This window comes from Microbispora sp. NPDC049125, assembly GCF_040802045.1.
GTDB lineage: Bacteria > Actinomycetota > Actinomycetes > Streptosporangiales > Streptosporangiaceae > Microbispora.
The window spans coordinates 1-44,089 of record NZ_JBEZDW010000052.1; the positions used below are offsets into that span (position 1 = coordinate 1).

Genomic DNA, 44,089 nt, shown 5'->3' on the forward strand with positions numbered 1-44,089 from the left:
TCCTGGAGATGACCACCGGAGGCGTTGACGGTGAAAACGCTGGTGTACCCCTCATGCACCACCACAGCGGGTGTGCCCGTCACGGCCGGAGTGCCCGCCGTGCCACTGATGTCCTGCGTGTACCACGCCGAACCAATCTTCGGGAGGTAGGTCTCCTGGAGATGACCGTCGGCGGCGTTGACGGTGAAAACGCTCGTATACCCCTCATGCACCACCACGGCGGGTGTCACATCGGCCGAGGCCGGAGTACCGGCGGTGCTGCTGAGATCCTGGGTGTACCAGGCCGAACCGATCTTGGGGAGGTAGGTCTCCTGGAGATGGCCGTCGGAGGCGTTGACGGTGAAAACGCTGGTGTACCCCTCATGCACGATCGCCACCGGCTTCGTCGCCGACGCCGGGATGCCGGCCCCGCTACTCAGGTCCTGGGTGTACCAGGACGAGCCGATCTTCGGCAGATACGCCTCCTGAATATGACCGTCACCGGCACTACGCGTGAACATGCTGACGAAACCCTCATGCACCACCGCCGGACTGCCGAAAGGATTACCGGAAGAACTGTTGGGAGGAGAGTCGGCGATGAGGTTGTTGTAGTGGATGGCGTGCTCGAAGTTGGTGGTGATGTCGCTCAGCGAGCGGAAGCCCAGCTTGTTTTCGGTGTTGTTCTTGTACGGGTTGCGGACCGTGTAGCCGGTGGAGTTGAACGAGTAGAAGTAGGCGCCCTTGGAGTGGTCGGCGTCGTTCGCCCAGAAGGCGAACAGTTCGGTGTGGTCCGACAGGCCCTTGAAGTTCACCCGCAGGATGGCGTCTCCGGGCCTGAGGTCGTTGAAGCTGCCGAGGCGGGTGAGCCTGCCGCCGAGCCAGCTTTCGTAGACGCTGGTGTCGTAGTAGCCCTGGGGTAGGTGCCAGACCATCGAGATCAGCCCGGAACAGTCGCGGCGATATTTCTCGCTGCCAGTGGGGCCCGTGCGCCAGGTGCTCGTGTCCGAGCTGTTCAGGTAGGTGTAGCCCTGGTCGACCCAGTACTGGGCACGGGTGAGGACCTCGGTGGGGGTGATCTGGCCGCCGGCCGTGGACTCGGCGTGGGCGGGGATCGCGACGGTGATGGCCGTCACCGCGGCTCCGGTGACGCCGAGGGCCGCCGCCACCGTTATCGCGAGCATGCGTGTGATCACACGGTTGAGTTTCATGGGGCCTTCCGGTGGAGAATTTCGTGTTCCGACACCGAAAGGGTCGATCAGGGCGCTGAAAATTCACTGAGGATCCGCGGCGGGCGTCTTTCAGCGCGTCTTTCAGCGCATCTTTCAGCCCGGCTTTCGAGCGGCTTTCGAGCGGCTTTCAGAGGGGCGCCGGACCACCGGTGAGCTCGCTGTATTCGCGGGCGCCGTGGTCGTGGAAGACCGTCAGCACCCGGCTGTGGATCGCCGCGGCCGTCTCGTGCTCGCCGCGCGCCTCGTGCACCAGAGCCATGACGCGTTCGGTGCGGGCGCCCCAGAGGGGGGCCTCCATGTCCCGCCACACCTCCATCGCGGCGGCGAGGCAGGCGACCGCGTCGTCCAGGCGGCCCTCGGCCAGGTGAAGCTCGCCCAGCGTGCGCAGCGTCACCCCCAGCCCCCACCGGTCACCCATCGAACGGCAGGTCGCCAGCGCCCCTTCGAGAGGGGCCAGGGCACGCTCGGTCCGGCCCAGCCGGAACTGGGCCTTGGCCCACGCCCGGACCGAGTACCCCTCCATCAGCTTGTCGCCGAGACGGGCGAAGATGGCCTTCGCGGCCTCCGCCGTCTCGATCGCCTCGTCGTACTCGCCCGTCGCCCGGTGGAACAGGCTCATCGTCCGCAGAGCCGCCGCCTCGCCCCGGCGGCAGCCGGTGCGCCGGTAGGCGTCCAGGGACTCCTCCAGGCCGGCCCAGGCCGCGGGGTAGTCCCCTCGCTCCAAGCGCACGGAGGCGGACAGCCGCCGCAGATAGGCGATCCCGACGTCCTCCCCCAGCTCGGTGAGCAACTCGCCGGCCTGGTCCAGGAAGTACAGCGCGTCGACCAGGCGCCCGGCCTCCCTGCAGGTCACGCCAAGCCCCGCGAGCGCCACCGCCTGACCGCGCGCGTCCCCGAGCTGGCGGAACGCGCCGAGCGCCTCGCCGAAGACCTGGCGCGCCACCGGGAAGTGGTCTTGGAGGTAGCGCAGGTGTCCCAGCTCGGCCAGCATGGTCGCCTCGCCCTGCCGGTCCCCCGCGTCGCGGGCGGCGGCCAGCGCGGCCCGGTTGATCCGCTCCCGCGACTCGAACCTGTTCACCCCGAAGAACGAGGGCCCCAGCCGGGCGGAGGCGAACTGGCAGACCATCTCGTGCAGGCCGAGGGCGGCGGCCCGCTCGACGCCGGCGACAAGCGTGGGCTGCTCGATGCCGAACCAGTCGTGCGGATCCGCCAGCACCTGCGCGATCAGGTCGTCCGGGACAGGGAAGGCCGCCACGGCGGGGCGCATCCAGCCGATCTCGTCGGACGGCGCGTCGGCCGCCACCTGTTCGGCCAGGGTCAGCCAGCCGTGCAGCACCCGGCCCACGGCCGCCGCCAGCGCCGTGGCGGGCTCCTCCACCTCCGCGCGCTCACACGCGTAGATGCGCACGAGGTCGTGGATCCGGTACCGGAGCGTGCCGAGCTCGTCTACCCGGCTGAAGTCCACCACCTGCGCGTCGACCAGCCGTTCCAGGACGTCCTCGGCGGCCGTCATGGAGGTGTCGTTCAACCAGGCGACGATCCATGGGGAGAAGTCCGGGACGCCCAGATGGCCGAGCCGCCGCAGCGCCCGGCGAGCGCCCGCGTCCAGCCCGCGGTAGCTGAGCTCGAACCCGGCGCGCACCTCCAGATCCGAGATCGCCAGCTCGTCCAGCCGTCGCCGCTCGTCGGTCAGCCGGTCGGCCAGCAGCCGCAGCGGCCAGCGCTGCCGGGTGGCCAGCCGCGCCCCGGCGATCCGGATCGCCAGCGGCAACCGGCCGCACAGCTCGACGATCTCACGGGCCACCGGCTCCTCCGCCGCCACGCGCTCGGCCCCGACGATCCGGACCAGCAGGTCGGCCGCCTCATCGGGTTCGAGGACGTCCAGGTCCGTACGGCGGACGCCGTCCAGCGCGCCGAGCCGGTTGCGTGAGGTGATCATCACGGCGACGCCGGGAGCTCCCGGCAGCAGTGGCCGCACCTGCTGCTCCCCGGCCGCGTCGTCGAGCAGCACCAGCACCCGGCGGCCGGCCAGAAGCGTGCGGTAGAGCTCGGCCCGCTCGGCGGTCGCGGCCGGGACGTCGGCCGGCCGCACCCCCAGTGCCTTGAGGAACCGCCCCAGCACCTCGCCGGCGTCGGCCGGGGCCTCGCTCATCCCCCGCAGCTCGGCGAACAGCTGCCCGTCGGGGAAGGCCTTGGCGACCTGGTGGGCGACGTGGACGGCCAGGGCGGACTTGCCGCTCCCGGCGCGTCCCCCGATGATCTGGATGGCCGGGGCCGGGCCCGTCGTCAGCGCCTCGACAAGGGTGGAGGTCTCGAGCACGCGGCCGGTGAAGTCTCCCGGCGCCACCGGCAGCTGAGCCGGCACCGGGCCGCGGACGGTCTCGTCGGACGGCGCCGCCAGCAAAGCGGGGTCTCCGCGCAGGATCGCGTCATTCAGGTCGGACAGCTCCGGCCCCGGGTCGACCCCGAGGTCCTCGACCAGCGCCCTGCGCCCCTCCCGGTAAGTGGCCAGCGCGTCGGCCTGGCGTCCGAGCCGGTACAGCGCGGTCATGTACTGGCCCCGCAGCCGCTCGTTGGCGGGGTGCCGGCCGACCAGCGAGGCCAGCTCGGCGACCAGCCTGCCGTGCCGCCCCAGCGCCAGGTCCGCGGCGATGCGCTCTTCGGTGGCGGTCAGCCGCAGCTGCTCCAGCCGGGCCACCTCCCCGTCCAGCGGCGAGGTGTCGAGCCCCGCCAGGGCGGGCCCGCGCCACAGCGCCAGCGCGGAGCCGAGCAGGTCGGAGGTCTCGCCGGGGGTCGACGCGGCACGCGCCTGGGCCACGAGCCGCTCGAAGACGTCCACGTCGAGCGACCCGTCGGGGATCTGGGCCAGGTAGCCGGACGTACGCGTGACGATCACATCCGAGGCGCCGTGGCGGGCCAGCGCCTGCCGCAACGTCTTGACGTAGGTCTGTATCGCCGCCCTGGCCGTCCCCGGCGGGTCGTCCGGCCAGATGATGTCGATCAGGCGAGGCGTCGGCACGATGCGCCCGCGCTCCAGCAGAAGCGCGGCGAGCAGCGTCCGCGGCTTGGCCCCTCCCAGCGGGACCGGCACTCCTCCGGCCGACACCTCGACCGGCCCCAGCAGCCGAAAATCCACCGCCACTCCCTGTCGCGTCAGCTCTCGGCGGGACGGCGGCCCGGAGTGGTTCAGAAGCGGCCGGGCCGTGGCTGCACGGTCCTTGGGGGCCGCGCATGTCTGGTACAGCGGGATGAGCCGCACGGGGCGGCTCGGCTCCTGCCCCTCGGCCCGGCCGTCGGCCGGGGACCGCTGAGGCGGGCCGGAAAGGCGAGGAGGATGCGCAAGGATCTTCCGGCAAGCATGGTCAATTCCCGCCGCGGCTGCAAGACCGTTCGCGAAGCGGTCGCAGGTAGTTCACTTCCGTTGAGCCGGGACCCGGTTCACTCGCCGGGCTCGGGAATCGGCTCGCCGTACCAGGTCTCGATGAGCCGGCGCGCGATCGACACCGGGCCGGGCAGCCCCAGCTCGCCCGACTCCACCTGGGCGGCGAGCTCCCGCCTGGACAGCCAGCGGGCCTCGGCGATCTCGTCCAGGTCGGGCCGCAGCTCCGTGGTGGTGGCACGGGCGACGAAGCCGAGCATGAGGCTGCGGGGGAACGGCCACGGCTGGCTGCCCATGTAGCGCGGCGCGGTGACGACGACGCCGACCTCCTCCATGACCTCGCGGATCACCGCGTGCTCCAGCGACTCCCCCGGCTCCACGAAGCCGGCGAGCACCGACATCCTGCCCTCGGGCCACTGCGGCCCCCGGGCGAGCAGGATGCGGTCGTCGTCGTCGTGGACGAGCATGATGACCGCCGGGTCCACCCGGGGGAAGTGCTGGCTGCCGTCCCGCGGGCACACGCGCACGTGCCCCGACGCCGTGATGTCCGTACGGCTTCCGCACCGGGGACAGAACTCGTGGGTGTCGTGCCATGCCTCCAGGGCCACGGCGTAGACCAGCAGGCCCGCGTCGCGGTCGTCGAGCAGTGCCGCGGCCGAGCGCAGACCGGCCGACTCGCCGGGCGGCAGCGGCGCCCTGACCGCGAAGTAGGGCACACCGTCGTCGTCCACTCCCAGCAGGTAGCGCGGGCCGTCCGGCGCCTCGGCCGGGGACATCAGCACGAGCGCGGCGCCGTCGGTGAACCGGCGCAGCAGCGTGCTGCCATCGTGGACGAGCAGGACTCTCGTCTTCTCCGCCGCCCAGGCCTGCTCCAGCCACGTCTCGTCACCACGCAGGGCGGCGGAGCGGTCGATGGCGCTGCGCGACAGCAGCAGAGGGCCCAGCAGCGTGTCGGAGAATTCCACGGCGTCATCTTTACACGGAGGCCGCGCGGAGCACCGGCTGGCCTTGGCGATTTCCCCTCGGGAGGCAGTCGGCGTGGCTAGGATGACGCGGGTTAGGTTAGGTTAGCCTTACCTCGGAGGCTTCGTGCGGCTGTACCTCATCACGCTCAACCCGACCGACTCGGTGACCGCTGGATTCCTGCCGGCCGCGGCGGCGCTGGGCTGGGACGTGACGATCCTGACCGATCAGCCGGACCGTTACCCGGGGCACGAGGCCGTCGAGACCGACGTGCGCGACCCCGGCGCGGTGATCGACGCCATCTGCGGGCACCACCGGCCGGACGTCGTCTTCTCCAACTCCGACCACCTCCAGGCCGCGACCGCGCTCGCCGCCGCGTTCTTCGGCCTGCCGGGGAAGGCGTGGCGCTCCTGCTTGTCCGCCAAGAACAAGGCGCTGACGCGGCGCGCCCTCGCCGCCCTGGACCCGGTCCGGTCCGTACGGCTCCCGCCCGGCGCGGGCCTCCCCGCGGCTCTGCCGTACCCGGTGGTGGTGAAACCGGCGATGGGGGTGGCGAGCGAGGACGTGACGCTGGCGCGTGACGCGGCGGAGCTGGCGGACGCGGTCGCCGCGATCAGGCGGCGGCGCCCGCGCGACCTCCTGGTGGCCGAGGAGTTCCTGGACGGCCCTCTCTACACGCTGGAGACGCTGGGCGACGGGTCGGGGACCCGGGTCCTCGGCGGCTTCCGCACCACGCTGGGGCCTCTGCCGCACTTCGTCGAGGAGCGTCTGGACTGGCATCCCTCCCCGCCGCCGGAGCACGTGAGCCATGTCATGGCCGCGCTCGGCGCGCTCGGGGCGGGCTTCGGTGCCTGCCATACCGAGTTCGCCGTGACCCGGGACGGGCCGCGCGTCGTCGAGGTCAACTACCGCCTCATCGGCGACAACTGCGACTTCCTGCTGGCCGAGCTGACGGGTGTGCCGCTGTTCGAACGGATCCTCCGCGTCCACGCCGGTGAGCCGCTCGGTGACGTCTGCGGGGAGCCGCCTGCCGGGCACGGGGCGGCGGTCAGCGTGGTCGCCGACAGGTCCGGAGTCGTCACGGCCGCGCCGCCGGAGGTCTCCCCCGAGAGCCCGGGAGCATGGGCAGAAGCATGGACGGGCGGCGGCGTCCGGCTGTGGCACCGGCCGCTGCGCAAGGTGGGCGACCGGATCGAGCGGACCCATACGAACCGCGACTATCTCGGCGTCATCCGGGCGACCGGCCCGGACCGGCTCAGCGTGGACGCCGCCGTGCACGCCTTCCGCAAGCTTCACCCCTGGGTGATCGCGTGACGGCGGCCTGGCCGTACCCGGCGGCCGAGCCGCCGGGATCGGCGTTGGAGTCGCCGTCGCCGAGGGAGCGGTACCTCGCCGTCCGGGTGCTCGACGCGCTGCTGAGGGAGGACTACGGCGGTCTCGCGTCCCGGCTGACGCACGACAAGGACGGCGTGGCGCTCGTGCTCGCCTCGGGCAGGCGGGTGCGGCTCGCGTCCGGCAGCCCGTTCCAGGACTTCGCCGTCGCTCCCCCGTCGCGCGCCTCCCGGGGCTCGAAGCGAAAGGCCGTTCCGGCGGGAGCCGGGCTCAGCCTGGCGGAGGTGGTGGAGACGCTGGAGGCGGTCGCCGACCCGGCCGACGCCGCCGGGGTCGCCGCCTTCACCGCCGAGTGCCGGGAGGCGCTGTCGGCGCTGGAGCTGCACCACCGGCATCGTGACGAGGTCGCCGCACGCCTGGCCCGGGAGCCCGCGCGCCCCGGCGGCGGCCGCGACCTGATCTTCTACGAGACGCTGGCCGCGGCGGTGGACCACCCGATCTATCCGACCGCCCGCTGCCGTCTGGGGCTGAGCCCGCGCGACCTGCTGGCCCACGCACCGGAGTTCGCCCCGGAGTTCGAGGTCGCGTGGGCGGCGGTGCCGCGCGAGCGGGTGACGCTCACCTGCCCCGAGCCGCCCCAGTGGTGGCCGGGGGCGGGCGACGCCGGGCTGCCAGGCGCCCTCGCGGCGACGCACGCGATGTTCCCCGTGCATCCGCTCTCCGTACCGGTCGTGGCCGGGATCCCCGGCGTCGTCCTCGCGCCGGCGCGACGTCTCGCGGTCAGACCGACGCTGTCCATGCGTACGGTCGAGGTCGACGCCCGGACTCATCTCAAGCTGCCGCTCCCGATGAGCACGCTGGGCGTGCGCAACCGCCGTTCGATCAAGCCGGGCACGCTGCGCGACGGCGCGCTGGCCGAGTCGCTGCTGCGGGAGGTCCTCGATCGCGAGCCGGGCATGCGAGTGGGGCTGGCCGGCGAGCAGGAGTACGGGCACGCCGGCCACGAGTTCCTCGGATGGCTGGTCCGCCGCCTCCCCGAGGGGGAGATCGTGCCCGTGGCGGCCCTGCCGGCCCCCCTCCCGGGTGACGGAAGGCGGCTCGTGCTCCACGAACTGGCCGGGCGCTTCTACGGAGGGGACGTCCGCGCGCTGCTGCGCGACTACCTCGGGACGCTGCTGCGGTGGAGCGTCATGCTCTTCGTCCGGTACGGCGTCGCCCTGGAGGCGCACCAGCAGAACCTGTCGCTCGTCTTCGGCGACGGGCCGGCCCGGCTGCTGGTCAAGGACGACGACGGCCTGCTCGCCTCGCCCGGACGGCTGCGCGCGGCGGGGCTGGAGCCGCCCGGATTCGGGGACGAGCGCATGCTGACCGACGACCCGTACGCTCTCGCGGACGTCTTCGTGACCATCACCCTGCATCTGGCGGCGACGGCCGTGGCCCACAGTGCGCTGCCCGGGTCGGGAGCCGGCCTGGTCAGGGAGGCGCTGTCCGCGGCGCTGGAGCCGTACGGGGACGACCCGATGGCGCGGCTGCTCCGGGGCAGGACCCTGGACGCCCACCGCCTGACCGGCAAGTCGATGATCGTCGCGGGGACGCTGGTGGACAAGGAGCGGACGGGGGCCCGCGACATCAACAAGTTCTACGGCACGACCGGCCCGAACTATCTGCGGCCGGCCCTTCGCGATCTCGCGTCCCGGTCGTGACCGCGCGAAGGGACGGCCTCACCGTGGACCGCGTCCCGCTCGGCCGTCATGCCGCCGCGGCCGAGGAGGCGACGCTGGGCGCGCTGCTGCGCTGCTGCCTGCGCGAGCTGGGCGGAGCGCGCGGGCGGGTGCGGGCCGCCGGGCCGTACCTGCTGCTCCGCGTGGGCGGGGCCCTGCTGCGCGTGCGGACGCGCGGCGGGGTCGCCCTGCGCTTCGACGGGCCGCCCGAACGCCTGTCGGGCGGCTCCTGGCGGCCGCTCACCTCGGGCCTGCTCGTAGAGCTCGTCCGCCACGAACTGGCGACCGCCCCGTCCGGCCCGGCGCACGGCGGAGACGCGGAGTCCGTCAGCCGTGGGGAGTCCGGCGGGAGTTCCGGCGGGAGTTCCGGCGGGAGTTCCGGCGGGAGTTCCGGCGGGAGTTCCGGCGGGAGTTCCGGCGGGAATGACGAGTTCGCCGCGCAGGTGGCCGCCAGCAGGCAGGCCATCGCGACGCTGCTCGCCGCGCGCGAGCGAGCCGTCCCGCCCGCCGACCCCTGGCTCGCCTCCGAGCAGGCGCTCGTCGCGGGCCACCCGTTCCATCCGTCGCCCAAGGCCCGGACGGGTCGGGACTGGCTCCGGTACGCGCCCGAGGCGCACGCCAGGTTCACGCCGCGGCTGCTCGGCGTCCGCGCCGATCTCCTGGCCGGGCGGGGTGAGACAGGCGTCCTCGACGCTCTGGGAACCGCGCCTCCGGGGTACGTCCTGCTGCCCGCGCACCCGTGGCAGGCCGAGCTGCTGGCGGCCGATCTCGGCGGCCCCCTCTCCGACGGACGCCTCGTGGATCTCGGGGACAGCGCGTGCCCCGTCTTCCCCACCTCGTCGGTGCGGACGGTGTACGAGCCCGTGACCGGCACCTGCCTGAAGTTCAGCCTCGATGTGCGCATCACCAACTGCGTGCGCAAGAACGCGTGGTACGAGCTTGAGGGCGCGGTGGAGCTGACCGGGCGGCTTCGCCCTGCCTTCGCCGAGCTGGCGGAGCGCTTCCCGGGCACCCGGTGGCTGCCGGAGCCCGGCTACCGCTCCGCCGCCCTCGGCGCCCGGCTGCTCGAAGGGCTCGGAGTGATCGTCCGTACCGGTCCATGGCAGGTGTGCGGGCCCGGCGTCACCCCGGTCCTCGCGGCGGCGCTCGCGATCCCCTCGTACGGCACCGCGGAGACGCCGCGCACGGCCCGGATGTCAGGAGACGGTGGGCCGGGGAGCGAAGAGGCGGGAGGCATGGCATGCGGTAACGATCAGCTCGCGAGCGGGCAGCTCGGGTACGGCCAGCTCGCGAGCGGGACCGGAGAGGCTGGAGGCGGCTCCGGGCTGTGGGCACTCGCGGGTGTTCCGGCCGCCGTCCTGGAGCGCAGAGCGGCCGACCCGGTCGGGTGGTGGCGGGCGTACGTGGAGCGGGTGGCGTTTCCCGTGCTCGACGCCTACTTCCACCATGGGGTGGTGCTCGAACCGCATCTGCAGAACGTGCTCGTTGGCGTCGACGGCGACGGACTCCCCGTTGAGATGATTTTTCGTGACATGGAGGGGACGAAGCTGGTCGCGGGCCGGCACGACCTCTCCGGGGTGCCCGGCAGGGTCGCCGACGCGCTGACGTACGACGCCGGCCGGGGCTGGCAGCGGGTCGCGTACTGCCTCATGGTCAACCACCTGGCGGAAATCGCCGCCACCGTCGCCGAGTCGGCCTCGCCGGGACGCGGGGAGGATGTCCTGCGCGACCTGTGGGCGGCCGCCCGGCACGCCTTGACCCGCTACGCGCGGCGGCATGCCGCGAGGCGGACCGACGGACCGTGGAGAGACGGCCATCGGGCGAACGGAGGTCGAGCGGACCAGTTGCAGGCGGACGAGTGGCGGGCGGACCCGGCGGCAGGCCCCCTGCCCGGCCGGTTGGCGGATCTGCTGGCGGGTGCGCCGCTGCCCGCCAAGGCCAACCTCGCCGTGCGCTGGTCGAGAGTGGCCGATCGGGCGGCGGGATACGTGCCCGTCCCCAATCCCCTCGCCGCGACTCTCGCCGGGCAGGAACGACGCGCCGCGCTGGGCGATCTGGCGGAGGAGGGAGCCCGATGAACAGCCCCCTGGCAGGCGGCACACCAGGCAGAGGGCCCGCGTACCGGTGAGCACGCCACCCGATGTGCCCGAAAGCACCACGACCCCGGACGTGCCCGATGACACCGCGCCGCCCGACGTTGCCCAGAGCATCGCGCCACCCGATGTGCCCGAAAGCGTCGTGGCACTCGCGGCCTCGCTCGGCGACGTGCCCGCGTACGTCTACGACCTGCCGGGGCTCGGGCGCCACGCGGCCTCCGTACGCGCGGCGATGCGAGGCACGCAGATCCACTACGCGGTCAAGGCGAATCCGGACCCGGAGATCCTGCGCGCTCTCGCCCCGCACGTCGACGGCTTCGAGGTCTCCTCGGGAGGCGAGTTCGCCCACGTGCGAGCGCTGATGCCCCACGCTCCGCTGAGCTTCGGCGGCCCTGGGAAGACCACCGCCGAGTTGGCGCTCGCCCCCGGCGCGTACCGGTGGCACGTCGAGAGCCCGGCCGAGCTTCGCCGCCTCACCGGCCCGGCGGACGTGCTGCTGCGGGTCAACCTCGACGTGCCCGTCGCGGGGGCCGCGCTCGCCATGGGCGGCGGCGCGACGCCGTTCGGGATGGACCCGGACGGCGTCGACGCGTGCCTCACCATGCTGCGGGGCCCGTCCGAGGTCGTGCCCCAGACGGCGCCGGTGCGGCTGCGCGGCATCCACGCGCACCTGGCGAGCGGCCTCGACGCCCCCGGGCTGCTCGCACTCGCGGAGGCCGTCCTCGCGTACGGGCGCCGCCTCGGCGTGACCGAGATGAACCTGGGCGGCGGCATGGCCGTCTCCTACCGGCACCCGTCCAGCCGGTTCGACTGGGTCGCGTACGGCGAGGGCCTGCGCGCGCTCGCCCGTCCGGGGGAGACGCTCCGCGTGGAGCCGGGCCGGGCGCTGACGGCCTACTGCGGCTGGTATCTGACCACGGTCCTGGACGTGAAACGGGTGCACGGCGAGCGGTTCGCGATCCTGTCAGGCGGCACCCACCACCTGCGCACCCCGGTCACGAAGGGCCACGACCAGCCGTTCGTCCTGCTTTCCCGTGACGCGAGCGGGGCGTTCACGGTGTCCAGAATGACCGGCGCGCAGAAGCCCGGCCTGCGCGAAGCCGCCGGGGAGGAGCCGGTCACCCTGGTCGGGCGGCTCTGCACGCCGAAGGACGTGTTCGCCCGCCGCGTCCCGGCGTCCCCCGCACCGGGTGACGTGGTGGCGTTCGCGATGGCCGGGGCCTACGCCTGGAACATCTCGCACCACGACTTCCTGATGCATCCGAAGCCGTCGTTCCACTACCTGTGATCACTACGGCCGGACGTCAGGATTTCTTCCACCAGGTGGCAGTCTTCTCCACCAGGCCTCACGCTCGGCTTCTGTGCTCCTCCACAGGCCTCTGTTACTTTCCGTGCCGTTGTCGCAACTGGCCGTACCATCGGAACGCGGAGAGGTTGAGAGGATGGCGACATGGCGCTTACCAAGCCGGTCAAGTCTGGAAGGCACCACCCCGGTCCCGCACCCGCACCCGCGCCCCCACCGGAACCAGCTCCGGCCCCACAGCCTGTGGAAGCGGAGCCTCTGGACGGGGAGGACGAGATCCAGCAGCTCTGCCAGGAGCTCAACGACGCCGGCTACAAGGCGGAGGTCACCTTCGGGCAGGTCGTCGTGAGCCCGTGGATGGGACAGGAAAGCGCCGATGTGGTCGACAGGCTTGCCGACATGCTGTTCCCGGCGAAGCTCCTGAACGGCTGGCGTTTCTACCAGAACTGGGCGGTGTACATTCCGCCCTTCCTTGACCACCGCCTCCCCGATTTCATGGTCACCCCAGGTGAGGCGGAGCGCTTCGACCGGATGCGCGTCTACGGACACAGCACCCTGCTGGTCGTCGAGGTGTGCTCACCCGGCACACGCATCGTCGACTGGGAGGACAAGACGCTCGAATACGGCCGGGCGCGTGTCCCGCTGTTCCTGATCGTGGATCCGGTCATGACGCCCAGGACGGTGGCCCTGTTCAGCGATCCCCTTCCGGACCTCGCACCCGACGACGACCGGAAGCCGTATCGCCAGGTCGTGATGGTTCAGGAGGGCGCGACCCTGGAGCTGCCCCCACCGTTCGGACTCAAGATCGACACCGGAGCGCTGTTCGGCTGAGGGTCGCCGCGCCGGCGGCTTCCGAGGAGCGCACACCTCCGGCTTCCCCCGTACTCCTCCGAAGCACTCCTCTCCGGACTGCCGGGGACGGCCGCGGCATATCCGACGTGCTCGTGCCCGTGGGCCGCCCCCTGTGCTCACTCCTCGGGAACGCGGAGGACCAGCGCGGTGAGGCCGTCGGCCTCAAGGAGGTCCACGGGCCGCACGGTCTCGTTCGAACGCACGTAGTGGAAGGCCGCGCCGACCTTGTCCAGCGTCACTCCCGCCAGGGTCGCCCAGGCGAGCCGGTAAGCAGCGAGCTGGACCGACGCGGTGTCCGCGGCCCTGCCGTGGGGCCGCTCACCGGTCTTCCAGTCGACCACGACATACCCGTCGCCTTCGCGGAAGACGGCGTCCATCCGGCCGCGCAGCACCCGATCCGCGATCATGGTCTCGAACGGCACTTCGAGGTCGAGCGGCTCCCGTCCCGCCCACTCGCTCTCCTCGAACCGCTCCTGCAGCTCGGCGAGCTGCACGTCCGCCTCGGACACCTCGTCGGCGGCGCCCGGCAGGTCGAGGTCGTCGATGAGCCGCTGCTGCCCCCAGCGCGACTCCAGCCATCGGTGGAACGTCGTGCCACGCCGGGCGAGCGGGGCCGGCCGGCGAGGCACCGGGCGCCGCACCTGCCGCGCGAACGCCACCGGGTCGGAGGCGAGCGTCACCAGCGACGACACGGTGAGCTTCGCGGGCAGCTCCACGACGGCCCCTGACCGGTGGCGGCCCGCGTCCCGCTCCCGCAGCAGCAGGTCGGTGTCGCGCGCCCAGGCCCGCATCCGCTCCCTGTCGCGCTCCCTGAGCTCCGCACGCCTCGCACGCTCCGCCACGGTCAGATCCGTACGGCCCGCGTCGTCCGCCCCCGGGACGTCCGCACGGCCCGGGCCCTCCACATCGAAGACGTCCGTACGACCGTCGGACCGGGCATCGGGGGAGGCGGAGTGACCGGCGAGGCCGGCCATCGCCTCCTCCACGAGGCGGGCCCCGTCGCGTACCGCGTCCCTGACGGTGACCGCCGGCCACTCCGCCGCAGGAGGCTCGGCGAGCAACGGGTTCTCCTCGGCGTCGCCCTGGGCCCACCGCGCCACCTGGGCGCCCGCGTCGCGGACCTCCAGCAGGAAGTCCGACGGCTCCAGCGGCTTGGAAGAGGTGCCCCACCGGTAGCCGGACGCGATCAGCAGGTAGTGCGCCCTCGTCACCGCGACGTAGGCCAGCCTCCGCTCCTCCATGAGATCCCGGTCGCGGCAGCGCTCCTCGAAGTCGCCCAGCGCCTCCTTGTCCAGCCCCGCCAGCGCAGGAAGGTCCGCCCGGTCCCCGCGCAGGACGTAGGGCAGCTTTCGCGGGTTCTCCGTCCACCGGGAGTTGGTCACCGGCGTGGCGGGGAACACGCTGCCCTTGGCCAGCCCGCCTTTCTGGGTGGTGAGCTGCGACAGGCCCGGCACCACCACCACCGGCCACTCCAGGCCCTTCGAGGCGTGCACGGTCATCAGCTTGACGCTGTTGCTGTCGCCGACGCGCCCGGCCTCCAGCCCGAACTCCTCGCTCTCCGCCGCCTTGAGGTAGGCGAGGAACGCGCCGAGCGTGGGGTCCTCCGCGTCGCCCGCGAACCGGGAGGCCGCGTCGAGGAACGCGTCGAGATCCGCCCGCGCGGCCATCGGGCTGCCGCCCCTGGCCGCCACCTCGACGTCGAGCCCGAGCCGCCGCTCCACCTCGTTGATCAGGTCGGGCAGCGGCTGCCCGGCGTGCGCTCGCAGCAGCCGCAGCTCCAGGGCGATCGCGGGCAGCCGGACCCGGGCGAGCGGTGAGAAGGCGTCCAGCCAGTCCGGCCGGTCAGGCAGCTCGTCGAGAGCGTCGACGAGGCTGCCGCGCTCCTCCGCCATGTCGGCCACGACCTGGTCCAGCGGGTCCTCCTCGCGGGCCCCCCGCCGCGTCTCGCGGTTGAGCTCGCGGGCGGCGTCGCCGAGGAGTTTGAGGTCCGCGGGGCCGATCCGCCACCGGGGCCCGGCGAGCAGCCGCACCAGCGCGTCCCCCGCCGTGGGGTCGTACAGCACGCGCAGGGTCGCCACGATGTCGGCCACCTCGGGCACGGTGAGCAGGCCGCCAAGGCCGACGACCTCGACCGGCACGCCCAGGTCCTCCAGCTCCTTGCGGAGCGCGGGGAACTGCGACCGCTTCCGCGCGAGGATCGCCACGTCCTGCGGCTGCACGCCGGGGCCGCGCCGCCCGGAGCGCTCGCCCTCGCCCCAGGGCAGGCCGTCGGGGGCGCCCTCGGTGTCGAGCATCCGCGCCACCCCCGCGGCGATCCACTTCGCCTCGTCCTCGGCCGTCTCGTGGAACGCGCACAGCACCCGCCCCCGGCCGGCCCGGTTCGAGCCGGGCACCAGTACGGGCACCTGCCGGGCCTCGCGCCGCAGCGGGGCCTGGATCCGCGCCGCCACGTCAAGCACCCGTTCCCCGTTGCGGAAGCTCACCGCGAGCTGGCGGACGGCGGCGGGCGCGCCCGACGCCGTCGGGAAGTCCTCGGGGAACCGGGACAGGTTGCCGGACGAGGCCCCGCGCCAGCCGTAGATCGACTGGCAGGGGTCGCCCACCGCAGTGACGGGGTGGCCGCCCGCGTACAGCGCGCGCAGCAGCACGAGCTGGGCGTGGCTGGTGTCCTGATACTCGTCGAGCAGCACGACGGAGAACCGGGACCGCTCCGACGCGCCCACCTCAGGGTGCCGGGAGGCGATCCGCGCGGCGAGCGCCATCTGGTCGCCGTAGTCGATGACCTCCCGCGCCCGCTTCAGCCGCTCGTACGACTCGACCATCGGCAGCAGCTGCTCACGGATGCCCTGGGTCTTCACCGGCCGCTGCTGGGCCAGCGTGGTCCGGCCCGGCAGTGAGGCGAGACGGTCGCGCAGCCAGTCGCCGACCTCGCGGACCTCGTCCGGGCCGCGGAGATGCTCGGCCATCTCCCCCGCCAGCTCCAGCACCGCCGCGGTGACGCCGGGCGGGGCGAGGTCGACCCGGTCCATCGGCCCGTCGTACCGGCCGACGACGCGCGACGCCATCTGCCAGGCGACGGCCGGGGTGACGAGCCGCATGGTGGGCTCCAGCCCCTCGCGGAGCGCGTGGTCGGTCACCAGGCGGGCGGCGTACGCGTGGTAGGTCGAGATGGCCGGCTCGGTGTCGAGGGTCTCGGCGTCGACCAGCCCGGCGGCGCCGAGTCCGGCCAGCCGCTTGCGCACCCGCTCCGACAGCTCGGCCGCCGCCTTGCGGGTGAAGGTGAGGCCGAGGATCTGCTCGGGCCGGGCGATGCCGTTGGCGACCAGCCACACGACCCGGCCGGCCATCGTCTCGCTCTTGCCCGACCCCGCTCCCGCGACGACGACGGACGGCTCCAGCGGCGACTCGATGACCGCCGCCTGCTCGGGGGTGGGCGGGAGGATCCCCAGCCTGCCCGCGAGGTCGCCGGGGCTCAGCACTCGGGCTCCAGCAGGGCGGCGGTCAGCACACCTGTCCTCCGTTGTCGTTCACAGGACAGGCCATTCTAGCGGCGCACGTGCGGCAGCCGTCGTTCACCGTGGCCACGAATACCTTGGCGGACATGCCGGCCGCGACCGTGTCGACGAGGTCGGCGGCCCAGCCGGGCTCCGGGTCGTCGCCGAGGGCGGGCTGCGCCTGCTCCCGGGCGACGTCGGTGGTGCCGGCGGCCTTGCCGACCTGCACCAGCGAGGCGCCTCCCGGCTCGGTCATGCCGTGCCGCTCGAACGCCCCGAGCAGCGTGGCGAGCTGGTAGACCCCCAGCTGGGGGTGCCGGTCGATGTCGCCGTCCTTCGGCTTGACGCCGCCGGTCTTGATGTCGATGATGACCGCGCGGCCGTCGCCGTCGCGCTCCACCCGGTCGACCCGGCCCTTGATCTGCACGCCGTCGGCCACGACCGCCGTGAACGACTCCTCCAGCGCGACCAGCTCGCGCGGGTTCTGCTTGTGCCAGCGGACGAACCGGTCGATCATCTGCTCGGCCACCCGGCGCTGCTTGCGGTTGAACCACACCCCGCCGAAGTCGAACTGGTCCCACACGTCGTCGAGCCGCTTGACGAGGTCGGCGCCGTCCTCCGTCGCGAGCACGGCGATCGCGTGGATGACCGTGCCGAGGCTCTGGGTGACGCTCGTGCCCCCGGCGCCGACGGCCGTCTCCAGCACCCAGCGCAGCCCGCACTTGGTGAAGCTCTCCACGGCCGACGGCGAGATCTGGACGACGCCGTCCGGCCAGACCAGCGGCCGGTCGTCGGAGATGGGCGTCATCGCGTACCACTCGGCGGGGGCGGCGCCCGGCACGCCCGCACGGCTGAGCCTGGCCAGGTGCGCGGCGGCCTCGCGGCGCACCGCCTCCGGCTTCGTCGTGTCGCAGACGGCCGCCCGCAGGTCGGCGACCAGGGCCGGCATGCTGAGCCAGCGCGCCCGGTCGTCCACGGTCGCCGCCCCGGCCCCGCCGGGCAGCAGCTCGCTGAGGAAGCGGGACGGCCGCTCGTCGGTGTCCTCACCGCCGACCGCGGTGACGACGAGCCTCCTGCGCGCCCGGGTGGCCGCCACGTAGAACAGCCGCCGCTCCTCCGCGAGCAGCTTCGACGCCAGAGCGGCGGCGGCCACGCGGGTGGCGTCCAGCGCGGTCCCGGCGGCCAGCTCGACCAGCGCCTCCGTGCCGAGGAGCGACCCCCGCAGCCGCAGGTCGGGCCAGACGCCCTCCTGCACGCCCGCGACCACCACCACGTCCCATTCGAGCCCCTTTGACCGGTGCGCGGTCAGGATCCGTACGGCGTCGCCCTCGGGGGCCGTCTCCGCGAGGGAGTCACCCGCGATCTCCTGGGAGGTCAGGTCGTCGAGGAACACCTCGACCCCGGCCTTGGGCAGCCGGTCGGCGAAACGCGCCGCGTGGTCGAACAGGGCGACGACCCCGTCCATGTCGCGGTCGGCCTGCGCGCCCCTCGACCCGCCGGCCAGGCTGGCGTCGGTCCACCGCTCGGCGAGGCCGCTGGCCTGCCAGATCTCCCACAGCACCTCCTCGGCCGCCTGGCCCCGCCGTACGGCGTCGCGCGCGGTTTTGAGCAGGCGGGCGACGCGCTCGGCGCAGGCACCGATGTGGGGCTCGACACCGATCAGCTCGCGGGTGTCGCGCAGGGCCGCGACCAGCATCTCGTCGGAGGAGCGCGGAGTGAACGGCAGGGCCGGCTGGCCGGCGGCGTCCGTGGCCGAAGCGGCGGCGGCCTCGTGCTCGGCGATCCGCAGCGCGCGGCGCAGCCGGCGTACGCCGATCATGTCGGTGCCGCCGAGAGGACCGGTGAGCAGCTCCTCGGCCGTCGCGACGTCCAGCGCCGACGGCTGGACGGCGACCTTGAGCAGCGTGATCAGCGGCCGGACGCCGGGCTCCTGCACCAGCGGCACCTCATCGCCCGCCACCAGGACCGGCACCCCGGCCGACATCAGGGCGCGGCGCAGCAGCGGCACCTGACGGGTGGCGCTGCGCACGAGCACGGCCATCCGCGACCACGGCACGCCGTCGATCAGATGGGCCCGGCGCAGCGTGTCGGCCACGACGGCGGCCTCCTGGCTCTCGCTGTCGGCCAGGAGCACGCGAACCTGGCCCGGCTCGGCGTCCCCCACCGGGACGAGGTCGCGGTGGCCGCTCGCCCTGCCCCCGGCGGCGTCCCCCGGCGCGGGAGCGGCGGGCAGCCGGGAGGCGAGGCGGCGGGAGGCCGCGAGGAGGTCAGGGCCGCTGCGGCGGCACACCCGGAGGGCGACGACCGGGGCGTCGCCGCCGTCCCTCGTACGGAACCGCTCGGGGAACCGGAGGATGCCCTGCACGTCGGCGCCGCGGAAGCCGTAGATGGACTGGTCGGGGTCGCCCACCGCGATGAGGTCGCGGCCGTCCCCGGCGAGCTGCTGGAGCAGGAACTCCTGCGCCGGGTCGGTGTCCTGGTACTCGTCGACGAGCACGACGTCGTAGGCGTCCCGCTCACGCCGCCGGACCTCGCCGTCGGACAGCATGCCCGCCGCCTCGCGGATCAGCTCGGCGTAGTCGAGAGCCGGCACCGGATCGAGGTCGAAGCGGTCCTGGTAGCGGTAGGAGAACCAGCCTGCCGCCTCCCAGTCGGCCCTGCCGTGCTCGCGGCCGAGCCGCGCCAGCGCCTCACCGTCCAGCCCGCGCTCCGCCGCGCGGGACAGGAAGTCGCGCAGCTCCTCGGCGAACCCCCTGGTCTTGAGCAGCTCGCGCATGTCCGCCGGCCAGTGCCTGGCGCCGTCCTCCAGCTCGCCGTGGAGCAGGCGCCGGATCTCCAGCAGTTGCTCCGGGCCGCTCAGCAGCCGAGGCGGCGGCTCACCCGCCAGCACCGCCTCCCGGCGCAGCAGCGCGTACGCGTAGCTGTGGAAGGTGAGGGCAAGCGGTGTCCGGGTGGTCCTGCGCAGGCGGCCGGTGATGCGTTCGCGCAGCTCGCCGGCGGCCTTGCGGCTGAACGTGAGGACCAGCACCCGCTCGGGGTCGACGCCGCGCCGCTCGATCCGGTCGACCACCGTCTCCACGATCGTGGTGGTCTTGCCGGTGCCGGGCCCGGCGAGCACCAGAAGCGGGCCGCCCGCGTGATCCACCACGGCACGCTGGTGCTCGTCCAGCACTGGCGTCGCGACAGGCCCCATCGCCCCGCGCCGCACCAGGCGGTAGTTCTGACCACTCACAACACAGCATTCCACCAGAACACTGGGGTAGATCGTGCCCGATTGACCAGTACAGCGTGATGTGGTCACCACAGGCGTCACGACACGCCGCGCATAACAGCTCGATATGGGACAGCCCGGGACGCGATCAGCGTCCCGGGCGGCGTGCTACGCGGGCAAGATCATGGCCCGGCGTCCCCGGTTTCCCTGGCCCCAGGGCTCCCCGGTTCAGCCGGAGAAGACGTGCTCCACGAGGCGGGCGGCGGCCTTGCCGTTGTCGTGGGGGGCGTAGGTGCGGGCGAACGCGGCGTACCGGTCGGTCAGCTTCGACGTGACCGCGTCGATGTTGCGGAGCGCCTCCACCACCTCGGCGGAGGTCTCCAGCCGCAGGCCGGGCCGCTGTGACTCCAGGTCGAGGTAGACCCCTCTGGTGGAGCGGTATTTGGCGAGGTCCGGGGTGAACAGCACCACCGGCCGCCCGGTCGCCACGAAGTCGAACATCACCGAGGAGTAGTCGGTGACCAGCACGTCGGCGATCAGCAGCAGGTCGGCGATGTCCGGATAGGTGGTGACGTCGATGGCGAAGCCGCCGTGCGGCAGCACGTGCGGGAACGCCTGCATCATGTGGCCGCGCACCAGGACGACGTGGTCGTCCTCCAGCGCCTTGCGGGCACCGGCGAGGTCGAGCTTGACCGACGCGTTCCTGCGGTCGTAGTCGCGGAAGGTCGGCGCGTAGAGGACGACGCGCCTGCCCTCGGGGACGCCGACCCGCCGCCTGATCTCGGCGGCCATGGCGTCGCGGTCGCCCGAGACCAGCACGTCGTTGCGGGGGTAGCCGCACTCGATGATCTCGCCCTCGTAGCCGAAGGCCTTGCGCAGCACGGTGGAGGCCCACGGGCTCTGGGAGACGAGCAGGTCCCAGCCCCGCACCTCGACCGCCTGGCGATGCCACACCGGGGGCCTGGGCTCCCGCTTCATGTGCGCCTGGTCACGGCCGATGTGCTTGACGGGGGTGCCGTGCCAGGTCTGCACGACCACCTGGTCCTCGCGGGTGCGGAACCACTGCGGCAGGAACTGGTTGGCCACGACGTACCGCGCGCGGGCCAGGGCCTCGTAGTGCTCCCGGCTGCCCTCACGGACCACGGTGGGAGTGACGCCGTCGCCGAGGCCGAGCTCGCGGGAGCCGGGCGGGACGAACGCGCCGTCCCTGACCACCCAGATGTGCTCGCTCTCGTCACCGCGCCGCAGCCGCTCCTCGTAGATCGCCCGCGGGTTGTCCGAGTAGGAACGGCCGTCGAAGGAGACGTAGACGGTCGCCTCCCGCACCGGCCGCGCCCGCTCTGCGGGGTAGAACGTGCGGCTGAGCGCCCACACGCCGGCCGCGCTGCGCTCGTCGCCGGGCCGGTCCTCGGCGGCCACCAGCACGGGCACGTCGAAGCGGGTGGCGACGAACCGGTAGACCCGGCCGCCGATCGTCCGCGGCTCCTCGTCCAGCCCGTCGAGAGCCGCGTGGTCGAACCGGGCCGGCACCATGGCCGGGCCGTACCTGCCGGGAGGGGCCACCGAGATGTTCCAGGTGCCCTCGGCGAGCGGCACCGGCGCGCCGAACCGGGGCATCGCGCCAGGCGAGAGCCGTACGGAGAACTCGTCCCCGTCACGTTCGAGGGGGACACGGATGGTGAGCCCGCCGCGGTGGCGCAGGACCAGGTCGCGGGCCCCGAGGTCCGGATCGGGGTAACGGCCGGTGAGCGCGAGCGCCTCGTCGTCCCACTCGGCGGAGGTGATCACCGGCATGATCTTGTGGCCGGAGATGACCACGCGGTCGCGCCGGTCGGCCTGGACGGTGATCTCCCGCTCGCCGAGCAGGAGCCGGGTCTCCGCCCCGCCCTCGAGCATGACGGCGGCCGCCGGGTCGCCCTTGGGCTCGACCCACAGGCGGCGGGACTCCGCGTTCAGCAGGGTCTGCACGGCGAGGGACAGCGAGAAGCGCGTGCCGCCCTCGACGGGGGTGAAGTCGGCCGACATCCGGTGGCCGCCCACCCGCGCCTTGCCTCTGGTGACGGGCCGGCCGGGGAGGAACCCGGCCAGCTCGACGCTGTCGCCGTCGAGCCTGACCCCGGTGAGCTCCGCCCGGGTGGGCTGGAACACCACCTGCAGGGCCTTGTCGGAGGTCCACACGGGGCGCACCCACCAGCGCGGCCGGACCTGCAGGCCCGCCGGGCGCTCAGTGCGGCCGATGGCCGGGCCGCGCAGGACGCCCCTCGCCCTGGCCGCCCGGCTCCAGATCACGATCTCGGCCCGCCAGGTGGTGGTGTCCTGCACGGTGTGGCGGCGGCGCAGCACCCGCTTGCTTCCCCGCACCAGGGCACGCAGGCCCGCCCGCCAGCGCAGGGACAGCGGGTTCAGCTCGGCGGTGAACCCGGCCCAGTCGTAGTTGCAGCCGGGCTCTCGGGCGTCGTGGGTGGCCTCCGGCCGGTAGACGCGCCGGGTCTTCAGCGTCACCCGCGGCAGCCACCGGGGCCCGCGCAGCACGACAGTGGCGCGGTTGAAGCGGCCGCTGCGGACCGACAACCCGGCGATGTACGCGTGGCCGGTGATCCGCAGCCGGTTCCCGGCCCAGGTGATGTCGTCGATCTGGGTGACCGGCACCAGGTCGGCGGCCCGCAGCCGCAGCAGCGGGGGCTCCACCTCCACGGGCAGGTCGGCGTACCAGCGCAGACCCTTGCGGACCCGGCGCGAGGGCTCGGCCGCCGCGGCGGCGAGCTTGGCGAGCACGTCGCTGTCGGCGAGCTCGCCGACGTCGCGCGTCTCGACGAGATGGAAGGCGACCCGGCGGCCGACCGGGAGGTCCCGCTTGACGGCGGGATCGACCTCCGCGAGGTACGGCCGGAGCGCTTCGATGGCTTGGCGTCGCCGTCCGGGACCGCGCTTGGCTGCGGCGTCGAGCCGGAGACCGAGCGGGCCGGCGAGGGCCTCCCGGTCGAGCTCGCGGCGCTGCGCGGCGGTAAGCCCCTCCGCCCGGGCCTGCGCGACCAGGGCGTCGATCGGCTCACCCCGGTCGTAGAGCTCCTGGACAGCCCGCAGTCGATCGGCGACGGCGTCGCTCGTGGGTGCGGGTGTCATGAGGGAGGCACCACCCTTCGTCAGACCGGTGTTCTTGAAATGGTAATGCCGGTCACGTAGTCCGCCCGTCCCATCGGGCCGCCCGCATGTCAGCCCGGGCCCCTCGCATGGGGGTGCCCTCCACCCGCCACCTGGCGAAACACTCGCTTTCAAGACCCGGCGCCGGACTTCCGTCAGCGCGGATCACGCGCCACCACGGAACGCCGCCGCCCCACTGGGACATCACCCGGCCGACCTGCCGGGGTCCGCCCTCGCCCAGGTATTCGGCCACGTCGCCGTACGACATGACCCGGCCGGGCGGGATGCGCTCGACCACGCCGAGCACCCGCTCCGCGTACGGCGGAGGCTCGCCGCGCCCGCCGGGGGGCCCGCCGGGGGGCCGGCCTGTCAGGCGCTCCACTCCGTCGGCCCGGCCGCGATGATCTCCTCAAGCTTGCCGAACTCATAGCTCGACCCGCCGTTGATCTGCTCCACGACGCCGTTCCTGACGCCGTAGGCCTCGCCGTCCTCGCCGATCAGCCGGGCGCCGATCAGGTCGGTGAGGCGGGCCAGCTGGGCCACCTGCCAGTCCGACCCGGGACGGCCGACCAGGCTGCCCGACCAGGTCGCGACGTGGTGCACGGAATCGCCGTGCCGGGCGACAACCTCGCCGGCCTCATGCGATCCGCGCAGCTCCAGGCCGGCCTGTGCCGAGACCACGCTCGCGAGTTCGGCGTAGGCGAGCGGTACATCCCGCTCTACGCGCAGCTCGTACCCCATGAGCCGCGACCATAGCGAAACTTGACCTCGTCTTGTCACTGAAAACGCGAACACACCGAATACCGCGTCCGAAATGCGGCCGAACGGCAGCCAACGCGTGATCATCTGCGGCTGAGCGCGACAGCCGCGGCGGCGAACCCCCCAGCCCCGAGGATGGCGGCGATGCCGTAGATCCAGAGCCTAACCGGATCCGGCCCCGGGCGGGCGGGTGCCTCGGAAAGCGGGCGGCCTTTGCCGAAGTGCGCGTCGTCCTCGACGGGCGCGGTGCGGCCGTATCCGGACAACTCTCCCGCCTTGGTCAGCGCCGCCGCGGCGTCCACCACCCCGAACCCGACCTTGTCGTCGTAGCCCGCGGGCGGATGCGGCCGGGAGGTGGAGGTCAGGGCCCGAGAGACCAGCTCCGGCGCCATATCCGGATATTTGGCCTTAATGAGTGCGGCGGCCCCGGCCACGAGCGCACTCGCCATCCCGGTCCCGGAGGCGGTGCCGTGCCTGCCGCCCGGGAGGGCGACCGGCACCTGCGCTCCCGGCGCGGCGATCAGGACCGACAGGTTGTCGCTGCTGCCCGCGGTCTTCCTGCCGTTCCTGTCCACGGCGGCGACCCCCATGACGCCGGGATATCCGGCAGGGAAGCCCCAGTAGGAGGTGCCGGCCTGCCTCGCGTAGTCCGACTGCCCGTCGTCCCCGACGGCCGCGACCACGACGACGCCCCGGGACAGCGCGTAGGCGACGGCGTCGCGGTCGACCCGGTCCACGCCGTACCAGGCGACCGGGATGCAGATCACCGACACGCCCCTGTTGGCGGCGTACCGGATCCCGCGGGCGAGCGGGCTGTCGGGAAGCGCGTCCTGCTCCTCCTCGGGGTCGAGGAAGCTCCCGTCGGGGCGCTGCTGCACGACGGGGATGGAAAGGACGTGTGCCTCCGGGGCGATCCCGGTGATCCCGCCTCCGCGTCCGCTGCCGGCGATCAGCGAGGCCACCGCGGTGCCGCCCTCGCCGGGCCGGGCCCGCTCGTCGCCGAGCAGCGAGCCGGTCATGTCGGGCCCCCGCTCGATCCGGCCCGCCAGCTCCGGCACGCCGTCGTCGGGGTGCTCGCCGCCCAGCACCGCGACCGTCACCCCCTTGCCCCGGGTGATCTTCCACGCCTTCGCGGCGCCGATCGCGTCGATCACCCACCGGTCGCCGCCCGCGCCCGGCTCGGCGCGTGCCGGGCCCGCGTACGCCGGACCTGCGGCCACCAGGCCCCAGGTCAGCGCGGCGCAGAGCGCGAGGAGTCTCAGCACGCGTTCCCCTGGGTGCATCGAGGGACGTCCGGCGGCTCCCCGAGGGCGCGCGCGACGCGTCCCGCGACCGACTCGGCCACGGGCTGCAGCTCGCTGCTCACCAGCTCCTCCATGGGGACGGAATCGCGGGTCCTGCCATCGGTGTACCCAACTGCGGAGAAGACGATGTACGGCCCGGCGCCCACCCAGCCGGTGTGCTGCCGCTGTGCCGCGCCGAAGGCGTCGGTGACGGTGCCGGGGAAGGCCACGGGCCGGACGCCGACCCGGTCGTCCACCGGAAGCTCGGCGGCCGCGTCGGCGCGCGCCTCCTCGTCGGGCAGCACCGCCACGCCGACGGTGACGGCGAACGTCGAGCTCTGGTCGACATAGGTCGCGCGCAACATGGTCATGCAGCCGTGCCGGCGCAGCACCGAGGCCACCGGCGCGTCGGCCACCGCGGCGCAGGCGGCCTCAGGGGCGACGCCCACCCGCCGGGCGTACTGCTGGATCTTCCCCAGCGCCGAATACGGCAGCTCCTCGGGGAAGACCATGCCGACCGGCCACGCGTGCCAGCGGCGGGCCACGTCCTCGGCGACGTACTCGGCGCGCTCGGCGTCGGTGAGCGGCCGGGACCGGGTCTCCTGGAGCAGCCCGACCGATCCGAGCAGCACGTTGACCGCGGCGACCGCCAGGACGATGCTCATGATCGTGAGATACATCGAGCGGAACCGGACCCCCCGCTCCAGCTCGGCCCGCTCCCTGGCCGCCTGAGCCGCCGCCGCGCGCCCCCGCGAAGCCGTCCACGGCCGCGCGCGGGCCCGGCCGGCGGACGAGCCGAGAGGCATGCCTCGCCGGCCACCTCGCGGTGTCCGCGGTGTCCTCGGCTGCGGCGGCATACTCCGATGCTACGTCGGAAGCCCCGTCGGCCGGGGAGCCGGAGGCATGAGCGCGTCGCCGGCCTCCCGGCGGGTCCGCCGCACGAGCAGGAGCAGCACGGACAGGGCCGCCCCCGCGGCCGCCAGCGCCGCCAGCGCCACGGCCCCGTAGAGCAGGACGGCCCGCTGGTCGCGGCGCACCACCACGATCGGGCCCGGATTGCCGACCCCGGCGTGGATGGGACGGGACGGCGCCTGGACGCCCTGCCCCGAGGCCGTGGCCCGGTGGCCCGCGAGCGTGGACGCCACGCCCAGGGCCCGGTAGGCGTTGACCACCCCGAAGCCTGTTCCCGTGTTGTAGGCGCCCTTGTGCGCGGGCGACGACGTGAGGGCCTGGGCCACGAGGGCGGGCGACATCCGGGGATGCCTCGACTTGATCAGCGCCGCCACGCCCGAGACGAGGGCGGTCGCCTGCGAGGTGCCCCGCCCGACCCAGTACTCGTCGCCCGGCCCGGCGCCGAGGATGTCGACGCCGGGGGCCGCCACGAGGACCGAGGAGTTGCGGTTGGAGAACGACGCGCGCCGCAGGGCCGGGGTCACGGCCGCCACCGAGATCACCCCGGGGATGGAGGCAGGGTAGGAGTAGGGGGCGGTGCGCTTGCCGGCGCCGTCGTTGCCGGCGGCCGCCACGAGGACCACGCCCTTGGAGATGGCGTACCGGATCGCCTCCCGTTCGGCCTCGGTGGGCAGGTCCTTGGACAGGGACAGGTTGATCACCTCGGCGCCGCGGTCCACGGCGTACCGGATGCCCTTGGCCACCACGCCCTCGAAGCGCGAGTCGGAGTTGAACGTGCGGAAGCCCGGCTCCTCGTCCTCCAGGATCACCCGGACCGACAGCACCCTGGCCTCCGGCGCGACGCCGATGATCCCGTCGCCGCCGCCCGCGCCGTGCCCGTGCCCCGCGATGAGCGAGGCCATGTACGTGCCGTGCAGGCGCACGGGGGCGACGCCGCGGGGATTGGCGCCCGCCGTGAAGTCCTTGCCGATGACCACCGAGCCGGCGAGGTCGCGGTGGTCGGGATCGACCCCGGAGTCGAGGACGGCCACCGTGACGCCCCTGCCCTTCGTGAGGGCCCAGGCGTCGTCCACGTCGAGCGTGCGCAGGACGTCGAGCTGGCTCACCCTCACGTCGTCGGCACTGGCGGCGCGCGGCGCCAGGCCCGGCACGACGAGGACGGAGGCGGTGAGGATCGCGGCGGCGGCGCGCGCGGCCCGCCTCAGCACGGCCGCCTCGGCACGGACCACACGCGCACGGACCACACGCACACGGGCCACACGCACACGGGCCACACGCGCACGGGCCACACGCGCACAGACCACGCGCGCACGGGACGCATGAGCTCTGGCGGTGTCAGCATCGCCACTGCCGCTCCTCGCAGTCCGGCGAGGCGGGAGCGGTCAGCGCCGTCGCGAGGTCTCCCGCCAGATCGTCCGTGAACGAGAACATCGTCACGCGCTGCTTGCCCAGCGCGCCCGCCGGGCGCCCGTCGACCTGCCCCGCCGTGGTGATCACCAGGTACGGCCCGGCCTGCCGTACTGTGCCGGACTGGCGGCCCGCCGAGGTGAAGCGGTCGGTCACGGTGCCGGGGAACGGCAGCGCGCGCAGCCCGGGCACGGCCCGTCCGTTCCGTGGGAAGGCGGCCTCGGCGACCCCCGCGGAGGCGGCGTCGGGGAAGGCGGCGACGCCGACCGTGACCACGATGCCCTGGAGGGCGTCGAGGTAGGTGGCCCGCAGGACGGCGCGGCAGCGCGCGGCGCGCAGAGTCGTGCGCAGCGACGCGTCGACCGCGGACGCGCAGTCGTACCGGGAGGAGACGCCGACCCTGCGCGCCTGCTCCCGGCCGCCCTGCTCGCTGGTGTAGGCGAGGTTCGCGGGGAAGATCCGGCCGGTCGGCCACCGCTCCCACCGCCCGCCGACCTCGGCCGCCACAGCGTGCTCGATCTCCGACCGGCTGGGGCCGCGGGTGAGCTCCGCGACGGCGGCGGTGGCGGCGATCCCGGCGACGACCACGCAGATCAGGATGAGCGCCGAGAGCAGGGCCAGGGGCGGCCAGGTCCGCGTCTCCCCCACCACGCCTCCCCTTGCCTCAGGCTCCTCAGCGACCTTAACGCCACCTACAGGTCACCATCCTCCCAAATCACCGCCGGAAAGTACTTGACGCTGTGGAAAGCAGAAAGTACTTTCCAGATTGGAAAGACCACGAACAGGAGCCCCCCATGGATCCCGAAGAAGCGGCGCGCAGCCTGGCGACCATACGGAACACCCAGGTGAGGACACTCGAATCGGAGCCCTGGTTCCCGACCTGGTACACGGTGGGCGTGGGGGTCGTCGTGACCGGCGTCCAGTTCGTCACCGAGCCGGGCACCTCGACCCCCGTGATCGTGGGCGCGAGTGTCCTGCTCACCGCCGCGCTGGGCGCGCTGGTCGGCACGCTGGTCCGGACCCGGCGAGTCCAGGCGCACAAGAGCCTCATTCCCGCCGCGCTGGCCACATTCCTCGCATGGATGTTCGTCCTCGTGGGCGTCTGCCTGGTGATCGCGTTCCGGCTCGACGCGCTGGAGGTGGCCTACGGGCGGACATGGGCGGCGCTCACGATGACCGCGCTGATGGCCGTCACCGGCCCCTTCGTCTCCCGGTGGATCGCACGCCAGATGGCCCGGAAGATCGAGAAGACCGTCTGATGGATCTCGATCCCGTCATTCACGCGCCGACCCGGCTGCAGATCGTCTCGCTCCTCGCCGCGGCGCACGAGGCCGAGTTCGCTTTCGTGCGCGACACTCTCGGCATCAGCGACTCGGTCCTGTCCAAGCAGGGGAGCGCGCTGGAGGCCGCGGGATACGTACGCGTCCGCAAGGGTCACGTGGGCAAGCGGCCGAAGACGTGGTTCCGGCTCACCGACGACGGCCGGGCCGCCTTCACCGCGTACGTGGCCGCCCTCCAGGCGATCGTCTCGTCCAGCGGGCTGACGGTCCTGCCCGAAGAGGCCGCCGGCACGTCCCGGTCGCCACGGGGATGACGCAAAAGTACGGCTGCCGCCCGGGCGAGGGGCGGCAGCCGTACGCGCGTGTTCCGCTAGTAGGTCGGCAGGCTGGGGTCGACGGTCTTCACCCAGCTCAGCACGCCGCCACCCACGTGGACGGCGTCCGAGAAGCCGGCGTTCTTGAGGACCGCGAGGACCTCGGCCGACCTGGCGCCCGACTTGCAGTGCAGGACGATCCTCTTGTCCTGGGGCAGACCCTCCAGCGCCGAGCCGTTCAGGAACTCACCCTTGGGGATGAGCACGGCGCCGGGGATGTTGACGATCTCGTACTCGTTCTGCTCGCGGACGTCGATGAGGTAGATGTCGTCGCCGCGCTCCTGCATCGACCTGAGCTCGGCCGCGGTGATCGTGCTGCCCGCCGCCGCCTGCTGCGCCTCGTCGGAGATCGTGCCGCAGAACGCCTCGTAGTCGATGAGCTCGGTGATCGAGGGGTTCTTCCCGCAGAGCGGGCACTCCGGGTCCTTGCGGACCTTGACGTCGCGGTACTTCATCTCCAGGGCGTCGTAGATCATGAGACGGCCCACCAGGGGGTCGCCGATCCCGGTGAGGACCTTGATGGCCTCGTTCACCTGGATGGAGCCGATCGACGCGCACAGCACGCCGAGGACGCCGCCCTCGGCGCAGCTCGGGACCATGCCGGGCGGCGGGGGCTCGGGGTACAGGCAGCGGTAGCAGGGGCCGTGCTCGGCCCAGAACACGCTCGCCTGGCCGTCGAACCGGTAGATGGACCCCCAGACGTACGGCTTGCCGAGGAGCACGGCCGCGTCGTTCACCATGTAACGGGTGGCGAAGTTGTCCGTGCCGTCCACGATCAGGTCGTAGCCGGAGAAGATGTCCATCACGTTGTCGTTCGTGAGGGCGACGTTGTGGATGATCACGTTGACCAGCGGGTTGATCTCGCGGACCGTCGCGGCGGCCGACTCCGCCTTGAGACGGCCGACGTCCGACTGGCCGTGGATGATCTGACGCTGCAGGTTGGACTCGTCGACCACGTCGAAGTCGACGATGCCCAGGGTCCCGACTCCGGCCGCGGCGAGGTACATCAGCGCCGGGGAGCCGAGGCCGCCCGCGCCGACACACAGCACCTTGGCGTTCTTCAGGCGCTTCTGGCCCGCCATGCCCACGTCGGGGATGATCAGGTGACGCGAGTAGCGGCGCACCTCGTCCACGGTCAGCTCAGCTGCCGGCTCTACCAGCGGTGGCAACGACACAGTTCCACTCCCGTTTTCGCGCCAATGGTCGCGCTCGGCTCCATGGGCCCATCACAAGCACTTCTCACAACTTAACCGGGGTGGCCCCGCATTCCCCAATCACGCTGATCGGCGCATCGGCGTCCGCGTCTGGAGGAGAAGGCGGCGGATCTCGCCGGCGACCACTTCGGGGAACTCCATCTGGGCCACGTGACCGGCCGACGGAATCGTGACGAGGCGGACATCGGGGAAGACCCGGCCGGCCCGCTGTGCCATCCGGGCGTGCACCAGCCGGTCGCGCAGGCCGTAGACCACCAGGGTGGGGGCGGTCACGCGGGCGGCCTGCCGCCACAGGTTACCGGGGCCGGTGCGGAAGTACTCCCGGACGATCGCCCGAGCGCATCCGATCACCGCCGCGTCCGCGTACGGGAGCCCGTCCCGGCGTCGCAGCTCCTCCACCGCCTCGCGGAGCCGTTCCGGGTGCACACGGCTGATGTCGGCGTAGCACATGCTCAGCGTGGACTGGATGCGCCGCTCCGGCGGGACGGCGCTCAACCAGCGGAGGGCCAGCTCGCCCAGTCGCGGCGCGGCCGACATGGCGACGCGCGCCGGGCCGTATCTGGGCATCAGGTCAGGCATCGCCGGGGAGACGAGCGTCAGCGACGTGACGAGGTCGGGACGGGTGGCGGCGACGCGGACCGAGATCGCCCCGCCCATGGAGTTGCCGACGAGGTGGACGGGACGGTCCAGGCGCTCCAGGAGCCGCACCACGGTGGCGGCGTGGCCGTCGACGGTGTAGTCGCTGTCGGGCGGCTCCGGGGAGTAGCCGGCGCCCGGCAGGTCGACCGCGATCCCGTGCACGTCGCGGGACAGCTCGCCCATGAGGTCGGTCCAGTTGGTCGCGGAGCCCGCCAGGCCGTGCACGTAGACGGCCGTCTCGCCCGGCCCCTCCGGCGTCGTGCGCACGTGCAGTCGCGTGCCGTCCACGTCGAGAAGCCGGCCCGGCCACGGTGGAATCGGCTCGTCACCCACGCGTCCTCCTCTGTTCGCCTGCTGTTCTGACGATATCCCTAGCAAACCGCGCCTAAGGGACACCTGCCCCCATATCGCTACCCATGGCACGCCCCATCTCTCCCACCTGTCGCCCCTTCCTCGCCGGGCCGCCGGTCCGGGTGGCGTACGGCCGCCAGGGAAAGGCGAGCTGCCAGCCACCCGACAGAAAGCTCCATATCGCCCATTTCGGACATTTCAATTACGGACATGAATGACATTCGAGGCAAAGGGAGCAGTAGCGGTCCAACGTCGTCAATAAAGCGATAAGCGGATGGCAAAAGCCGCTGATCGCCGTTTGTCCGGCAGGCAGCGAGGAAATCAAGACAACTGCAGGGATGATCCGCAAGGGTCGTCAGAAAGGACATTTTCCAACTGATTTGGAAAATGTCGGAGTGTCGGGGCAGTAATCCTTAGGGGGAAATGAAATGCCCAAGTTCAACAACCTCGTCGGGGTGCTCGCGATCAGCGCAGCGCTGACCGGTGGCGCCGTCGCCCTCGGTAGCGTCGTCACCACCACCTCCGCGAACGCCGCGACCGTCATGGGTGGCTACGTCGGTGGCCCCTCCTACTCCAGCCGTGGCTGCTGCCCGCGTGGCAACAGCAACCGCCAGGGCCAGGGCAGCAAGAACAAGAACAAGAACAAGCAGTGGCAGCACGAGCGTCAGCACCAGAACCAGCACCAGTTCCTGCTGCGTGACTTCACCCTGGTCCTGACTCCGTTCCAGAAGACCGAGACGGACTCGCGCGCGCTGCCCTACAACTGGCAGGCCACGGACACCAAGGCGCAGCCCTGGAACCGTCAGGACTCGCACACGGACACCAAGGCCGACCCGCGCCAGAAGCAGGACGCCGACCTCGAGGACGAGGACCACAACCGCAAGAGCTACTACGGCCCGACGCCGATCGCGACTCCGACCGTGACCGTGACCGCCACGGCCACGCCGCTCGGCTGACCGATCTAGTCATGCGACGCCGAGCGACCGTGCAGGCGGTCGCGACGGCCTGACGGCCCTGGATCCGGGTGCCGGCACGGAGGCCTTTCGTCCACGCTCGCCGTGGGCTGGACCGCCCCGAGCCGGTCGCCGGCACCCGGACCCCATGACGCGATCCGCATGACGGCGCTCACGCGATGGGTCCGCGCCGTGTCGCTTCCGCCCACGCAGGGCTGAACGACACGGCAACTCGAACCATGTATTGCGCGCCGCTTACGACGCACCGCGTAATACACGCCCCATCGCTCACGCACGGCATTCCGACAAGTCGTCTTTCCAGACGCCGGCGGCCGCTTCGGCCGCTCCGCGGGCCGCCTTCCGGCGGTCAGGCGCGCGGGAGGACGCCTCGGCGAGTGACCAGCGTGACACAGCGGGGCGAGGCTTTTTCCAAGGAGAGAAGAACGACATGTCCACATTGAAGAGCGCGGTCGGCGTCCTCGCCGCCAGCGTCGCACTGACTGGTGGCGCCATCGCCCTCGGCGGCGCCGTCACCGGCACCGCCGCGAACGCCGCCACCGCCATGGGCGGCTACGTCGGCGGTGGCCGGCCCGCGGTCCGCCACTACGCGCGCAGCTACTGCGCGCCGGGGAACAGCAACCGGCAGGGCCAGGGCAGCAAGAACAAGAACAAGAACAAGCAGCACCAGCACACGCGGCAGCACCAGAACCAGCACCAGTTCCTGATGCGTGACTTCACGCTGGTCCTGACGCCGTTCCAGAAGACCGAGAACGCGGCCGCCGCCGTGCCGTGGAACCACCAGTACGGCCAGGCCAACGCCGTGCCCTACAACAACCAGTGGCAGGACACGGCCGCCAAGACCGACCCGACCCAGAAGCAGGACGCCGACCTCGACAACGACGAGAACCACAAGCGCAAGTACGGGTACCCGGACCCGAGCGTCACGGTCACGGCCACGGTCACGCCGATCCCGACCGTCACGGTCACCGTCACCCCGTAGTTTCCGGGGGTGGGCCACCCTTGATCAACGGTGACAGGGGTGCTCAAGGAGGCGGTCTCAGCGCCGCCACGGGCCTTCGGGCCACGAGGTAAGTGCAGCGATGTGCCCTGCTTTCCGGGGCGGCGGTTCCTTACGGACGCCGCGGCCACCGGAGCACGGGTGCCCCGAACCGTCACGGCACGCGCTTGACGCCGTGACCTGAGTGAAGTGACCCCGAGAAGCGCTGCCGCGGCGCGAGACTCACCAGCAGGAGTCCCGCGCCAGAAGGAAGTGCTGTCCATATATCCGGAAGACATGTGCGGGGCCAGGGCTCCGGCGGCGAAAGCCCCGGGGCCCTGGCCCATGTCTCGTTTCCGCCGATGCTCCGTCCGCTTACCTGCCGATGTTCCTTCCAGGCCGCCCCACGCCTCCCCGCCTCCCCGCGCCGCTCCGATCGCCTCGGCGGCACGGTGGGCGCTCTCACCGGACCCTCACGCGGATGGCGGCACCGTCCCCCACCGTGTCGAGGGCGGCTGCACCGCACCATCCCTCACCTGGTCGGGCCCTCACCTGGTCAGAGCCGCGGGCACCGTCGAGGATGGCCCGGTTTCGCCCGCCGGTTCCGGCCTTCCCTCGTACACGTCTGCGACCCCGGCTCCCTGGCGGCTTCCCACCGGCTCTGACGTGCCCTCCTGGTTTCCGGTTTCCACGCTGCCCCGCGCCGTCGCTCGCTGTCCGGCCCCCGGTGTTCCGGCCGCCGGACCGTACGCGCACACGCCGTCCGAGCAGCCAGGCCAGGCTCAATCCCCCTTAGCGCCGGAGCTCTCGCGGCATCCTCCGCATCCGCGGCAGATGGGCTCACCTCCCCCACATATGGGCCGACGCTCATGCGGCGAGATGCGCCCTTCTGGCCGCCCATAGCGGCCGCGCCATCGTCACCAGCCCCTTGTACGCCTCCTGGCGCCCCTGTAGCCGTACACGCGCACGGGTCGGGCCGCGCGGGACCTTCCTGGCCGCTCACGTGCGTTGTGGGGCCTGCTGAGGGCTCGCGCCGATGGGTAGAGGCGGCTCACGGGGCGGGGATGGCGGCTCCGGTGGTCGTGGCCGAATGCACCTGCCGGCCGGCGCGTACACGGTCGGGATAACACCCACCGCCGAGGCAGCCGTTCAGTGAATCGGACATTTTGCTACAAAGCAGTCATTAATAGTCTAACGCTGTCTATAAAGAGATAATAAGAGATCAAAAGCGCTCAATCCCCGTTTGCAAGTAGACGCACCCGGCAATCTAGACAGCGCAGGAAGATGGTCCAATAGAGGGCCATACAGACATTTCTAAAGGCATCCAGAGAAATGTCTAAAGATCAAGGGTAATGATCACAGGGGGAAATGCAATGCCCATGGTTAAGAAGGTCTTCGCTGGGCTCGCGCTCGGCGCCGCTCTCACGAGCGGCGCTCTCGTTCTCGGTGTCACCACCGCCGGCGCCTCCATGGCGAGCGACAAGGACCACGAGCGCGAGAACAGCAGCGACCGCAGCCGCGAGAACGACAACAAGAACTGGTGGGACGACCAGAATCTCTGGCAGCGGAACGAGAACTGCTGGTGGGGTCAGAACAACTGGAAGTTCGACAAGACCGACCACTCCGCATTCGGTATCGCCGCCAAGGACGTCGCCGTCGGGTTCCAGGACAAGACCGACAAGGACGACTGGTACAACAACCAGAACTGGTGGAACCGCAACGACCACGCCAACAACAAGGACAACAAGTGGTGGCAGAAGGACGACCGCGCCACCGACAACGTCCAGAAGGACGAGAGCGACCGGCACCACTGAGTGCCGGTTGACTGACAGGGTCACAGCCGGTTCGTAGGTCTCTGCGAGGCGTTCGGCCGAACGCACCGCGATCACGGCGAACGTACACCTTTCATTCATCGCAAGAATCGAAAGAAAGGCAGTGCCCATGTTCAAGAAGGTCTTCGCCGGTCTCGCTCTCAGCACCGCAATCGTCGGCGGCGCCATGACTCTCGGCGCCACAGCAGCCAGCGCCACCAGCATCCCGGCCAACGGCAACAACTGCTGGGACAACAACAACAACAACTGCTGGAACAACAACAACAACAACTGCTGGAACAGCAGCAACTGCTGGAACAACAACACGTGCTGGAACAACAGCAAGGACGACTGTTCCTCGTTCGCGATCGCGACCAAGGACGTCTGCATCGGGTTCCAGGACAAGACCAGCAGGAACGACTGCTTCAACAACAACAGCTGGTGGAACAACAACGACTGCTGGAACAACAACGACAACTGCTGGAACAACAACAACAACAACGACTGCTGGAACAACAACGACTGCAACTGAGCAGTGACCTGACGGCCTTCATGGATGAGCCGGAAGCCTAGTGCAATAACGGCTGGAAGACCGGAGGGGCCGGGGTAGCAGATATCCCGGTGTTAGTTGAACGACAGTCGCGAGAGCGGGAGCACACGCGGTTTCCCGAGTGTCTCCCAGCCGGAACGGACGTTCAGACAGGGCATATGGGGCTAGGGCCCCGGTGGAGAAGGTCTCCGCCGGGGCCTTCGCCTGTTTCCGCCAGGCGAGCCCTCGCCAGCGCGACTCGCCCTCGACCGCGGCCCTCATCTCCCCGCACCCGCCCCACGCCCCCGCGACCGCCCCGGCTCCCGCACCCCCCTCACCCCAGCGAGGTCCCGGCACCTCCAGCCGGCGACTTTCCGTACGGGCTCGGGCATCCCCGCGGAGCCGGACATCACGAGCGGCCCGGCTCGGGAAGCCGGAACCGCACCCCGCGGGCTCTTCACCGGGACACCGGTTCCGCCGCGCCGGCCCGGGAAGGGGCGATAGCCTCGCCGTGTCCGGCGGACGGCCCTGCCGCTACGCGTCCTCCCGTGCGGACAACCCCGGCTCCGGGACCGGTCAGGTGACACGGGCCGCAGCCCCGAGCCCGCCCCAGACCGACGGAATCGGACATTGTGGGACAAACCACGCGGCTACTGTCTGTGATCGACCATAAACGGACAATTACCTCTAAAGCACCCCGCTCGACCGTTTGCCGCCGACGCGTCCTGGCAATCTAGACATCGCGGGATGGATAGCCCATTAAGGGCTATCAGCGACATTTACGTCTTAACGCTTAAATGTCGCATATCGGGCAATCGATTCCTTTCAAGGGGGACACGCAATGCCCACTTACCGGAATGTCATCGCGGGCCTGGCGATCAGTACGGCGCTGGCCGGCGGAGTCGTCGGCCTCAGCACCGTCACCAGCGCCACCGCCGCGAGCGCCACCACCATCCACACGAGCATCAGCTCCTGTGACCCCGGCGGCTGGGGCCACCGCCGCGCCTGCCGCACCCGCTGGGGCGGCCACCACAACCGCTTCCGCAGCGAGCAGCGGTTCCGCCAGACCGTCAAGAAGTTCGCCACCGCCGTCCGCAACTGCAACTCGGACGGCGACGTCATCATCGACATCGACAGCGACGACTGATCCGGCGGAACTCCGCGATGACCTCCCCGTGACGGGAAGAGGAGCGGGAAGGCCGGACGCGTCTCACCCGGCGCCGGCGAGCCGGACAGCCGGGAGCGCACCTGGCCTTATGACGCATCGACCTCACTGAGGCCGCTCCTCGACCCGCACCTGGAATCCGCAACCCAGCGCGGGGAGAACGCAGGCTCCGGCGGACGACCTCCGCCGGAGCCTCTTCCCCACCGCGGAAGCCCGCCGCGGAAGGGGCCGGACACACCGGGCGGGTCAGGCCGAACGGCGAGTCTTCCGCTTCCGGGGCGCCTTGTCCTCTTCCGCCTCGTCCCCGGCGGCTTTCTTCGCGGCCGCCTTGCCTGCGGGCTCGGCGTCCGCCTTGGCTGCGGGCTTCGCCGGGGCCTTCTTCCTCGCCGGCGCCGTGCCCTCGCGCTCACGCTTCGCGGCCTCGACGCTGGCCCGCAGGGCGGCCATGAGGTCGACGGCGGGGCCCTGCTCGGCCGGAGTCTCGGCGGCCACGACCTCCCGGCCCGCGACCTTGGCCTCGATGACCTCCTGGAGCGCCTCCCGGTAGGCGTCCTTGTACTCCGTCGGGTCGAAGTCGGCGACCATCGTGTCGATCAGCGACTCGGCCATCTTCAGCTCCTGCGGCCGGACGTCCACGTCCTCCTCCAGGAAACCGAAATCCGCCTCGCGCACCTCGTCCGGCCAGAGCATGGTCTCCAGCACGAAAACGCCATCGCGGACGCGCAGCGTCGCCAGCGACTCCCGCTGCCGCAGCGCGACCTTCACGATCGCCACCTGCCCCGACCGCTCCAGCGCGTCCCTCAGCAGCACGTACGGCTTGGCTCCCTGCCCCTCCGGCTCCAGGTAGTACGCCTTGGCGAAGTAGATGGGGTCGATCTGCTCGGCGGGGGTGAACTGCAGCACGTCGATCCGCCGCGACGTGGTCAGCGGCAGATCCGCGAAGTCCTCGTCGGTGAGCACGACGACCTCCCCGGTCGCCAGCTCGTATCCCTTGGCGATGTCGGAGTACGGCACCTCTTCGCCGTCCACCGAGCAGACCCGCTTGTACTTGATCCGCCCGCCGTCCTCCCGGTGCACCTGGTGGAACGTGACGTCCTTCTGCTCGGTCGCCGAGTAGAGCTTGACCGGGATGGTGACCAGACCGAACGAGATCGCGCCTTTCCAGATGCTGCGCATAACCACATTCTCGTCTCTGTGTTCGAATTCCGCCATAGCGGGATTCAAAGCGGTTACCTCATGGGCAGGTACCCACTTATGGCGGTGCCGTACCCGGTCGAACCGATGCTCGCGGTCCCCGGCGAGCTCCCCCAGGACTGCGACGAGTACGCCCTGGAGGTCAAGTGGGACGGCATCCGGGCCCTCGCGTACGTCGACGGCGGCGTCCGGGTGAGCGGCCGCCACGGCGCCGACTTCACCTCGCGCTACCCGGAGATCGCCGCATGCATGGCCCCGCTCGCCGGGCGCAGGGCGGTCGTCGACGGCGAGGTCGTCGCCTTCGACCCCCAGGGCCGGCCGAGCTTCGCCCGGTTGCAGCGCCGTATGCACGTGACCGACCCGGCCGGCGCACGGCTGCTGGGGCATCTGCCGGTGTCGTACATGCCCTTCGACCTGCTCCACCTCGACGGGCACACGCTGCTCGACCTGCCGTACCGGGACCGCAGGGAGCTGCTGGACTCGCTCGGCCTCGGCGCCCCGCCGTACCTGCCGTGCGAGCCGGAGGTGCTGGAGGCCACCCGGCGGCAGGGGCTGGAGGGGGTGGTGGCCAAACGGCTGGACTCGCCGTACCTGCCGGGGCGGCGCGTCGAGTGGTGGGTGAAGGTCAAGAACCTGCTCACCACGGAGGTCGTCGTCGCGGGCTGGCGCCCCGGCAAGGGCCGCCGCGCGGGCGGCGTCGGCTCACTCCTGCTCGGCATGTACGGCGAGGCCTCCCCTGGCCGTTTCGGGTTCCAGTTCGTGGGCCACGTGGGGACGGGCTTCACCGATGCCATGCTGGAGGACACCCATCGCCTGCTTAAGCCCCTCGGGATCGGGCAGAGCCCCTTCTCGAGCGGCCTTCCGCGGCAGATCACCAAGGACGCGCGCTGGGTCCGGCCCGAGATCGTCGGAGAGGTGGCCTTCACCATGTGGACTCTGGACGGGCGGCTGCGCAACCCGGTGTGGCGTGGTGTCCGGATCGACAAGGTCCCCGCCGAGGTACGGCGAGAGGAGCGGGAATGAGCCAGAAGGTCACGGTGAAGGTCGACAGCCGGGCGCTGGCGCTGACCAACCTGAACAAGGTGCTCTACCCCGACGCCGCGTTCACCAAGGCCGAGGTGATCGACTACTACACCCGGATCTCCCCGGCGCTCGTCCCCCACCTGCGGGGCCGTCCCCTGACGGTCAAGCGCTACCCGAACGGCGTCGGCGGCATGTTCTTCTTCGAGAAGAACGCCCCGGCGCACACGCCGGACTGGGTCCGTACGGTGAACCTCCCGGCGCCGGGCAGTACGAAGGATCGCGAGGAGATCGACTTCGCCGTGGTCGACGACCTGCCGACGCTGGTCTACTACGCCAACCTGGCCGCCCTGGAGATCCACGTGCCCATGTGGCGGGTCGCCGAGGACGGCGAGCCGCTGGCCCCCGACACCCTGGTCTTCGACCTCGACCCTGGAGCCCCCGCGACGATCGTCGAGTGCTGCCGGGTCGCCGTCCTGCTCCGGGACGCGCTGGCCGCCGACGGGCTGGAGGGCTACCCCAAGACGAGCGGCAACAAGGGCATGCAGGTCTACGTGCCGTGGGACCGCGGGCCCGGCACCTCCGACTACGCCAAGCGGCTCGCCCGCTCTCTGGAGGACCGGCACCCCTTCGTGACCAGCGTGATGGCGAAGAAGGAGCGGCCGGGGAAGGTGTTCATCGACTGGAGCCAGAACAATCCGGCCAAGACCACCGTCGCGCCCTACTCGCTGCGCGCCAACCGCATCCCGACCGTGTCGACTCCGCTGCGGTGGGAGGAGGTGGAGGCGTGCGCCGCCCCCGACGAGCTGGTTTTCACCTCCGCCGACGTGCTGGCGCGCTTCTCGGAGCACGGCGACCTGTTCATGCCGCCCGGCGCTTAGCCCGTCGCAGGTCCGGGCCATATGGTGGACCTGATCGCAGCACACGGACGGAAGGATCGGCAGATGTCCGAGATGGACCCCCTCGACGAAGCGGTCGGGGAGATTTCGATCGAGGCTCCGGAGGCCGACGCGGTCGAGCAGCACCGGCTGCTGAAGGTTCGCGAGGACGACCGCTGGCCGGAACGGGTCCCGTTCGACGCCGACCCGGCCGACGTCGCGGAGCAGGAGCGGGCCGTCGACCTCGAAGACGACGAGGAATATCGCTGACCTTGTTTACCGCCACGTAGGATGAGGCCCCGGGGCGGCGAGCCCCCGATGCGCATCCTCACAAGGAGACTGCCGTGACCGCTACCCCGGACGCCAAGCCCCGGGGCACCCGGCTGCCCCGCATGGCCCGCCGCCGTCAGCTTCTGAGCGCGGCACAGGAAGTGTTCGTGGAGAACGGCTACCACGCGGCCGCGATGGATGAGATCGCCGAGCGGGCCGGCGTCAGCAAGCCCGTCCTGTACCAGCACTTCCCGGGCAAGCTCGAGCTGTACCTCGCCCTGCTCGACCTGCACGTGGACGACATGGTCACCCGCTGCCAGGAGGCCCTGGCCTCCACGACCGACAACAAGCAGCGGGTCCAGGCCGCGATCGGGGCGTTCTTCGACTTCGTGTCCAGCCAGGGGGAGGCGTTCCGGCTGGTCTTCGAGTCCGACCTGCGCAACGTGGCCCCCGTACGCCAGCGGATGGAGCGCTCGCTGCGCGAGAGCGCCGACGCGATCAGCCAGGTGATCCAGGAGGACACGGGCTGCTCCAGCGACGAGGCCCATCTGCTCGGCGTCGGCCTGGTCGGCATGGCCGAGGTGAGTGCCCGCTACTGGCTGGGCAGCCACGGGTCGATCCCGAAGGAGGCCGCCACCCAGCTCATGGCGCGTCTCGCCTGGCGGGGCATCAGCGGCTTTCCCCGGACGGGCTGACAGAGCAATCTGTTCGCTTGACGCGATCAAAGGGCGCGGCGCGTCCGCGGGCGACGACGATGGGGACGGGTAGGGACCAGCCCTCTCGAAAGGGGAGCCCGATGGAGATAAAGATCGGCGTACGTTCGGTGCACCGCGAGCTCGTCGTGGAGACCGAACTGTCGGCCGACGAGATCGAGGAGGAGCTCCGCAAGGCGCTCGCCTCGGACAAGGGCGTGTTCTCGCTCACGGACACCACGGGCCGCCGGGTCGTCATCCCCGTGGCGTCGCTGGGGTTCGTCGAGATCGGTGAGGACGAGGTGCGGCCGGTCGGCTTCGGCGGCACACTCTGATCACATTCGCCGCATACAGGGAGAACCCCGCCCTGGAGGCCCGGCACGCATCGCCGGGCGCTCAGGGATGAGACTCCACCCTCCGCTGTAGCCGCCGGGGTGCTCACCGCCCCCCGGCGGCGACAGCCGGCCCTGGCCCCCGAGCTTCCGCTCAGGCATCCAGCAGGCCGGCCGCTCCCGTCAGGGACAGCCGCACCCGTAGCCGTATCCGTATCCACAGCAGCGGGGGCGCCGCGCCAGGTCGACCCTGTGGGGTTCGTCCCGCCTCTGACTGGTGGTCGGACAGCCCGCGCTCCCCCTCCGCAGCACAGCGCGTGTCGTCCAGCGATTCGGCCCACATCTCGTCAAGGAACTGCCGTAGCGGCGCGAGGCCCTCATACCTCGCACGGTACAACCGTTTGGGGCTCTCATGCCGCTCGATCAGCAGACCTACGGAAGTTGGTGACCGGTTCTGTACGCGACAGCGGTCACCAGGGACGCCAGAGAGGCTGTGGCGGCTATGGCCCGGGGGTGAGGCCGAGCGCCGCCATCCGCTTGCCGTGCTCCTCGGTGAGGCTGGCGAACAGCCGCGCCACCTCGGCCTGGTCCTCGCCCTCCTCGCCGACCAGCAGCGCGGCCAGCTCCGGGCGGGCGGCGGCCAGCCGCTGTCCCTGGCTCAGCGCCTCCCCCACCATCCGCCGGGCCCACAGCGCCAGCCGCCCGCACAGGCGCGGGTCCGCGTCGATCGCCGCCCGCACCCGGTCGACGGCGAACTCCGAGCGGCTCTCGTCGGCGAGCACCTCGTCGACCAGCCCCCGGATCGCCGGCTCGGCGCGGCGCGCCGCCACCCGGTAGAAGTCCCCCGCGATCCCCGTGCCCACGTACGCCTTGACCAGCGCCTCCTGCCAGTCCCTCGGCTTCGTCTGGGCATGCCACGCGTCGATGGCGTCCACGAACGGCGCCATCGCCTCCTCCGGGTCGACGCCGAGGGACGCCAGGCGGTCACGCAGCACGCGGAAGTGTCCGTACTCGGTGGCGGCCACATCCCCCAGCGCCGCCCGGTCGTTCAAGGTCGGAGCCAGCAGCGCGGCGTCCTCGGCGAGCCGGAGGAACGCCGCCAGTTCGGCGTACGCCAGGACGCCGAGCAGATCCACAATCCCGGGAGAGGAATCAGTCATGGGTGCAGCGTACGTGCCGGGGGCATGCCCGCCGGAGCACCCTGGCGGAACGATTCGGGAAGCCCGACACGCGCACGCTATTAGCGAGAAGTCGCAGAAATCGGTTCCCTCTTGTGGTATCGAGTAGACTGCTTCGTGGAAGTGCGACCGCACTACGACTGTCCGGGGCATCGGTCCCGGAATCTCAGATCATCTGGACGCCGCGGTCGCTGACACGATGAGAGCGCGACTGTCCGCGAGGACCCGGGCCGGGGAAGATCTGCCGGCAGGATGTCCCGGAAGGCCCGCTCTCGCACTGATTGAGGCAGGCCACGCTGACAACGACGTTTCGAGACCTGGGAGTCATCCCGGAGATCGCTGATGCGCTCGAGACCGAGGGCATCACTTCACCATTCCCCATTCAGGAGATGGCGCTCCCGCTGGCCATGGCCGGCCAGGACGTCATCGGTCAGGCACGGACGGGCACCGGCAAGACGTACGCCTTCGGCGTCGCGATGCTCCAGCTCGTCGGCAAGCCGAGGAAGAACCGGAAGAAGCCGCGCGGGCTGATCCTCGTGCCGACCCGGGAGCTCGCGCTCCAGGTCACCGAGGATCTCGTCGTCGCCGCCGGCAAGCTCGGCTCGCGCATCCTCACCGTGTACGGCGGGCGCGCGTACGAGCCGCAGATCGAGGCGCTGAAGAACGGCGTCGATGTGATCGTCGGCACTCCCGGGCGCCTGCTCGACCTGGTCAAGCAGAAGCACCTCGACCTCAGCCAGATCACCATGCTCGTCCTCGACGAGGCCGACCGCATGCTCGACCTGGGATTCCTTCCGGACATCGAGCGGATCATCAAGCTGGTCCCGGAGAAGCGGCAGACGATGCTGTTCTCCGCGACCATGCCGGGTGAGATCGTCAACCTCTCCCGCCGCTACCTCACCCGGCCCACCCATGTCCGGGCGGAGAGCGCCAACGACGACGCCGAGACCACCGCGCTGACGACGCAGCACGTCTACCGCACGCACCGCATGGACAAGATCGAGATCGTCGCGCGGCTGCTCCAGAGCAGCGGCAGCGGCCTCACGATGGTGTTCTGCGAGACCAAGCGCGCGTGCGACATGGTGGCCGAGCAGCTGCGCGACAAGGGCTTCGCGGTGGCCGCGGTGCACGGCGACCTCGGGCAGGGCCAGCGCGAGCAGGCGCTGCGCGCCTTCCGCACCGGCAAGATCAACGTGCTGGTCGCCACGGACGTCGCCGCCCGCGGCATCGACATCGACGACGTCACGCACGTGGTCAACTACGACTGCCCGCAGGACGAGAAGGCCTACGTCCACCGGATCGGCCGCACCGGCCGGGCCGGGCGCACCGGCATCGCGATCACCTTCGTCGAGTGGACCGAGCTGACTCGCTGGAAGGTCATCAACAACGCACTGGACCTGCCTTTCCCGGACCCGGTGGAGACCTACTCCAGCTCGCCTCACCTCTACACCGACCTCGGCATCCCCGAGGGGACCAAGGGTGTGCTGCCGCGCGCCCAGCGCTCCCGGGCGGGGCTCGAGGCCGAGGAGATCGAGGACCTGGGCGAGACCGGGCGCACCCGTTCCCGGGGACGGTCGGACCGCCCGGACCGGGGCGGCCGGCCGGAACGCGGGGACCGGGAGGAGCGCCGTGAGCGCCCCGCCCGCAGCCGTGAGCGGCGGCGCACCCGTGGCGGCCGTGCCGGTGACTCCGGTACGCCGGCCGGTGCGGAGATCGGCTCCGACGCCCCCCAGGTCGCGGCCGAGATCCTCGCTGAGATCCCAGCGGAGGTCCCAGTCGAGATCCCGGTCGAGATCCCGACAGTGGAGAACACGGTGAACGCAGGCGATTCGAGCGCCGAGGTGGTCACGAAGACGAGCCGTCGCAGCCGCAGGGGGGCCAACACGGCCGCCGTCTCGGACGCGCTGGCCGAGGTCGCTCCCGCCCAGGCCGACCTGGACGTCCCCGCGGCCCGGCCGGAAGCCGACCCGCTCGCGACGAGCAGGCCGTCCCGCCGCAGGACCCGCACCACCGAGACGGCACCCGAGATCGCCCCGCAGGCACCCGCCGGCCAGGACGACCCGCTCGCGACGAGCAGACCGTCCCGCCGCAGGACCCGCACCACCGAGACGGCACCCGAGATCGCCCCGCAGGCACCCGCCGGCCAGGACG

The 44,089-nt window shown here is 71.7% G+C and carries 34 protein-coding genes; 18 read left to right on the plus strand and 16 right to left on the minus strand.

Annotated features, from left to right (window positions below; genetic code table 11):
• The 3 genes from AB0B72_RS36750 to nudC form a co-directional block, all read right to left on the minus strand.
• On the minus strand, nucleotides 1-1,187 hold a 1,187-nt coding region (locus tag AB0B72_RS36750; RefSeq protein ID WP_367744147.1), incomplete at its 3' end, for a hypothetical protein.
• A gap of 148 nt (nucleotides 1,188-1,335) precedes the next feature.
• Entirely contained in the window at nucleotides 1,336-4,344 is a 3,009-nt protein-coding gene (locus AB0B72_RS36755) for a BTAD domain-containing putative transcriptional regulator (RefSeq protein ID WP_367744148.1), read from the minus strand.
• Between the two features lie 302 nt (nucleotides 4,345-4,646).
• Nucleotides 4,647-5,552, minus strand: coding sequence for an NAD(+) diphosphatase (nudC, locus tag AB0B72_RS36760; RefSeq protein ID WP_367744149.1), 906 nt, complete (start codon nucleotides 5,550-5,552; stop codon nucleotides 4,647-4,649).
• A gap of 124 nt (nucleotides 5,553-5,676) precedes the next feature.
• Between nudC and AB0B72_RS36765 the strand changes: the two genes are divergently transcribed.
• The 5 genes from AB0B72_RS36765 to AB0B72_RS36785 all read left to right on the plus strand — a co-directional run bounded on the left by AB0B72_RS36765 (nucleotide 5,677) and on the right by AB0B72_RS36785 (nucleotide 12,833).
• Nucleotides 5,677-6,864, plus strand: a complete 1,188-nt coding sequence (locus AB0B72_RS36765; protein WP_367744150.1) for an ATP-grasp domain-containing protein — start codon at nucleotides 5,677-5,679, stop codon at nucleotides 6,862-6,864.
• The gene (locus AB0B72_RS36770; protein WP_367744151.1) at nucleotides 6,861-8,585 is read left to right on the plus strand and encodes an IucA/IucC family protein; all 1,725 of its coding nucleotides are present in this window, start codon (nucleotides 6,861-6,863) and stop codon (nucleotides 8,583-8,585) included. The genes AB0B72_RS36765 and AB0B72_RS36770 overlap by 4 nt, the downstream gene beginning before the upstream one ends.
• The gene (locus AB0B72_RS36775; protein WP_367744152.1) at nucleotides 8,582-10,681 is read left to right on the plus strand and encodes an IucA/IucC family siderophore biosynthesis protein; all 2,100 of its coding nucleotides are present in this window, start codon (nucleotides 8,582-8,584) and stop codon (nucleotides 10,679-10,681) included. The genes AB0B72_RS36770 and AB0B72_RS36775 overlap by 4 nt, the downstream gene beginning before the upstream one ends.
• A gap of 64 nt (nucleotides 10,682-10,745) precedes the next feature.
• Nucleotides 10,746-11,987 carry a type III PLP-dependent enzyme gene (locus AB0B72_RS36780; RefSeq protein ID WP_367744153.1) on the plus strand — a complete coding sequence of 414 codons (1,242 nt, stop codon included), beginning with the start codon at nucleotides 10,746-10,748 and terminating at the stop codon, nucleotides 11,985-11,987.
• A gap of 258 nt (nucleotides 11,988-12,245) precedes the next feature.
• Nucleotides 12,246-12,833, plus strand: coding sequence for a Uma2 family endonuclease (locus tag AB0B72_RS36785; RefSeq protein ID WP_367744154.1), 588 nt, complete (start codon nucleotides 12,246-12,248; stop codon nucleotides 12,831-12,833).
• A 137-nt stretch (nucleotides 12,834-12,970) separates the two neighbouring features.
• Here the strand turns inward: AB0B72_RS36785 and AB0B72_RS36790 are convergent, their stop codons facing one another.
• The 9 genes from AB0B72_RS36790 to AB0B72_RS36830 all read right to left on the minus strand — a co-directional run bounded on the left by AB0B72_RS36790 (nucleotide 12,971) and on the right by AB0B72_RS36830 (nucleotide 27,709).
• Complete coding sequence (locus AB0B72_RS36790) at nucleotides 12,971-16,333, minus strand: ATP-dependent helicase (RefSeq protein ID WP_367744156.1); 3,363 nt, start codon at nucleotides 16,331-16,333, stop codon at nucleotides 12,971-12,973.
• A gap of 22 nt (nucleotides 16,334-16,355) precedes the next feature.
• The gene (locus AB0B72_RS36795) at nucleotides 16,356-19,541 is read right to left on the minus strand and encodes an ATP-dependent helicase (protein WP_367744197.1); all 3,186 of its coding nucleotides are present in this window, start codon (nucleotides 19,539-19,541) and stop codon (nucleotides 16,356-16,358) included.
• A gap of 246 nt (nucleotides 19,542-19,787) precedes the next feature.
• A complete protein-coding gene (locus tag AB0B72_RS36800; protein WP_367744157.1) occupies nucleotides 19,788-22,682 on the minus strand; it encodes a CDP-glycerol glycerophosphotransferase family protein in 2,895 nt (964 codons plus the stop codon).
• Nucleotides 22,683-22,734: 52 nt separating this feature from the next.
• On the minus strand, nucleotides 22,735-23,073 hold the full coding sequence (locus tag AB0B72_RS36805) for an MGMT family protein (protein WP_367744198.1): 339 nt from the start codon (nucleotides 23,071-23,073) through the stop codon (nucleotides 22,735-22,737).
• The gene (locus AB0B72_RS36810; protein ID WP_367744158.1) at nucleotides 23,070-23,441 is read right to left on the minus strand and encodes a hypothetical protein; all 372 of its coding nucleotides are present in this window, start codon (nucleotides 23,439-23,441) and stop codon (nucleotides 23,070-23,072) included. Before AB0B72_RS36810 ends, AB0B72_RS36805 begins: the two co-directional genes overlap by 4 nt.
• A 101-nt stretch (nucleotides 23,442-23,542) precedes the next feature.
• Nucleotides 23,543-24,724 carry a S8 family serine peptidase gene (locus tag AB0B72_RS36815; protein ID WP_367744160.1) on the minus strand — a complete coding sequence of 394 codons (1,182 nt, stop codon included), beginning with the start codon at nucleotides 24,722-24,724 and terminating at the stop codon, nucleotides 23,543-23,545.
• A complete protein-coding gene (locus AB0B72_RS36820; protein ID WP_367744161.1) occupies nucleotides 24,718-25,548 on the minus strand; it encodes a hypothetical protein in 831 nt (276 codons plus the stop codon). Before AB0B72_RS36820 ends, AB0B72_RS36815 begins: the two co-directional genes overlap by 7 nt.
• Nucleotides 25,549-25,608: 60 nt before the next feature.
• Entirely contained in the window at nucleotides 25,609-26,883 is a 1,275-nt protein-coding gene (locus AB0B72_RS36825) for a S8 family serine peptidase (protein ID WP_367744164.1), read from the minus strand.
• A gap of 106 nt (nucleotides 26,884-26,989) precedes the next feature.
• Complete coding sequence (locus tag AB0B72_RS36830) at nucleotides 26,990-27,709, minus strand: hypothetical protein (protein WP_367744166.1); 720 nt, start codon at nucleotides 27,707-27,709, stop codon at nucleotides 26,990-26,992.
• A 146-nt stretch (nucleotides 27,710-27,855) separates the two neighbouring features.
• Here AB0B72_RS36830 and AB0B72_RS36835 point away from each other — a divergent pair, with 146 nt between their 5' ends.
• Both AB0B72_RS36835 and AB0B72_RS36840 read left to right on the plus strand, forming a co-directional pair.
• Complete coding sequence (locus tag AB0B72_RS36835) at nucleotides 27,856-28,320, plus strand: hypothetical protein (RefSeq protein WP_367744168.1); 465 nt, start codon at nucleotides 27,856-27,858, stop codon at nucleotides 28,318-28,320.
• Complete coding sequence (locus AB0B72_RS36840) at nucleotides 28,320-28,655, plus strand: transcriptional regulator (RefSeq protein ID WP_367744169.1); 336 nt, start codon at nucleotides 28,320-28,322, stop codon at nucleotides 28,653-28,655. The genes AB0B72_RS36835 and AB0B72_RS36840 overlap by 1 nt, the downstream gene beginning before the upstream one ends.
• A gap of 56 nt (nucleotides 28,656-28,711) precedes the next feature.
• Here the strand turns inward: AB0B72_RS36840 and moeZ are convergent, their stop codons facing one another.
• Nucleotides 28,712-29,890: an adenylyltransferase/sulfurtransferase MoeZ gene (moeZ, locus tag AB0B72_RS36845; protein ID WP_367744171.1), complete on the minus strand. Its 1,179-nt coding sequence runs from the start codon at nucleotides 29,888-29,890 to the stop codon at nucleotides 28,712-28,714.
• A gap of 99 nt (nucleotides 29,891-29,989) precedes the next feature.
• The gene (locus AB0B72_RS36850) at nucleotides 29,990-30,901 is read right to left on the minus strand and encodes an alpha/beta fold hydrolase (RefSeq protein ID WP_367744173.1); all 912 of its coding nucleotides are present in this window, start codon (nucleotides 30,899-30,901) and stop codon (nucleotides 29,990-29,992) included.
• Between the two features lie 446 nt (nucleotides 30,902-31,347).
• Between AB0B72_RS36850 and AB0B72_RS36855 the strand changes: the two genes are divergently transcribed.
• From AB0B72_RS36855 to AB0B72_RS36875, 5 genes are all read left to right on the plus strand, one after another.
• A complete protein-coding gene (locus tag AB0B72_RS36855) occupies nucleotides 31,348-31,875 on the plus strand; it encodes a hypothetical protein (RefSeq protein ID WP_367744174.1) in 528 nt (175 codons plus the stop codon).
• Between the two features lie 445 nt (nucleotides 31,876-32,320).
• Entirely contained in the window at nucleotides 32,321-32,872 is a 552-nt protein-coding gene (locus AB0B72_RS36860) for a hypothetical protein (RefSeq protein ID WP_367744175.1), read from the plus strand.
• A gap of 1,370 nt (nucleotides 32,873-34,242) precedes the next feature.
• Nucleotides 34,243-34,683, plus strand: a complete 441-nt coding sequence (locus AB0B72_RS36865) for a hypothetical protein (protein WP_367744177.1) — start codon at nucleotides 34,243-34,245, stop codon at nucleotides 34,681-34,683.
• A gap of 127 nt (nucleotides 34,684-34,810) precedes the next feature.
• The gene (locus tag AB0B72_RS36870) at nucleotides 34,811-35,212 is read left to right on the plus strand and encodes a hypothetical protein (protein WP_367744178.1); all 402 of its coding nucleotides are present in this window, start codon (nucleotides 34,811-34,813) and stop codon (nucleotides 35,210-35,212) included.
• An 838-nt stretch (nucleotides 35,213-36,050) separates the two neighbouring features.
• Nucleotides 36,051-36,356, plus strand: a complete 306-nt coding sequence (locus tag AB0B72_RS36875; RefSeq protein WP_367744180.1) for a hypothetical protein — start codon at nucleotides 36,051-36,053, stop codon at nucleotides 36,354-36,356.
• Nucleotides 36,357-36,620: 264 nt separating this feature from the next.
• On the opposite strand, the gene AB0B72_RS36880 is transcribed toward AB0B72_RS36875, so the two are convergent.
• Nucleotides 36,621-37,550: a Ku protein gene (locus AB0B72_RS36880; protein WP_367744182.1), complete on the minus strand. Its 930-nt coding sequence runs from the start codon at nucleotides 37,548-37,550 to the stop codon at nucleotides 36,621-36,623.
• 78 nt (nucleotides 37,551-37,628) lie between these two features.
• Between AB0B72_RS36880 and ligD (AB0B72_RS36885) the strand changes: the two genes are divergently transcribed.
• The 5 genes from ligD (AB0B72_RS36885) to AB0B72_RS36905 all read left to right on the plus strand — a co-directional run bounded on the left by ligD (AB0B72_RS36885) (nucleotide 37,629) and on the right by AB0B72_RS36905 (nucleotide 40,763).
• Nucleotides 37,629-38,591 carry a non-homologous end-joining DNA ligase gene (gene ligD, locus AB0B72_RS36885; RefSeq protein ID WP_367744183.1) on the plus strand — a complete coding sequence of 321 codons (963 nt, stop codon included), beginning with the start codon at nucleotides 37,629-37,631 and terminating at the stop codon, nucleotides 38,589-38,591.
• On the plus strand, nucleotides 38,588-39,469 hold the full coding sequence (gene ligD / locus AB0B72_RS36890; RefSeq protein ID WP_367744184.1) for a non-homologous end-joining DNA ligase: 882 nt from the start codon (nucleotides 38,588-38,590) through the stop codon (nucleotides 39,467-39,469). The genes ligD (AB0B72_RS36885) and ligD (AB0B72_RS36890) overlap by 4 nt, the downstream gene beginning before the upstream one ends.
• A gap of 63 nt (nucleotides 39,470-39,532) precedes the next feature.
• The gene (locus tag AB0B72_RS36895) at nucleotides 39,533-39,736 is read left to right on the plus strand and encodes a hypothetical protein (RefSeq protein ID WP_367744185.1); all 204 of its coding nucleotides are present in this window, start codon (nucleotides 39,533-39,535) and stop codon (nucleotides 39,734-39,736) included.
• Between the two features lie 74 nt (nucleotides 39,737-39,810).
• On the plus strand, nucleotides 39,811-40,431 hold the full coding sequence (locus tag AB0B72_RS36900; protein WP_367744186.1) for a TetR/AcrR family transcriptional regulator: 621 nt from the start codon (nucleotides 39,811-39,813) through the stop codon (nucleotides 40,429-40,431).
• A 101-nt stretch (nucleotides 40,432-40,532) separates the two neighbouring features.
• Complete coding sequence (locus tag AB0B72_RS36905; RefSeq protein ID WP_367744187.1) at nucleotides 40,533-40,763, plus strand: DUF3107 domain-containing protein; 231 nt, start codon at nucleotides 40,533-40,535, stop codon at nucleotides 40,761-40,763.
• A gap of 497 nt (nucleotides 40,764-41,260) precedes the next feature.
• Here the strand turns inward: AB0B72_RS36905 and AB0B72_RS36910 are convergent, their stop codons facing one another.
• Nucleotides 41,261-41,920 carry a ferritin-like fold-containing protein gene (locus AB0B72_RS36910; protein WP_367744188.1) on the minus strand — a complete coding sequence of 220 codons (660 nt, stop codon included), beginning with the start codon at nucleotides 41,918-41,920 and terminating at the stop codon, nucleotides 41,261-41,263.
• Nucleotides 41,921-42,327: 407 nt separating this feature from the next.
• Here AB0B72_RS36910 and AB0B72_RS36915 point away from each other — a divergent pair.
• Nucleotides 42,328-44,089 (plus strand): DEAD/DEAH box helicase (locus AB0B72_RS36915; protein WP_367744189.1); only part of this gene is annotated, 1,762 nt, incomplete at its 3' end.

Excerpts from the sequence above, each read along its gene's own strand:
- AB0B72_RS36795 (WP_367744197.1), bottom strand. The coding sequence starts at position 19,541 with ATGGGGCCTGTCGCGACGCCAGTGCTGGACGAGCACCAGCGTGCCGTG.
- AB0B72_RS36800 (WP_367744157.1), bottom strand. The coding sequence starts at position 22,682 with ATGACACCCGCACCCACGAGCGACGCCGTCGCCGATCGACTGCGGGCT.
- AB0B72_RS36810 (WP_367744158.1), bottom strand. The coding sequence starts at position 23,441 with ATGGGGTACGAGCTGCGCGTAGAGCGGGATGTACCGCTCGCCTACGCC.
- AB0B72_RS36820 (WP_367744161.1), bottom strand. The coding sequence starts at position 25,548 with ATGCCTCTCGGCTCGTCCGCCGGCCGGGCCCGCGCGCGGCCGTGGACG.
- AB0B72_RS36835 (WP_367744168.1), top strand. The coding sequence starts at position 27,856 with ATGGATCCCGAAGAAGCGGCGCGCAGCCTGGCGACCATACGGAACACC.
- AB0B72_RS36840 (WP_367744169.1), top strand. The coding sequence starts at position 28,320 with ATGGATCTCGATCCCGTCATTCACGCGCCGACCCGGCTGCAGATCGTC.
- AB0B72_RS36855 (WP_367744174.1), top strand. The coding sequence starts at position 31,348 with ATGCCCAAGTTCAACAACCTCGTCGGGGTGCTCGCGATCAGCGCAGCG.
- AB0B72_RS36860 (WP_367744175.1), top strand. The coding sequence starts at position 32,321 with ATGTCCACATTGAAGAGCGCGGTCGGCGTCCTCGCCGCCAGCGTCGCA.
- AB0B72_RS36865 (WP_367744177.1), top strand. The coding sequence starts at position 34,243 with ATGCCCATGGTTAAGAAGGTCTTCGCTGGGCTCGCGCTCGGCGCCGCT.
- AB0B72_RS36870 (WP_367744178.1), top strand. The coding sequence starts at position 34,811 with ATGTTCAAGAAGGTCTTCGCCGGTCTCGCTCTCAGCACCGCAATCGTC.
- AB0B72_RS36875 (WP_367744180.1), top strand. The coding sequence starts at position 36,051 with ATGCCCACTTACCGGAATGTCATCGCGGGCCTGGCGATCAGTACGGCG.
- AB0B72_RS36880 (WP_367744182.1), bottom strand. The coding sequence starts at position 37,550 with ATGCGCAGCATCTGGAAAGGCGCGATCTCGTTCGGTCTGGTCACCATC.
- ligD (WP_367744183.1), top strand. The coding sequence starts at position 37,629 with ATGGCGGTGCCGTACCCGGTCGAACCGATGCTCGCGGTCCCCGGCGAG.
- ligD (WP_367744184.1), top strand. The coding sequence starts at position 38,588 with ATGAGCCAGAAGGTCACGGTGAAGGTCGACAGCCGGGCGCTGGCGCTG.
- AB0B72_RS36895 (WP_367744185.1), top strand. The coding sequence starts at position 39,533 with ATGTCCGAGATGGACCCCCTCGACGAAGCGGTCGGGGAGATTTCGATC.
- AB0B72_RS36905 (WP_367744187.1), top strand. The coding sequence starts at position 40,533 with ATGGAGATAAAGATCGGCGTACGTTCGGTGCACCGCGAGCTCGTCGTG.
- AB0B72_RS36910 (WP_367744188.1), bottom strand. The coding sequence starts at position 41,920 with ATGACTGATTCCTCTCCCGGGATTGTGGATCTGCTCGGCGTCCTGGCG.